A 56,901-nucleotide genomic window follows, 5' to 3' on the forward strand; every position below is an offset into this window, starting at 1 on the left:
GATCTGCCGCTGATTTCGCGCTCAAATCCCTCCGATTTAAGCACTCATGCAAGTATCCGCGCCGGTATTGATGGTCAAAGCAATTTTTCTGATGGGAAGCATCAGCCAATCGGAACCATCAGCCTGAGCGAGGATAGCGACAGCGAGACGAAACCGGGATCGTACTCCTCGCGATAGTGCAGCAAGGCGGTATCGACCGCGTGGCCTTCGGCCGCGATCCAGTCGAACATTCTCTGGTAATGGGCAAAGACGTCGCCGCTGTCAGGGTGATGCAGGGCCGTGAGGAAGCGCATGGCCGGCAGGTCGACAAAGCCTGGGTGCACGGTCGTCTCTGCCTTGTCGGAAACATAGCCGACGAGATAGCGGAATCCAGCCGGGCGATCGTTCCAGGAGATGCCGACCAAGGCTGCATGATCGCCTGGATGCAGATGCTGGTGATGCCCCTGCATTTCGGCAATCAGCCGGCGCACGGCACCATCGGCCGCCTCGCCGAAGGTGCCCTCCCAGAACGATCCGGAAATGCGCTGTGCGGGTCTCTCGACAATTTCGAACACCATGGTCACCTCTTAAAAAAGAGATCCTGCAGCGATTGCCAGGGGTCTCCCACATGGCAAGCCCTGGAGCAAAACGGAATTTGCCTCAAAGCAGTTCCACGAAGGCCCGCGCCGCGTGGCTGAACTGCCTCTCGCGGTGGGTCAAAAGCTCGAAGCTGCGCTCAGCCAGTTCGAACGGCAGTTCCACCAGCCGGCCGCTATCGACGAAAGGTTGCGCCGCAAGCCGGGAAACGGCCGTGACGAAAGGACCGCTTTCGACCGCCGTCAGCACCGCCTCGTTCGAGGGCAGCTCAAGCTCGATCCTGAGCCGATCGACGTCTGCTCCATGATCATTCATCGATTGCAGGAACATTGCCCGCGTGCCGGAGCCTTCCTCGCGCAGCACCCAGCGCGCAGAAAGCAGCATTTCCAGATTGACGGCAGCCCCAACGAACGCGTGCAAGGGCGCGGCATAGACGGCGATGCGATCGACGGCGACGCGGCGATGGTCGAGCTTGGCGCCATCCACGCGCCCCTCGACGAAGCCGAGCTGCGCCGTGCCCTCTTCCACCGCCTCGGCGACGACGGCCGTGTTGCGCACGGTGAGCTTCACGTCGACCTGGGGATAGTCGTGGGTGAAGCGGGCAAGGCGCGACGGCAGCCAATAGCTCGCGACCGTCTGGCTGGCAGCGATCGACAGTTCGCCGCGGCGAAGCTCCGAGAGATCGCGCAGGCAGGCGGTGGCGGCGAGCGCCCGGGCGAGCACCGCCTTTGCCTCCGGCAGGAAGATCTTGCCGGCATCGGTCAGCGTCAGGCCGCGGCCGACGCGATCGAACAATCTGATGTCGTGCTGGGTTTCGAGCGCCGCGATGGCCGCACTTGCGGCCGACTGCGTGACGTTCATCGCCTCGGCGGCTTTGGTCATGTGCAGCCGCTCGGCGACCGCGACGAAGATTTTAAGCTGATCGAGTGTCATGGTAGATCAATCGCAAAAATCGATCAGAATGACAAGAATAATCCGTTAGACTGATTCATGGATGAGCGTAGGTTGCGCCCATGTCCAGATCGCATTCCCCATTTCGCTCCCAATTTTCCTCAGTCGCCTCCCGCCTGACGTGCATTCTTCCGGGCCTTTTCCTCTGCTGTCTCGTCGCACTTGCGGCCATCGGTCTGGAATGGATCGAGCGGCGCTGGACCGGCCGCGCCTGGCTGGAAGCGCTCGTTCTCGCGATCCTTCTCGGCGCTATCGTCCGCAGCCTCTGGACACCCGGCCCCCGCTTCCTCTCCGGCATCCACTTCTCGGCAAAAGTCCTGCTGGAGACAGCGATCGTGCTGATCGGCGCGATGCTGAGCTTCGATGCGATCGCCGCGAGCGGGCCGACCCTGCTCGTCACCATCGTCGCCATGGTTCTTCTGTCGATTTCCACCGGCTACGTGATTGCGCGCATGCTCGGGCTGCCGAAACGCCTGGCGACCTTGATTGCCTGCGGCAACGCCATCTGCGGCAACTCGGCGATCGCCGCCGTCGCACCGGCCATCGGTGCCCGCGGCGAGGAGGTCGCAGCTGCAATTTCTTTTACCGCCATCCTCGGCATCGCCGTCGTCCTGTCGCTGCCCTTCGTCGGCGGTTGGCTCGGCATGACGCCTCAGGGCTACGGCGTCTTTGCCGGCATGACCGTCTATGCCGTACCCCAGGTCCTGGCCGCGGCCAGCCCCTTCAGCCCGCTCTCGGTCCAGGTGGGCACGCTGGTCAAGCTCGTGCGCGTGCTGATGCTCGGCCCCGTCGTCTTCTGCTTCTCGCTAATTGGCAGCCGCGATACCGAGCCGGAATGCAAAGCGCCCGGACAACGGAAGTCGCGCCTCGCCACGATCCTCCATTTCGTTCCCTGGTTCATTCTGGGTTTCCTCGCCGTTGCGATCGCCCGCAACAGCGGCGCAATCTCCGACACACTCGCGACCGACGCCGTGACGGTCTCCACCTGGCTGACGGTCATCGCCATGGCCGCCCTCGGCCTTGAGGTCGACATCCGCGCGCTCGCCCATTGCGGGCCGCGTGCAAGTGCTGCCGCCACATTGTCGCTGCTGGTGCTCGGTGTCCTCGCGGTCCTCGCGATCGTCTGCCTGGGTCTCGGCTAGCTTCGGCGCCCGCGTCCAAATTTAGAGCAAGTGCATATTTCTTGCCCACCCGGTCGCAACCACTTTCTGCGACCGGATGCGGCTGCCCTGTCGTTGGGCAGATTTCCCCGCGAACGGGCGCTTCTGGCGTGGCCAACTTTCTTTTCAGGCGACTGAGCACGCTTCTTGCATTGCAACCAGCCTTGTACTCAAATGGTCAAAAATAAGGGGACCACGCCTTTGGCATTTGACGAAATGATGAATGCGGACAGCAGTCCGCGCCAGCCATATTCGACCTATCATGATTGGTATGCCAGCCAGGACAGAAATCGGCTCATAGCGAAATCCAAGGACGCCGAGAACATCTTCCGGAAAACCGGCATCACCTTCGCGGTCTACGGACACGCAGACAGTTCCGAAAAGCTCATCCCCTTCGATCTCATCCCCCGCATCATCTCCGGCCGCGAATGGCGCAAGCTCGCCCAGGGCATCGAACAGCGGGTCATCGCTCTCAACGCCTTTCTCGACGACATCTACCACAAGCAGGAAATCATCCGCGCCGGCCGCATCCCGCGCGAACTGATCGAGAAGAACGAAGCCTTCCTGCCGCAGATGATCGGTTTCCGCCCGCCGGGCGGCGTCTATACCCACATCGTCGGCACCGACATCGTCAGAACCGGCGAAGACCAGTTCTACGTTCTCGAAGATAACGCGCGTACCCCATCCGGCGTCAGCTACATGCTGGAAAACCGCGAAACGATGATGCAGATGTTCCCGGAACTCTTCCATCAGAACCGCGTGCGCCCGGTCGAGAACTACCCCTACCTGCTGCGGCAGAGCCTTTCGTCGCTCGCACCTCCCGGCTGCAGCGGCAAGCCGCGCGTCGCGGTGCTGACGCCCGGCATCTACAATTCGGCCTACTACGAACACGCGTTCCTCGCCGACCAGATGGGCGTCGAGCTCGTCGAAGGATCGGACCTGCGGGTGATCGACGGCAAGGTGAAGATGCGCACCACCCGCGGCTACGAGGCGATCGACGTGCTCTACCGCCGCGTCGATGACGACTTCCTCGACCCACTCACCTTCCGACCGGATTCCGCCCTCGGCATTCCCGGCATCATGGACGTCTACCGCGCCGGCAACATCACCATTGCCAACGCGCCCGGCACCGGAATTTCCGACGACAAGGCGATCTATTCCTACATGCCCGAGATCGTCGAGTTCTATACCGGCCGCAAGCCGCTCTTGGAAAACGTCCCGACCTGGCGCTGTTCCGAGCCGCAGAGCCTCAAATACGTGCTCGAGCATCTGGAAGAGCTGGTGGTCAAGGAGGTCCACGGCTCCGGCGGCTACGGCATGCTGGTAGGCCCGACGGCGACCAGGAAGGAACGCGCCGTCTTCGCCGAGAAGCTGAAGGCCCGCCCGACCAATTACATCGCCCAGCCGACGCTTTCCCTTTCCACCGTGCCGATCCTCGTCAACAAGGGCATCGCGCCCCGGCACGTCGACCTTCGCCCCTATGTCCTCGTCTCCGACAAGGTCCAGATCATCCCCGGCGGCCTGACGCGCGTGGCGCTGAAAGCCGGTTCGCTCGTCGTGAACTCCAGCCAGGGTGGCGGGACCAAGGACACCTGGGTGCTGGAGGACTGAGAGATGCTGGGAAGAACTGCAAACGGCCTCTACTGGATGTTCCGCTATATCGAACGCGCCGAAAACAGCGCCCGGCTGATCGATGCCGGCCTGCGCATGGCGCTGACCCGCAGCGAGGCAACGGAGGGCGACTGGGACGGAGTGCTGCAAAGTGCGGGCGTGCGCGAACTTTATGACGAGGTGCACGAGACGCTGACGAGCATCGACGCGATCGACTTCCTGCTGCGCGACCGGGCCAATCCCTCAAGCGTGATGTCCTGCATCGAGGCGGGCCGTCACAATGCCCGCATGGTGCGCACGGCGCTGACGCGCGAAACCTGGGAAGCCACCAACGAGTGCTATCTCGAGATGAGGGCAATGCTGTCGAAGAAGGCGCGCCCGACGGACATGCCGGAGATCATCGACATGATCAAGCGCCGCGCCGGCCTCATCCGTGGTGCCTTCCACGGCACCATGCTTCGAAACGAGATCTTCAATTTCTCGCGCATCGGCACCTTCATCGAACGGGCCGACAACACCGCCCGCATCCTTGACGTGAAGTACTACGTGCTTCTGCCGGCGGTCGCCGCCGTCGGCTCGTCGATGGACAATGTGCAATGGGAATCGATTCTGCGCTCGGTCTCGGCGCATCGCGCCTATGGCTGGGTCTATGACGCCGAGCTCCGCCCCGCCAACATCGCCGACTTCCTGATTTCCAACGGCCGCATGCCGCGCTCGCTTGCCTATTGCTACGAGAAGATCGCCAGCAACCTCGGCTATCTCGAGCGGGAGTATGGCGAACGCCATTCCGCCCACGAGACGGCCGACCGGACGCTAGCGTCGCTGCGCAGCCAGTCGATCAAGGACATCATGGATCAGGGGCTGCATGAGTATCTCGAAGAGTTCATCAGCCACAACAACCGCCTGGGACAGGAAATCTCCGACGGCTACCGATTCTACTAGAGCAATTCCAGCGAAAGTGTAACGCCGTTTCACGTTGGAATTGCGTAAAAACAAGGAGATAGAGCGCTTTCACAACTCCGTTTTGACCGGAAGCGTTCTAGATCGGAGGATGGCATGCACCTGAAGATCAGCCACACGACCGAATATCACTATGACGAGCCCGTGCAGTATGCCCTGCAGCGCTTGCGGCTGACGCCGCTCACCCAGGTGGGCCAGACCGTGCTCGGCTGGGAGACCCTCGTCGATGGCGCTGCGATCGAAGTGAACTACGACGACCACTTCGGCAACCGTGTTCACCTCGTCAGCATCGACGGCGACCGCGAAACGATCCATATCACGGCCTCCGGCGAGGTCCACACGGAGGACCGCGCCGGCGTCTTCGGCCCGCACCAGTCTTATGTGCCGCTGTGGCTCTTTGCACGCGAAACACCGCTTACCAAGGCCGGAAAGCTCATCCGCGAGCTCGCAAAATCCGCCGAAGGTGACACCGCCCTTGCCCGCATGCATGCGCTGATGGAGACGATCCACGAGGCGGTGACGTACAAACCCGGCGAGACCCATGCGGAAACAACGGCCGAGGATGCGCTGGAAAGCGGCCAGGGCGTCTGCCAGGACCATGCCCATATCCTGATCGCAGCGGCGCGCTCGCTCGATCTACCGGCGCGCTACATCTCGGGCTACCTGATGATGGAGGGGCACCCCGAACAGACGGCCAGCCACGCCTGGGCCGAGGTGCATCTCAACGGGCTCGGCTGGGTCGGCTTCGATGCAGCCAACAAGATCTGCCCAGATGATCGCTATGTCCGCATCGCCTCCGGCCTCTGCTACCGCGACGCCGCCCCCATCTCCGGGCTGATCCACGGCGAGGCGAAGGAGACGCTGAAGGTGTCGGTCACGGTCGAACAGCAGCAGCAAAGCCAAAACCAAAGCCAGAATCAAAGCCAGGCCCGGGGCCAGAGCCAAAATCAGAGTCAGTAGGGCCTGAGGCGGGGCGGCGAGGACGCCCCGCCGAAGCTGCAGGGTGTTGCAACTACCGCGAGGCGCTCGCCTGCAGGATGCGGCAGAGCGAAACCAGCCCGCTGTCATAACCGCCGCCAACGACATCGCGACAGCGTTTGATCAGCTTGACCCGCTCGCCGGCGGGCAGTGCATTGAACGCGGCCATCGAAGCACCTGGTGAAACCGAGCCTCCCGAACCGCCTCCGGTTCCACCGCCAACGCTGCCGCCACCCCCGGAGCTCCCGCCGCCGGATCCCGTTCCAACTCCCACGCCGAGCCCAAGCCCGACGCCGTTGCCGCCGCCTGCATTGGCCTTGAGACCAGCAGTCAGGCCATTCCGTCCACCGACCGTGGCATTGACCGAAGTGTTGAGCCCTTTTCCGCCGCCAAGGCCGACATCAGCATCTGCGTTGATGCCATTGGCGCCGCCGGCGCTCGCCTGCACATCGGCGTTGACGCCTTGCGCACCGCCGATCGAGGCGTTTGCGTTGGCATTGACGCCGTTTGCGCCGCCGAGCGATGCGTCGACATCGGCCTTAAGGCCGTTCGAGCCACCAAGTCCGACATTGGCGTTCAGCCCGCTCGGGCCACCGACGGACACGCCGACGCCAAGACCGTTCGCACTCTGTGAAAATGCCGGCTGGGACAGCGCCACCGTCGCAAGAAGACCGAGCGACAACGCAAGAACATTCCTCCGCATGATCGTCCTCCTAACAAGGTCAGGGTCGGAATGGCCCCGACAAAGGGGATACGTCGCAGGGTTGCTGCCGGTTGCAGCGGATCAGCCGAAAAGCGAGGGTTTTGCCCAGTGTGGATAACACACGGCAAAGATGCGGCCGAAGGCGTGTCTTTTCGAAACGATGGCCTTGGCACCCAAACAGGATCGCCGCACTGAAAGTGGTGCGGTGATCGTTCTGAGGCTCTTAGCGGATCAAAGGACGTCTGATGAGACGCGCGCCGTTGTAAGGCTGGCCAATGGCCCGAAAAAGCCGATGATGCGCGTAATGCGCGTCGCGTTGGGATCGAGGAATGCGATGTCCAGACCCTCGGGGAAAGACGATCCGTCGGGCATCACAAATCGCCAGGCGAAGCGTGCGATCCCATGATGAACGTCCACGTCGCTTGTCCGAGTAATACGCGCGCCCGGGTGCCCGGCCTGAATACCTGCAATGTGCGCGAGCAGTTCTTCTGCACCGGCGGCATGAACCGTCGGGTCCGTGTACGTTGCGCCATCGGCCCAGATCGGCACCAGCAACGCCCGCCTATGCTCGGCGTCCTCCGACGACCAGGCAGCGCAATACGAATCGATAAGATCTGTTAACGGCACGCTTCTTCACTCCCGTAGATCATAGGTTCCGACACGCTCCGACGGCCAAGCCGAGGCGCATGCTCCTTCTCGCCGCAAGATAGCTGACGGCTGTTCGGCTGTTCGGCTGTTGCATTTATCCTTCGATCGTCTCCGATCAATGGAGCACTGCCGCGGCCGCCCACCTGCAGGCACGCAACGTCGCGGGAGAAAACTATGACGTCGACGCTGCGAGGCCAATACGCACCGCGCGGTCAGTGGTTACCCAGAGGTAAGGGAAGATGAACAGGCCCGCCGACTAGGGCTGATTGCAGCGATGAAGACGGTCGCGGGTCAGTGCGAGCATAAAAGTTACAGGTCCCGTCCCGCGACGATGCTTGCGGGTGCGCCAAGCCTGCTCAGCTCGCAGCGGCCTCCTCGACGCTGGCACCTGGGACCGTCGCACCGCAATTACGGTGCGACGGCGGCCTTTGCGCGTCTGTTATGACGCAAGCTGTGTTGAGCGCCAAAGACAAGAGCGAACTGTCCGCTCTCGCGCCGACAGCGTCAGTGGCTGTCGCGGTTCATCGGAATTTCCGCGCCGCGCGGACCGACGAGGAAGTCGAGATCCGCGCCCGTGTCGGCCTGCATCACGCTCTTGACGTAGAGGCCGGCATAACCACCCTTGAGCGGCATCACCGGCGACACCCAGGCAGCGCGACGACGGGCCAGTTCTTCGTCGGAGACATCGAGATGGATGGTGCGGGCCGGCACGTCGACGGCGATCATGTCGCCGTTTTGAACCAGTGCCAGCGGGCCGCCATCGGCCGCTTCCGGCGCCGTGTGCAGGATGACCGTACCGTAGGCCGTGCCGGACATGCGCGCATCGGAGATGCGGATCATGTCGGTAATGCCCTTTTTCAGCACCTTCGGGGGCAGGCCCATGTTGCCGACCTCGGCCATGCCCGGGTAACCCTTCGGGCCGCAATATTTCAGCACCATCACGCAGGTCTCGTCGATGTCGAGATCATCGCGATTGATGCGGGCGTGGTAGTCCTCGATGCTCTCGAACACCACCGCCCGGCCCTTATGCTGCATCAGGTGCGGCGATGCGGCGGACGGCTTCAGCACGCAGCCCTTGGGCGCAAGATTGCCGCGCAGCACCGCGATGCCGCCGGACTTGGTCAGCGCTTTGTCGCGCGGCACGATGACGTCGTCATTGTAGTTGACGACATCCTTGACGTCGTTCCAGATCGTGTCACCGGTGACGGTCACAGCATCCTTGTGAAGGAGGCCCATTTCGCCCACGGCCTTGATCACGACCGGCAGCCCGCCGGCATAATAGAACTCCTCCATCAGGTACTTGCCCGACGGCTGCAGGTTGACGATCGTCGGCACGTCGCGGCCGAGGCGATCCCAATCGTCGAGACTGAGGTCGACACCGACACGGCCGGCAAGCGCCAAGAGGTGCAGCACGGCGTTGGTCGAGCCGCCGACCGCGCCGTTGACGCGAATGGCGTTCTCGAAGGCCTGCTTCGTCAGGATATCCGAAGGCTTCAGATCCTCCTTGACCATGTCGACGATGCGGCGGCCGGAGAGCTGGGAGATCACCCGGCGGCGGGCATCGACGGCAGGGATCGCCGCATTGCCGGGCAGGGTCATGCCGAGCGCTTCGGCCATCGAGGCCATGGTCGAGGCCGTGCCCATGGTCATGCAACTGCCGGCCGAGCGGGCCATGCCCTGCTCCGCATCCATGAATTCGGCGAGCGACATCTCGCCGGACTTCACCATTTCCGAAAACTGCCAGATCGCCGTGCCCGAGCCGACATCCTTGCCGCGCCACTTGCCGTTCAGCATCGGGCCGCCGGAAACGAGGATGACCGGGATGTCGACGCTGGCAGCCCCCATCAGCAGGCTCGGCGTGGTCTTGTCGCAACCGCCGAGCAGCACGACGCCATCGACCGGATTGCCGCGGATCGCCTCTTCGACGTCCATGGCCGCAAGATTGCGGAACATCATCGCCGTGGGCCGCAGCGTGCTTTCGCCAACGGAAAACACCGGGAATTCGACCGGGAAGCCACCGGCCTCGTAGACGCCGCGCTTCACCCGCTCTGCGAGATCACGCAGATGCGCGTTGCACGGCGTCAGCTCCGACCAGGTGTTACAGATGCCGATGATCGGCCGGCCATCGAAGGTGTCGGCGGGCAGGCCCTGGTTCTTCATCCAGGAGCGGTGCATGATGGCATTCTTGCCGGTGCCGCCGAACCAATCCTGCGAACGCAGCTTGCGCGGCCATTCAGCTTTCTTCTTCATCTCTTCCTTCCTTATGCGGCCCGCACCGTTCACGCGGGCCCGATGACGGCGTGCTTCAGGCGAGCGTGTAGGCCGTCTTGACGGTGGTGTAGAACTCGGCGGCGTAGCGCCCCTGCTCGCGCGAGCCATGGGACGAGCCCTTGCGGCCGCCGAAGGGCACGTGGAAATCGACGCCCGCCGTCGGCAGGTTGACCATCACCATGCCGGCTTCGGCATTGCGCTTGAAATGGGTCGCGTGCTTGAGGCTGGTGGTGGCAATGCCCGAGGACAGACCGAAGGGCGTGTCGTTGGCGACAGTGAGCGCCTCATCGTAGTCCTTGACGCGGATGACGGATGCGACCGGGCCGAAGATCTCTTCCCGAGAAATGCGCATGGCGTTCGTCGCTTCGGTAAACAGCGCCGGCTGCAGGTAGAAGCCGGGCGTGTCGCGCTTCAGAAGCTCGCCGCCGAAGGCAAGCTTGGCGCCTTCCTGGCGGCCGATGGCGATATAGTCGGTGTCCTGGTTGAGCTGGCTCTCATCGACCACCGGACCGATCTGGGTGCCGGCCTTCAAGGCGTCGTCGATCACAAGCCCCTTCATCCGTTCGCCCATGGCCGCCACGAAGCGATCATGAATGCCCTCGGTGACGATGAGGCGCGAAGATGCCGTGCAACGCTGGCCGGTCGAGAAGAAGGCGGAGTTGACCGCGGCTTCCACTGCAACATTGAGGTCGGCGTCATCGAGCACGACGAAGGGGTTCTTGCCGCCCATTTCCAGCTGGTATTTGCGATTGTGTTCGACCGAGGCGAGCGCCACGCGTTTGCCCGTGCCGGTCGAGCCGGTGAAGGTGATGGCGTGAATGTCCGGACTGTCGAGCATCGCCTGGCCGACGACCGAGCCCTTGCCCATGACGAGGTTCAAGACACCCTTCGGCAGGCCGGCGCGGTGAAGAATGTCGACGATCGCCCAGGAACTGCCGGGCACCAGTTCGGCCGGCTTGAAGACGACGGTGTTGCCGTAGCAGAGCGCCGGCGCGATCTTCCAGGCGGGAATGGCGATCGGAAAGTTCCAGGGCGTGATGATGCCGACGACACCGACCGGCTCGCGGGTGATCTCGACGCCGATATTGGGTCTTGCCGACGGCAGCACTTCGCCCGCCAACCGCAGGCACTCGCCGGCGAAGAAGTCGAAGATCTGGCCGGCGCGCACCGTCTCGCCGATGCCTTCGGCCAAGGTCTTGCCTTCCTCACGCGACAAGAGCTTCCCGAGTTCGTCCTTGCGGGCAAGGATCTCGTCGGCGGTCTTCCTCAGGATCGCGTGGCGCTCGAGAATACCGGAGCGCGACCAGGCCGGAAACGCCGCCTTGGCGGCAGCGATCGCTGCGCGCGCATCCTCGGCTGACGCGCGGGCGTATTCGCCGACCACGTCGTTGGTGTCGGACGGGTTGATGTTGGCAACCCCGTCGCCGCCGACCCATTCGCCGGCAATCAGGTTCTGGTGCAAAGTCATGGCCTCAGGCCTCCTTCATAGATGCGCATGACCGTCCCTCGCGAACGGTCGCGCTTAGGAGATGTGTCAGAGCTGGCGGATCGCGACCTCTTCGTCAGCTGCGATCGCAAGAGCGTTGCGGAGCGGAAGGCCGAAACCATCGGCCTCGATCTCAAACACGTCACCTTCCTCGGTGCGGATGCCATCACCGAAGGACAGCGTCGCCGTGCCGAACATGTGCACGTGGATGTCGCCCGGCTGGCGGAACAAGCCATACTTGAAATGGTGATGCTCGAGATTGGCGAAGCTGTGCGACATGTTGGCTTCGCCCGACAGGAACGGCTTTTCCCACAGCACCTTGCCGCCACGCAGGATACGCGACATGCCGCGGATGTCCTCCGGTGCGACACCGATGCGGATCTCCGGACCGAAGCTCGCCTGGCGCAGCTTCGAATGCGCGAGCCAGAGATAGTTGACCCGTTCAGTCTTGTGGTCGGAGAATTCGTTGGCAACGGCAAAACCGATGCGGAACGGCACGCCCTTCTCGGAGATCACGTAGATCCCGGCCATTTCCGGCTCCTCGCCACCATCCTCGGCAAAGGCGGGCGAAACGAGTGCCGACCCCGGCGCGACCGCGGAGGTGCCGTTGCCTTTGTAGAACCATTCCGGCTGCACGCCTGTTTCGCCAGCCCTCGGCTTGCCACCTTCGAGCCCCATGCGGAACATCTTCATCGAGTCGGTCAGGGTTTCCTCGGCCGCCTCGCTCGTCTTCTTGTGCATGGCGTCGCGGGTCGCAGCCGAGCCGAGATGGGTGAGACCCGTGCCGGTCAGGTGCAGGTGTGCCGGATCCGGATGAGTGATCGGCGGCAGGAAGCGCCCCTCCGCATAGGCCTTTTCGAGGTCGACGGCGGCGCCGAGCCCCTTGGCCTCGATCGTCTGCTTCAGGCTCCGTCCGGCATTGGCCGCTTCCATCGCCAGCGCATAGACGCTTGTCGCGCCGTTCACCGCATGCGCCGCCTCACCCGGCAGCCGTACCGCCACCGTGATCAACCCGTCTTCGTTCCTGATCTGCGAAATCAGCACGATGCTATCCTTCCTATCGTCTTGGGTCGCTGTGTTCGCCTCTTCAAGGCAAAAGCGTCCCCGTGGGTGGCTTTCGCCACCCAATTCCGGCGGACCAATCCGCCGATCCTGGCAGCTGTGGCTGCCGGTGAATGTTACTGGTTCGCGTCGGGTCTTATGGCTTTCCGCTCAACCCTTGTTCTTGTTGTAGACATCGAAGAACACGGCAGCGAGCAGCACGAGGCCCTTGATCAACTGCTGGTAATCGATGCCGATGCCCATGATCGACATGCCGTTGTTCATCACGCCCATGATGAAGGCGCCGATGACGGCCCCGATGATCTTGCCTACACCGCCCGACGCCGAGGCACCGCCGATAAAGCAGGCCGCAATGACGTCGAGCTCGAAACCGACGCCGGCCTTCGGCGTTGCCGAATTGAGGCGAGCGGTGATGATCATGCCGGCGAGTGCCGCAAGCACGCCCATGTTGACGAAGGTGTAGAAGGTCAGCCGCTCGGTGTTGATGCCCGAAAGCTTGGTCGCCTTGACGTTGCCGCCCATGGCATAGATGCGGCGACCGATCGTCGAGCGCGTGGTGACGAAGGTATAGAGCGCAATCAGCACGGCCATGGCGATCAGCACGTTCGGCAGGCCGCGATAGGTCGCAAGCTGGAAGCCGATGAACAGCGCCACGGCAGCGATGACAGCCATCTGCACGGCGAAGAAAATGAACGGCTCGTTCTCCGTGCCGTGCTGCTCGTTGATCTTGCGGTCACGAATGCCCGCGTAGATCGCGTAGCCGACGAGCGCGATGACGGCGACGAGCGCCACCATGTTCTGAATGGTCTCGGGCGCCGGATTGAGGAAATAGAGGAAATCCGGAACGAAGCCGGTCGACAGCAGCTGGAATTCCTTCGGGAACGGACCGATCGGGCGGCCGCCGAGCACCACATAGGTGAGCCCGCGGAACACCAGCATGCCGGCCAGCGTCACGATGAAGGATGGGATCTTCTGGTAGGCAACCCAATAGCCCTGGGCCGCCCCCATGACGCCGCCAACGATCAGACAGGCGGGAATGACGATAATGGCGGGCAAGCCCCATTTGACCAGCATGATCGCTGAGATCGCGCCGATGAAGGCGACGATCGAGCCGACCGACAGGTCGATATGCCCGGCAACGATGATCAGCAGCATGCCGAGCGCCATGATGACGATGAAGGAGTTCTGCAGCACCAGGTTGGTGATGTTGACCGGCTTGAACAGCACGCCGTTGGTGACGAACTGGAAGAACAGCATGATCACCACGAGCGCGACGAGCAGGCCGTATTCGCGGATGTTGTTCTTGAGATAGTCCCCGATCGAGGGCTTGTTGTTTTGGGTGCTCGTATCGGCGACCATTAGTGTTTCTCCCCTGAACGCATGATGGCACGCATGATGGATTCCTGGCTCGCTTCCGCCTTCGAAAGCTCCGCGACGATGCGGCCCTCGTTCATGACGTAGATGCGATCGCAGGTTCCAAGCAGCTCCGGCATTTCCGATGAGATCATCAGGATGCCCTTACCCTCGGCGGCAAGCTGGTTGATGATGGTGTAGATCTCATACTTCGCGCCGATATCGATACCGCGTGTCGGCTCGTCGAGAATGAGAACTTCCGGATTGGTGAACAGCCATTTGGACAAGACGACCTTCTGCTGGTTGCCGCCCGAAAGGTTGACCGTTTCCTGATAGATCGAGTGCGAACGGATGCGCAGCTTCGAGCGATAGTCGGAGGCGACCTTCGCTTCCTTGCGATCGTCGATGACGCCGTTCGCGGCCACCGCCTTCAGATTGGAGAGCGTTGTGTTCTCCTTGATGTTGTTGATCAGCACGAGCCCGAGCTGCTTGCGGTCCTCGGTGACATAGGCGAGCCCCGCATCGATCGCACGCGGAATGGTGCTGACGTCGACGGGCTTGCCGCGCATCGTCACGTCGCCGGTGATCTTGTGGCCCCAGGACTTGCCGAAGAGGCTCATCGCCGTTTCGGTGCGCCCTGCCCCCATCAACCCGGCGATGCCGACGACCTCGCCGGCGCGCACGGTGAAATTGACGTCGTGCAGGAACTGCCGGTCGCGGTGCTGCTGGTGGAAGACGTTCCAGTTCTTCACTTCGAGCAGCGTCTCGCCGATCTTCGGTTCGCGCGGCGGATAACGGTCTTCCATGGCGCGGCCGACCATGCCCTTGATGATCCGGTCTTCGCCAATGTCTTCGCTGTGACAGTCGAGCGTTTCGACCGTGCCGCCGTCGCGCAGGATGGTGATCTGGTCGGCGACCTTGCGGATCTCGTTCAGCTTGTGCGAAATGATGATCGAGGTCATGCCCTGGGTGCGAAACTCCATCAGCAGCTTCAAAAGCGCATCGGAATCGGTTTCGTTGAGCGAGGCGGTCGGCTCGTCAAGGATCAACAGCCGCACCTTCTTCGAAAGCGCCTTGGCGATCTCGACCAGTTGCTGCTTGCCGACACCGATGTCGGTGATCAACGTCGCCGGGGATTCGCTCAAGCCAACCTTCTTCAGCAGTTCCTGCGTACGGGCAAAGGTCTGCGGCCAGTGAATCACACCGTTGCTGGCGATCTCGTTGCCGAGGAAGATGTTCTCGGCGATCGACAGCAGCGGCACCAGCGCCAGTTCCTGGTGGATGATGATGATGCCGAGGTCTTCGCTGTCGGAAATCGTCGAGAAGCGGCGGGCTTCGCCGCCATAGTGGATTTCGCCATCATAGGTGCCGGCGGGATAGACGCCGCTCAGCACCTTCATCAGCGTCGACTTGCCGGCGCCGTTTTCGCCGACGAGTGCGTGGATCTCGCCTTCGCGGACCTTGAAGCTGACATTGTCCAGCGCCTTGACGCCCGGGAACGTCTTGGTGATGCCCCGCATTTCAAGAATGATATTGTCCATGTTCAGTCATTCCAGCGGCAGTCTTCAAGAGAGTACCGGCTCCGTCATCTGGATAAAAGGGCCCGCGCGCATGCACGGGCCCTCACGCTCAAAAAGATCAGTTGTTGATCTGGTCTTCGGTGTAGTAGCCCGAGCTGACGAGCACGTCCTTGATGTTGGACTTGTCGACGGCAACCGGCTTCAGCAGGTAGGACGGAACCACCTTGACGCCGTTGTCATAGGTCTTGGTGTCGTTCACTTCCGGCTCCTTGCCTTCCATGATCGCGTTGACCATGCCGACGGTGACCTTGGCGAGTTCGCGCGTGTCCTTGAAGATCGACGAATACTGTTCGCCGGCAAGGATCGACTTGACCGACGGCAGTTCGGCGTCCTGGCCGGTGACGGCAGGCATTGCCATGTCGCCCGAACCGTAGCCGACGCCCTTCAGCGCCGAAATGATGCCGATCGACAGGCCGTCATAGGGCGACAGAACGCCATCGACCTTGGCGTCGGTGTAGTTCGACGACAGCAGGTTTTCCATGCGGGCCTGGGCCACGGCACCGTCCCAACGCAGCGTGCCGACCTGGTCCATGCCCTTCTGGCCGGACTTGACGACGATCTTCTTGCTGTCGATCAGCGGCTGCAGGACCGACATCGCGCCGTCGTAGAAGAAGAAGGCGTTGTTATCGTCCGGCGAACCACCGAACAGCTCGATGTTCTTCGGCTCGGTTGCGCCGTCGAGCTTGAGGCCCTGGACCAGCGACGTGGCCTGCTGCACGCCGACCTGGAAGTTGTCGAAGGTGGCGTAGTAGTCGACATTGCCCGAGTCGCGGATCAGGCGGTCATAGGCGATGACCTTGACGCCGGCGTCGTGGGCCTTCTGCAGGATGTCGGAGAGCGTGGTGCCGTCGATGGCGCCGATGACGAGAACCTTGGCGCCCTTGGTCACCATGTTCTCAATCTGAGCGAGCTGGTTCGGGATGTCGTCGTCAGCAAACTGCAGGTCCGGCGTGTAGCCAGCTTCCTTGAACAGCTTCTCCATGGTCTCGCCGTCGGAAATCCAGCGGGTCGACGTCTTCGTCGGCATGGAAATGCCGACCGTGCCCTTGTCCTGCGCAAATGCCGGTGCAGCGAAGGACGCGATCGAAATCGCGGCGGCTGCGAGAAGCGAAGTCATCAATTTCATCAGTTCTCTCCCAAAAAAGTTGAAGCCGGCAGGCGAGAGCCTTTCCGTCTATGCGCAGCAATCCGCCGCCCGAGATCTTCGTCTCCGGCAGCGGATCAAGGTGAAGGAGAGGCCTCCCCGCCTCGCATGCTCCTACATGCGCTGGCACATAAGCAAAAACTGGAATGAAACCATATAACTGTCAAATACAATATTGCTTTGAATACATACCAAAAATGATATATCGAGCGCAAACAGTGTGATTTTTGAAAATCCCTGAAAACCAAAGAAAAAAACGCAGAGGTTGAAATGCGCGATCAGAAACCGAGCACCGCCGGCGAACTCTTCGATTCGACGCTTTTCCGCTCGGGCCTGAAGATCAGCCACCTCCGGCTGATTCTCGCGATCGACGATCACCGCCGCATCAGCGCCGCCGCCGACGCCCTCGGCATCTCGCAACCGGCGGCGTCGCGCATGCTCTCGGAAATCGAGACCATGCTGAAGGCACCGGTCTGCGAACGCGTTGCCCGCGGTGTCCTGTTGACGCCCTATGGCGAAGCGCTGGCGCGACGCGCGCGCAGCATCTTTCTGGAACTCCGGGAGGCATCGCGCGAGATCAACGAGTTGAAGACCGGCAGCGGCGGCTCGGTTTCGCTCGGCTCGGTCACAGGCCCGGCGCTCAATCTCGCCGTGCCCGCCATCCGTCAGGTGATGACCGCCTATCCCGGCATCGAGATCAACGTCCAGATCGAAAACAGCAACGTCCTGGCAAGGGAACTGCTCGCCGCCCGCCACGATTTCATCATCGGCCGCATCCCCGACGACCAGCCGCCGCGGCTCTTCAACATGGTGGAGATCGGCTACGAGGAGGTATGCCTGATCGTGCGCGACGGCCATCCGTTGCTCGACAAGCCCATGGTCGTCGCCGAGGACTTGCCCTCCTATGACTGGGTATTCCAGCCGCCCGGCACCCTTCTGAGACGCGCGGTCGAAGACAGTTTTGTGGCGGCCGGGGTGAGACTGCCGGCGACGGTGATCAACACCTCCTCGATCATCCTGACGCTGTCGATCGTGCGCAACACCAACGCGATTGCACCTGTGGCACTCGACGTCGCCAACCTGATTGCCGGCAACGGTACGCCGGCCGGCGAAATCCGCATCCTGAAGACCGAAATCCCGATCCGGATCAAACCCTATGGGCTGATCACTGCCGAGGGACGCGCGCTGCCGCCGAGCGCCAAGCTGCTCTACGACCTGATCCTCAAGCAGGGCCGCGCCTGATCAGCCCTGGCATGATCAGTCTGATCAGCCCGGGATAATCTCCGCCTGCCATGGTGCGCCGCGATCGGAGGCGTCATGTTTGGAATGTCAGTCTTTCAGTCGGTGCTCGAGCGGCTGAAATCGGAAGAGGATATCGAACCGGCACCGGCCGAAGCGACGCGCGTCGCCACGCCTTACGCCCCGGCATTCGACAACGCCTTTGCGGCCGAAAGCGTCCGCTCGGCGGCCCTCGGCGCCGTGGAGCGCGCCTATCTCGATGCGTCCTTCGTGGAGCCGCCACCTCCACCGGTCATGCCGGACTATCTCAGCCGTACGACCCTTGCCGACGTGGCCGAGGAACTGGCCCTTGTCGACAGCGAAACACAAATGACGCTTGCGGCAAAGCGCCGGGCCTTCGCGGCCCTGAACCATCCGGACCGTCTGCCGGCCGCGTTTCGCGCCAATGCCACCGTGCGCATGAAACTCGCCAACATGCTGATCGACGAAGCCGCAAAGCAGATGCGCGCCATCACCCCGGCGCCGTGAACCTCAGCCGGCAGCGTCGCTCCCGTCGCCCTTGCCTTGCCCCTCGTCCCCAGCTTTCTCGACGCCCTTCTCGCTCGGCTTGTAGAAAACCAAGAGAGCCGCCGAGGCATAGGCGGTGACCGCGAGGAAAATCATCCCCCACATCGTTTGCTCGCCCAGGAATTCGACCACTGTCCAGACGCCGCAGAAGCCCACGATCAGCAGACGGATCCACAGTGGGCGGTAGAAGGGATGGTCCGGATCGATGAATTTGAGCATTCTGTCCTCTGGTGGCCTTGTCGCGTGCGTCCCATTTAGGGGAAATTCGTCGCTGACGGCAAGGCCATGGCCTCCGACTCCCTTGACGGACGCAATAAAAATGGAATAAAAATTCCGAAATAATCTACATCGGCGACTTCATTCTAAATAGGAAGTTGCCGAGTAGAAACGGAGGTATCAAGGGAGAGGTGCTGAGCGCAGCGTTCCAACGCGGTCTTTCGTGGCAATTCTCCAAACCATTCGCGGAAGCAGCGTTCCGCGGCGCCTTTGCGCGATGAGCGCCGATCATCACGCCCCTTCCCGGTCGCGAACCGGAATTCGAGAGAAACAGAGATGACAGTCAGATTTGGTCTTCTGGGCGCCGGCCGCATCGGCAAGGTTCATGCGAAAGCCGTCAGCGGCAATCCCGACGCTGTGCTTGTTGCCGTCGCCGATGCCTTCCCCGCCGCCGCCGATGCCATCGCCAAGCAGTATGGCTGCGAGGTCCGCACCATCGAAGCGATCGAAGCGGCCAAGGACATCGACGCCGTCGTCATCTGCACGCCGACCGATACCCATGCCGACCTGATCGAACGCTTCGCCCGCGCCGGCAAGGCGATCTTCTGCGAGAAGCCCGTCGATCTCGACGCCGAGCGCGTCAAGGCCTGCCTCAAGGTCGTGAGCGAGACCAAGGCCAAGCTGATGGTCGGCTTCAACCGCCGCTTCGACCCGCATTTCATGGCCGTGAAGAAGGCGATCGACGCCGGCAAGATCGGCGATGTCGAAATGGTGACGATCACCTCGCGCGATCCGGGCGCCCCGCCGGTCGACTATATCAAGCGTTCGGGCGGCATCTTCCGCGACATGACCATCCATGACTTCGACATGGCCCGTTTCCTGCTCGGCGAAGAGCCGGTCTCGGTGACGGCAACCGCTGCAGTTCTCGTCGACAAGGCGATCGGCGAAGCCGGCGACTACGACAGCGTTTCGGTCATCCTGCAGACGGCGTCCGGCAAGCAGGCGATCATCTCCAACTCCCGTCGCGCCACCTACGGCTACGACCAGCGCATCGAAGTCCACGGCTCGAAGGGCGTGGCTTCCGCCGAGAACCAGCGCCCGGTCTCGATCGAGATCGCCAATGGCGACGGCTACACCCGCCCGCCACTGCACGATTTCTTCATGACCCGCTACACCGAAGCCTATGCCAACGAGATCGAGAGCTTCATCGCCGCGATCGAAAAGGGTGCGGAAATCACGCCGTCCGGCAAGGATGGTCTCGCGGCTCTCGCGCTTGCCGATGCGGCTGTAAAGTCCGTCGTCGAAAAGCGCCAGATCAGCGTCGCCTGAGCCTTCGACCGACGACCGATCAAGGAAAAAGGCCGGGCGCCATATGCCCGGCCTTTTTCGTATCCGCACTGCCCGGCCGCGGCCGTTTCAACCGTCGGCGCGCGCCGGCACCTTCTCCCGGCGCGCGGTTTCCTGGCCGGTGCTGGGCGCGGCACCCGGCCGACCGGAGAGAAAGCCCTGTATCTGCAGGCAGCCCTCCTCCGCGAGGATCTGTCTTTGCCGTTCGGTTTCGACGCCCTCGGTCACGACCGCGAGCCTAAGGCTGTGGCCAAGCGCGATGATCGCCCGGACGATCGCCTGCGCCGAAGGGTCCTTTTCCAGCGCCGCGGTGAAGCTGCAGTCGATCTTCAGCTTGTCGAAGGGGAACGTCTGAAGGTTGCTCAGCGACGAATGGCCGGTGCCGAAATCGTCCATGACGATCCGCACACCAAGGACCCGTAGCCGCACCAGCACTGCCAGCACGTCCTCGCGATTGTGCATCAGCGCCGCCTCGGTGATCTCAAGTTCGAGCCGCCAGGGATTAAGGCCGGTGCGGCGCAGGATGTTCGCAACCTGGTCGAAGAGGTTGGGCAAAAGGAACTGGACCGGCGAAATGTTGACGGAAATCGGCAGGGGCTCGTTCCACTTCGCCGCTTCCGTGCAGGCCTGCTCCAGCACCCATTCGCCGATCTGGATGATCGAGCCGCTCTCCTCGGCAATCGGGATAAAGACATCCGGGCCGATCAACCCGCGCTGCGGATGCTCCCAGCGCAGCAGCGCTTCGTAGCCGATGATCCGGTCGCTCTGGACTTCGACCAGTGGCTGGTATTCGAGGAAGAATTGTCGGCGGAGCACCGCATGGCGCAGGTCGTTTTCGATCTGGCGGCGGGTGCGTACCGCCTCGTCCATCTCCCGGTCGAAGAAGCAGGCGATGCCCTTGCCGCTCTGCTTGGCGCGGTAGAGCGCCGTGTCGGCATTGTTGCGCAACTGATCCGCCGTCTGCCCGTCTGCCGGAAAGATCGCAGCCCCGATGCTGACGCCGACGGCGGTCGGGTCACGATTGGTGTCCATCTCGGCAGCAAACAGCGCCAGGATCCGGTCCGTCAACTGCCGCGCCGCCTCCGGCTCCCTGCCGCCCACCTGGATGATCGCGAACTCGTCGCCGCCGAGCCGGGCGATCGTATCCTGCTCGCCGACGGCTGCGCGCAGGATATCGGCGACCTTCATCAGGATGCGGTCGCCCTCGCCATGGCCGAAGATATCGTTGACCGCCTTGAAGCGGTCGAGGTCGAGGCAGAGGATCGCCAGTTCCTCGTTTCTCACAGCAGCCGCCGCCAGCGTCTGGCCCAGCCTGCGGTCGAAGAAGGCGCGGTTCGGCAGGTCCGTCAGCGCGTCATGATGGGCGAGATGTTCGATCGTGCGCTCGGCCTCCTTACGCGCCCGCAGGTCACGCACGAAGATCACGTCACATTCCCGGCCGCGATACTCGATCGTCCGGCACATGAACTCCACGGGAATGGTGCGCCCTTCTGCGTTCAAGAGGTCGATTTCGCCCGGACCGTCGCCGTGTCTGTGGGCGTCCAACCCCTCCTCGCCGAAGACGAAGATGTCTGCCGGGTGCCGTCCGGAAAGCTCCGAAAGCTTGCGACCTGTCAGGCCCGCGAAGCGCTCGTTGGCGTCCACGATTACGCCATCGAAGACGATCGCCATGCCTTCGAGCGATGCATTGGCGAGTCCGCGCAGATCCGTCAGATGCCGGTCGAGGAAGAGCGCGCCGAAGGCGAGCACGATCAATGTGGTCGAAGCGGCAATGACGCCGCCTGCAAGCCAGGCGGGATGGATGGTATCGGCAACGGCGACATTGGCCTCGGGCACCAGCGTGATGCCGCTCATCGAGGTGAAGTGCAGCGCGCAGATGCCGACGACCAGCAGGAGCGACGCGACGACCAGGCGCCGCACGCCGCGCAAGAGCTGAAAGGCGTAGAGCGCGGCACCGGCCAGCACCGTCCCGGCGAGGACGGCGGAGACGGTGGATTGGGGATCGTAGGCAATATGTCCCTGGATCTCGATTGCCCGCATGCCGGTAAAGTGCATCGCCGCAATGCCGGCGCCGAGCAGCAGGCCACCGCAGGTCATCGAGAGATGCGAGCGCCCGCCAAGACCGATCGCAAAGGCCATCCAGGACGCTGCGATCGCCACGGCCACCGACAGGAGCGTGCCCCAGGCGCCATAGGCAACGGGAACGCCGCCGTCATAGGCGAGCATGGCGATGAAATGGGTGGACCAGACGCCGATACCGCAGGCAAAACCGCTGGCCGCGATCCACAAACCGCGTTGGCTGCCTTCGCTTCGTTGCGCGCGCAACAGGAGCAGCATCGTCGCGACGCTGCCTGCCAGGCAGACGATCGCGGCAACCAGGATGAGGCGCCAGTCATGATCGTCGCGTATGCATGCAATCACTGAAAACATAATCGTCTCCCGCGTCAGGGTCACCTTGACAAGGAGTCGCTAAATAACTGTAAATTGTATCACTGGAATTGTTCGCCTTCGGTACAACCCCAAAAATGGTTGCCCGAAAATTCGCCTCAACCGTGCATCGCCGATCCGCCGACGCTGGCGATGTCGCCATCGATCACACCCAGCGCCCGCGCCAGGTGCCCCTCGAAAACCAGGCGCTGCTCGTCGGCAACGACCGTGATTTCCGGCGGCCCCTGAAGACGGATCTGCATCGATTGGGCAAGCCCCTCCTCGATCCCGGGCAGCATCAGATCGAAGTATCGGATGCCGGGTCCGGTGACATGGACCGGCATGCGCTCGTAGAGGCTCAACATGCGCGAGATGCCGTTGCCGAGCGCGATGCCGGCCTGGCGAAAGGCATAGCCGGCCATGCGGTGGCCCTGTCGTGCGCTGGCGGCAATCTTGTCGAGCTCCGTCACCGGAACGAACTTGGCGGGGATCGTGTCTGCCGGCACTTCGAACGCCGCGCGCAGGATGCCGTAGAACCCGGCCGCCGCCTCGATGCAGCCATAGGCGCCGCAGCGGCAAAGGCCCGCGGACGGCGCGTGCAGCATGTGGCCGAAATTCGGCGCGCTGACATCTATATCGCCGTTCTGGCTCTTGCGGGCAACCCCAAGGCCGATGCTGTGGCCGAGCGAGATCGCCGCAAGCGCCCTAAAGCCGCTCTCCGGCTTGCGCTCTGCCTGGGCGGCGAGGGCCTGCGCGACCAGAAGGGTTTCGTTGCTGAGCATGACCTTCGCCCGCCAGTCCGGCGCGAGCAGCGCGGCGAAATCCAGTTCCTCCCGCCCGAACACCGGCGACCACAAGAGCCGCGCGGACGCGCCGTCGACCAGGCCCTTGCTGCTGATAGAGACGGCCAGTACCTGGTTCCGCTCCAGTCTCGACCGCTGCAACAGGCGCTCGAGCGCATCGACGAATGCGCGGGCGAAAGGGGCCGTACCGCGCTCGTCGTGGTTTCTGCTTTCGTCGAAACGGTCGAGCAACGTGCCGCCGTAGTCGACCAGCGAATATTGCACGATGTCGGACGAGATCCGAACGACGATCAGATGACCGTGATCGCGGCGTGGCGTGAACAGCACCCGCGGCCGCCCGCGCCCGCCCTGGACCTGCTGCTCTGCCTTGGCGAGCGCACCAGCCTTTTCCAGTTCCGCCGTGATCGCCGAAACGGTCGCGGAGGCAAGCCCGGTCTCGGCAGAGATTTCCGTATGGGAGAGATTGCCGGCGCGCCTGAGCGCCGCAAGGACCAACGCGCTGTTTTGCTGACGCACGAGCTCAGTGCTGGACTTGGTCAGCATGAGACGTCCCTGTCAGTGGCGGATCCTTCGAACACATGCCCCTCCCAAAGCATCTGTTGAACGGCAAGACAAGGAGCAGAACGCCTTGTCGACAGCCTTGTGGCACCGATTTTCAGGGCGGTCGAGAAACATCGGACGCGACCGCTCGCGGAGCACCTTGTTGATGCCGCAACCACCGCTTTCGCACCGTGTTGACAGCCTCAAAAATCCATGACATTCATTTTCTCGACTGTCGAGAAAATAATTCCGCACAATGTAGCGGCACGATCTACGACAGCGTCTTAAGGCTGGCGGAGGATGGTGCGGGAGGTTCGCACGCTTGGCCGGCCCTCACTCGGGAGGATGAAATGAAAACCGTTTTGAAGCTGATGGCAGGGGTTGCCGTCATCGTTTCCCTGCATTCCGTTGCCCAGGCGAAGGACCTGGTCGTCGGCGTATCCTGGTCCAACTTCCAGGAAGAGCGCTGGAAAACCGACGAAGCCGCCATCAAGGCAGCCCTCGAAGCCTCGGGCGACAAGTACATCTCCGCTGACGCCCAGTCGTCCGCCGCCAAGCAGCTGACCGACATCGAGTCGCTGATCGCTCAGGGCGCCAACGCACTGATCGTGCTCGCCCAGGACAGCGACGCCATCGGCCCGGCGATCGAAAAGGCCGCTGCCGAAGGCATTCCGGTCGTCGGCTATGACCGCCTGATCGAAAACCCGGCCGCCTTCTACATCACCTTCGACAACAAGGAAGTGGGCCGCATGCAGGCCCGCGAAGTGTTCAAGGTCAAGCCGGAAGGCAACTATGTCTTCATCAAGGGCTCGTCCTCCGACCCGAACGCCGACTTCCTCTTCTCCGGACAGATGGAAGTGCTGAAGGAAGCCGTCGACGCCGGCAAGATCAAGAATGTCGGCGAAGCCTATACCGACGGCTGGAAGCCTGAAAACGCCCAGAAGAACATGGAGCAGTTCCTGACCGCCAACGACAACAAGGTCGATGCGGTCGTCGCTTCCAACGACGGCACCGCGGGCGGTGCAGTCGCAGCCCTCGATGCCCAGGGCCTGGCCGGCTCCGTTCCGGTCTCCGGCCAGGACGCCGACAAGGCGGCCCTGAACCGTGTTGCTCTCGGCACGCAGACCGTCTCGGTCTGGAAAGACAGCCGTGAACTCGGCAAGCGCGCCGCAGAAGTCGCCGTCGAACTTGCCGGCGGCAAGAAGATGGAAGAAGTCTCTGGCGTCACCACCTTCAACGGCGGGCCGAAGGGCGTGGCCATGCAGTCGGTCTTCCTGGCTCCCCTGCCGATCACCAAGGACAACCTGAACGTCGTCATCGACGCGGGCTGGATCTCCAAGGCTGAAGCCTGCCAGGGCGTCAAGGGCGACGTCGCGGCCTGCAAATAAGCCGCACCTGCAGAACTGAGCGCTGACAAAAGACAAGCGCCGCAACGCAACCCGTTGCGGCGCTTGCGCAAGGTGCGGACGCGGCGGACAATACCGCGACCGCGACCGCACAATCAGCACGAAGGCTCGGTTTCTGCCGTCGTACCGGACTTGTCGCGTCCACTTGGGGCTCTTGGTGCCACTGACGCGATGACATCAACAACATAAGTGGGGGGAAGGCACGTCCATGGCCGACATCACACAAGGCAACACAAAGGGCGCACAAACAAATCGCGCCCGTACAGCGGACGAGAACCCGGTAAAACGTTTCTTCCGCGCCACCGAGATCGACACCCGGCTGCTCGGCATGGTCGGCGCGCTCGTCATCATCTGGGTCGGCTTCCAGATCATGACCGGCGGGCTGTTCCTGACGCCGCGCAACCTGTGGAACCTGACGGTTCAGACCTCCTCCGTCGCCGTGATGGCGACCGGCATGGTGCTGATCATCGTCACCCGCAACATCGACCTCTCCGTCGGCTCCGTGCTCGGCTTCTGCGGCATGGTCATGGGGGTCATGCAGGCGAAGTTCCTGCCGCAATATCTCGGCCTCGAACACCCGGCCATCTGGATCATCACCCTTCTGAGCGGCATCGCCGTCGGTGCCGCCATCGGCGCGCTGCAGGGCTCGATCGTCGCCTTCCTCAACGTGCCCGCCTTCATCGTCACGCTGGGCGGCCTGCTCGTCTGGCGCGGTGCCACCTGGTTCGTCACCAGCGGCCAGACGGTCGCGCCGATGAACGCCACCTTCCGCCTGATGGGCGGCGGCACTGAAGGCTCGATCGGCGCAACGGCAAGCTGGATCGTCGGCATCCTTGCCTGCATCGCCATCGTCGCCGCCATCCTCAATTCGCGCAAGCAGCGCAAGCGCTTCCGCTTCCCGCTCCGTCCGATCTGGGCGGAGTACTTCCTGGCGATCCTCGGCTGTATCCTGGTTCTCGGCGCGATCGCCGTTGCCAACAGCTACTACTGGCCGACCAACATCGCCCGCAAATATGCCGACGCCAACGGCATCGCCTGGCCGGACGGCGGTCTGCTGATCTCGCACGGCATTGCCATTCCGGTGCTGATGGCGATCGCCGTCGGCATCGTCATGACCTTCATCGCCACCCGCCTGCGTTTCGGCCGCTACGTCTTTGCGCTCGGCGGCAACCCGGAAGCGGCCGAACTCGCCGGCATCAAGACCCGCTGGGTTACCGTCAAGATCTTCACGCTGATGGGCATCCTCTGCGCCATCGCCGCGGCGATCTCGACCGCCCGCCTCAATGCGGCAACCAACGCGCAAGGCGAACTCGACGAGCTCTACACGATTGCTGCAGCCGTCATCGGCGGCACCTCGCTTGCCGGCGGCGTCGGCACGATCGCCGGCGCCATGATCGGCGCGCTCGTCATGCAATCCCTACAGTCGGGCATGGTGCTCTTGGGGATCGACAGTCCGTTCCAGCGCATCGTCGTCGGCGTAGTCCTCGTCGTCGCCGTCTGGCTCGACACCGTCTACCGCGCCCGCGCCAAGTAAGGAGTACGATCCATGAAAGACCAACGCACTCCGCTTGTGGAAATGAAGAACATTTCCATCTCCTTCGGCGGCATTCACGCCGTGGACAACGCCTCCGTCGACCTCTACCCCGGAGAGGTCGTGGCGCTGCTCGGCCACAACGGTGCCGGCAAGTCGACGCTGATCAAGATCCTCTCGGGCGCCTACAAGCGCGATGCCGGCGAGATCCTGATCAATGGCGAGGCCGCCGACATCAACAACCCGCGCGACGCCAAGAAATACGGCATCGAGACGATCTACCAGACGCTCGCCGTCGCCGACAATGTCGACGCCGCCGCCAACCTCTATCTCGGCCGTGAGCTGCGCACCCCCTGGGGCACGCTCGACGACGTGGCGATGGAGGCCAAGGCCCGCGAAGTCATGGGGCGCCTCAACCCCAACTTCCAGCGCTTCAAGGAGCCGGTGAAGGCGCTTTCGGGCGGCCAGCGGCAATCGGTGGCGATCGCGCGCGCGATCCTCTTCGACGCCCGCATCCTGATCATGGACGAGCCGACGGCAGCCCTTGGGCCGCAGGAAACCGCCCAGGTCGGCGATCTCATCAAGCAGCTGAAGCGCGAAGGCATCGGCATCTTCCTGATCAGCCACGACATCCACGACGTCTTCGACCTCGCCGACCGCGTGTCTGTCATGAAGAACGGCCAGGTCGTCGGCCAGGCCCGCACCGAGGACGTCACCAAGGACGAGGTGCTCGGCATGATCATCATGGGCAAGGTGCCGCCAAAGGCGATCCCCGGCCCAGGCGCCATGCAGGTGGCGTAAGCCCAGCGTCGCACAAGACCACCCTCTCAATGACGCCGCGCCCCCCCCGGGCGCGGCGTTTCTATTTGCCCGATGGGGCTCGCCCCGCAGCACGGGCCGGCTCTGTGCCGCGCCCTTCCCCCGCGCTGCCGGCGCGAAAGATCAGCGTCCGGCTCAGCGCATAGTTCACCGAAAAGACCAGGAGCAGCGCCAGCGCCTGGGCAACGACATAGTGCATGACGGCCGATAGCAGCGTGAAGGCGACCGCGTTTATTCCGGCGCCGAAGGTCGACACCGCCAAGAACTTCGGCAACGCCTTCAGGTGCGGTTCATCGGATCGGAAGGTGAAACGCCGCTGCAGGAAATAGTTGACGACGACGGCAAAGTAGAAGGCGATGGTGGACGCATAGACCGGTTCGAGCCGCACCGTCTCGACCAAGACGGCGAGCGTGGCCACCTGCAGGCTCGCCGCGATGCAGCCGCAGGCGAAATAGCGAACAAAGCTCATATCCAGAAGGCGTCTCATCCGGTGCCTTTCGCATCGAGCGACATCCAGCGACTGGCGCATAGATGGTCGCCGCCTGGTCGAAAACAACGTTTTAGTAGCTTTTGCTTATAAGAGCAGCTAGAAATACAGGCAGTAAAGAGCAGACAACCGTATTCATCAAATCAGCGCCAGGCTCCTTTCGAGGGGCCGGCTTGATAACGGGGCTCGGCCATGTCGCAGCACTTTCAACAGGCCATCCTGGCGCTCGGCGAGGCGATTGCCCATGAACGCGGCGCTACCGATGACAGCCGGGGCGCCCTGGGCGTACGTGCGGCAGAGTTTCTGCTGAAAGTTCATCGTCAGATGCCCGACTATCTGCGCCCGCCCTTCCATAGTCTCGTGCTTCTTTTCAATGCCTGGCCGCTGCTGCGCAGAGGCAAGTTCTTTCATCAGCTTTCGCTCGACGACCGACTGGCCGAACTCGACAAATGGCGGCAATCCCGCCTCGAGTTCCGTCGGCGCTTCGTCGAGTTCCATATGTCATTGGCATTATTCTGTATTTACTCGGACCTTTACGGCCAGGATTACCAGCATGAACCTGCAACCGGAGCACCTGCTAGCCCCTGAGAGGCTTGCCCCCGACATCATCGTCATCGGCTCCGGCCCGGGCGGTGCGGTGACCGCCACCCGTTGCGCGGAGGCAGGCAAGTCCGTGCTGATGATCGAGGAAGGTCCGCATCTGGCGCTCGAGTCTGCGCCGCATTTCTCTCGCGAGGAAATCCTTCAGAAGTACCGCAACGCCGGCATCAACATCGGCTTCGGCGCGACGAAGATCGCCTATGTCGAGGGCTGCTGCGTCGGCGGCGGCAGCGAGATCAACCGCGGCCTCTACCACCGCACGCCGCAAGCGGTGCTCGACCGCTGGCGCCGCGACTATCGGGTCGATGCCCTGACGCTCGAAGAACTGACCCCGCATTTCGACGCCTGCGAGGCAGTAGCCCGGGTCGAATACCTGCCTGGCCCTGCGCCGCAGCTGTCGACACGGCTCGATGAGGGTGCGCAGCGGCTCGGATGGTCTTCCCTCGAAGTGCCGCGCCTCTATGCCTACGCCGCCGCCGGGGCCGGCGGATCTCCGGGCCGCAAGCAATCGATGTCGGCAACCTTCGTGCCGCGCTTCCTCGACGCCGGCGGTATGCTGCTCGCCGATACCTGCGCGACCAAGCTTACCCATGCGAACGGGCGGTGGACGGTGCATGCGCGCAGCAAGGGACCGGCGGGCACGCGCCAGATCGAACTGAAGGCAAAAACCGTCTTCGTTGCCGGCGGCGCGGTGCAGACCCCGTGGCTGCTGCGCCGCTCCGGCATCACGCGCCATGTCGGCGACAGCTTGCGCTTCCATCCGATGCTGAAGGTGGTGGCAGTCTTCCCCGACGAACTCAACACCCCTGGCGAACTCGAACCGGTCCACCAGATCAAGGAATTCGACCCCCGCTTCAGCATGGGCTGCTCGATGAGCAAACGGCCGGCGCTGGCGCTGGCCATGGCGGCACACCCGGAGATGATCGATGCGGTCGATCGGGACTGGCGGCGCATGGCGATCTACTACGTGCAGAGCACCGGCGGATCCGGCAAGGTGAGATCCCTGCCCGGCTTTCGCGATCCCTTGGTGCGGGTCGGCCTTCAACCGTCGGACCTGAAGGAACTGGCGGTCGGCCTTGCACGCCTCGCCGAAGTGCTCTTTGCAGCCGGTGCCCTTGCGGTTTATCCGAGCATTCCGGGCTATCCCGTGCTGAAATCGCTGGCCGATATCGCCAAGCTTCCCGAAACGCTCCCTCCCAAGCAGGCAAACGCCACTGCGCTTCACCTCTTCTCCTCCTGCCCGATGGGCGAGGACGCCGAGAAATGCGCTGCGAGTTCGTTCGGACGCGTGCATGGCGCCAGCAATCTCTACATCGCCGACGCTTCGCTTCTGTGCGGGCCGACGGTCGTCAATCCACAAGGGACAGTGATGGCCGTCGCGCATCGCAACGTCACACGCGCGCTCGAGGATCGGGCGATCTGATCAGAAAACTTCCGCAGACAGGGGCTGGAGGGACATATGCGACATCTCATCACCGGCGGATCAGGCTTCATCGGCAACCTCGCAGCTCGACGGTTGCGCGAACACGGCGACGAGGTGCGGGTGCTCGACCTCTGGGAGGATCGTTCCCGCCCGGCGGACATCGAGTTCGTCAATTGCTCCGTGCTCGACCGCGACGGCGTGCGCGCCGCCATGCGCGACGTCGACGTCGTCCACCACAATGCGGCGCTGGTGGCGCAGACGGATGCGGGGCGCGACTACTGGAACGTCAACGTCGAGGGGACCCGTATCGTCTGCGAGGAAGCCGCAAGAGCGGGCGTCCGGTCGCTGATCCATGTCAGTTCGACCGCCGCCTACGGCATCCCGCCTTCCGGCCCGATCACGGCGACAACCCCGCTTCGCCCGGTGGAGCCCTATGGAAAATCGAAGCGCGCCGGCGAAGAAGCGGCCGAGGCCATCTGCACGGCCGCCGATATGACCCTGATCACCATCCGGCCCCGCGCCACCCTTGGCGGCGGCCGGCTCGGCATCTTCCAGATCCTCTTTGAATGGATCAGCGAAAACCGCGCCGTCTATGTCATCGGATCCGGCAACATCAAGTTCCAGTTCGTCCACGCCCATGATCTCATGGATTTCTACATGCTGGCGCTCAAGGCCGGTCGGAGCGGCACCTACAATGTCGGCACCGACAGCTTCGGCACGCTGCGCCATGACCTGGAGGCCCTGATCCGCTATGCCGGCAGCACATCGAAAGTCCGGAGCCTTCCGACCGCCGCCACCATCAACACGCTGCGGGCGCTGCATTGGCTGAGGGTCTCGCCGCTGGTGCCCTGGCACTACCTCACCTACCACAAGGAATGCTACTTCGACGTCGAGCCCCTGCTTGCCATGGGCTGGCGGCCGAAATACTCCAACGAAGCCATGCTGCAGGAGAGCTACGACTGGTATCGCCAAAGCGCGAAGCTCGCGTCAGCCGTCACCGCAAAGAGCCCGCACCGCGCGCCGCTCAAGCAGGGCGCGCTCTGGCTGCTCAAGATGATATCGTAAGCGAGCGGGGCGCCGGAGCCGGCGCGCCCATCGGCTGCGGCTCCGTCACTGGCCAAAAGATCTCGTCGTCATAGCCGCGGAACGTATCGACGCCGGCAATTGGGCTTGCGCTGCGAATCAGGGCGCGCATGCCGTGGCTCTGCGCCACCGCCCAGTCGCGCTCCACCCGGTCGCCAATCATGATCGCCTGCTCCGCCGGCACCTGCGCACGATTGAGCACATGGGCAAGACCGGCCGGATGCGGCTTCAAAGCGCCGACTTCGGGATCCATGGCGGAGACGACGATACTGGCGCCAAGGCCAAGCGCCTTCAGTTTCTCCGACGCCGGATAGTCGGACAAAACCGCAATCGTCTTTCCCTGAACCGCAAGGCCGGCAAACACCCGCTCGACGCCGTGGCACCGGCAAGCCGGAAGGAGATCGAGCGGACGCCGTTCGATCCATTCCTCGACCGTCTTCCGGACGCTCTCCGGCGACTGCCCGCACCGCTCCGCAGTCAGTTCGTATTGCCGGGCTGCCACATCGGTCGCCAACGCATCGCCCAGTTCCTCGCGGCAGTCGCGAAAGGCGCGCAGGATGCGGATGGTGCCAAGGCTGCACCTGCGCGCCGCGTCCGCAACAAGCCGCAGCAGCATCCGCGCCCGCAGCCGCCGCTGGTCGTAGAGCGTGCCGTCGAGATCGAACACCACGAGGCGCACCCGATCCCAATCCACCGGTCCGTTTGGCAAGGCTCCGTTCGGCAGCGTCGAACCGGTCATTGCAGCGACGATATCGGCACGAGGAAAGAAGCGGCCAGGAAGTCCAGCATCGGCACGTTGACGAAGCTCGCGAACAGGAAGACGGCGATGGTCAAGGTCAGCATGACGTCCAGCCGCCGGGAGTGAAACAGCCTTTCCGGCCGTTGCACCACCGATCCGGGGCGCGTGGCAAGCCAGAGATAGACGGCGAAGAGGCCGCTAATGAACGGAAAGACGAGGATGTATTCCACCCGGTATTTCACCAGGAAAACGCCAAGCAGAAACGCCGTCATCATCGCGTAGACGAAGCAGGAAACGGTGAGGCTCTCCTCGGTGTAGTATTCGAACGACCGCCTATATTTCTTTAGGACGGCGACCCCCGCATTCGCGGCGATGTCGCGATACTCCCCGAGCCGCTTGGCCGCCATCAGGAAGGCGCCGGCCATCCAGTAGGCCGCAAGCACGCTGACCGGCGGCAAGGTCACCTGATCGACGATGGCCCAGCCGAGCAGGAAGCGGATCGGATTGTTGAGGCATTCCGTCAGCACATCGAGATAGGGCTTGTCCTTCGCCCGGATGGGCTCGACGTTGTAGAGGATGCCGGACAGCAGGAAGAGCAGCGACGTGGCAAAGAACAGCTTGCCGACGACCGACGCAAGCAGCAGTCCGATGACGGCAAGCAGCAGATATTCGCCGTAGACGATGCGCGGCTGCATCTCGACGACGACGGCGCGACGTTGTGATTTGGTCGGATGGGCCGCGTCGCGTTCCCGGTCGAGCCACTCGTTGATGACGTAATTGGCCGATGCGATCGAGACGGCGCTCAGAAGCCCCACGGGAATATTGATGACGAGAGCGGCCGGATCAGGCTCGCTGAGGGCACAGGCAAGGATCAGCCCAGGCAGGATGAAGACGTGCTTGGTGACATGGTCGAACCGGGCCAGCGACAGGTAGTCGCTCGCCCTCCCCCGCGGTTGGGGCCCCAACGCCTCGATAGGCGTCGTCTCTTCCGGGTTTGCTGGCATGTCCCTCTCCTTGTCTAGAGACCACGCGCCTGATTCGGGACGCCTACGGCGCGCCGGTACTTGCCGTCTGGTAGATGCGACCGTCCCGCTCGGAGCGCACGAGCTTCAGCTTGGCGAGTTTGACGAGCTCTTTCTCCGTTACCAGGTAGAACCGCCAGTCGATCGCATCGACGAAGACGACATAGGCATTCTTCTGCGCCATATCCTCGCGAAACCGCTCTAGCTGTACGTCGAGCGAACCCGCATCACTCTCAAGGCCGGTTCGCCTTTCGCTGTGGGAGGGGATCCAGTCCGTCGAGCGGCGCGTCAGGAAATTGAGCGGGTCGCACGCATTGGTGAAGATGACCGCATCTGCCGGCAACGCCCTGACTGCGCGCACGATCGGCGACGACTTCCAGGCCGTGCTCTGAAACCCCACCCCGTCACGGAAGGCCTCCGCCGTCTGGGCGGTGCTGCGCAGTCCGTGGATGGCGAGAAGGCAGAGCAGGATCAGCGCAAGCGAACGCCGGGCGACAGGTGCTGCATCGACGCGACCGCAATAGTCCGCCGCCGCAATTACCAGAACGAAGATGATGGCGACATAGAAGGGAAGCGAGTAGCGCGAATTAAGCTGCAGGTTCGCCTCCACATGCACGGCGAGCACGACGAACAGCAGATAGAAATATCCAAACAGGCCGAAGATGAGGGTCATCAGATCGTGGTCGTCCGGCCGGCGTTCGGGCCAGTTTCGCTTCAGCGTCTGCACCAGAACAACCGTCGCCGCGACAAGCGCGAGAAGCAGCACCGGGATGCGGATCACCTGCGGCACCTGGCTCGGCAGGAGAAAGCTCGCCAGAAGCGACAGCCCGCCTAGCCAGCGATCGGCATCGGCATTGCCATAGAACCAGAGCGCGCGGCCGACCGACCGGCCGACAAGCAGCTTGCTGACGATCACCCAGGCGAGAAAGATACCGGCGCTAGCAGCGAACAGGAGGACGACGTCGAGGAGCCTTTGGCGAAGGGATCGCGCCGAATTGTAGAAGAGCGCGATTGTGGCAAAGGCCGCCCCGACCGGAGGCGCCACGAAGCGAGCGAGCATGGCAAGCCCGACGCAGGCAGACGAGGCAAGCAAGGGCCCCCGCCCTTCACCGCGCATATAGCGAATGAAGAAACGGATGGCGAGAAATGTCAGCGCAAGGAACAGCGCCTCCGACATCGCTATCGTGCTCGTCCAGAGGAATGTCGGATTGACGATGATCAAAAGCGTTCCGACGGTCACGAAGAACGGTTGATCCGGCAGCGCCGTCCTGAACAGCGAAAAGACGAGCCAGGTATTGAGAAGATAAAGCAGAAAGGCGATGCCGAGCGCGACATGCTCAAGCGCAAACCCAAGGGATCCCCCGGCACCCAGCATCCACGCGTAAAGCGGCGCGTCATAGGGCGTGCTGACGATCTGCATGTAACGCGTCGAATCCGGTAGGATGCCGATACCGTTCCACGTGTTCAGCACGAAAAGCACGGCCGCGAGAGCAACAAGAAACATCAATGCGGGATCGGAGCGCAGCCTCTCCAACGCCGGTTCGCCGGTCGTGAGATATCGGTTGACCAAAACTTGCCCCCTCGCCTGAAACAATTACGCGAGCACTGGGTACTGGAGCACTTGGTTACTGGAACGCTTGCCTACTTGAGCACTGGCACTTTAATTTAGAATTATCTTTAATGCAGAATTTATAACGCGCCGCCTTTCGTCGCAAGGACGTTCGCCTGACCAATTCTAGCTACATCGGGTGGGTGATCCCGTCAGATGGGTTGGCCGTCGCCCGGCGCCATTGCCCGAAGCGATGCGCCGCGACCACAACGCAAGCACAGGATGGCGGTTTCTACCACAATCTCTTGCAATGACCATTGAAGCGACGCGCAAGCTAGGCTAAGAACCGCTCACAGCCTGCTTCGGCGGCCCTGCCGCCAACGGATGCACCCGTAGCTCAGCTGGATAGAGTGTTGGATTCCGATTCCAAAGGTCACAGGTTCGAATCCTGTCGGGTGCGCCATTTTACGTCCTGAAATTTTTGATTGATAACGTGCCGTCTTCAAGATGCGAGAAGCGCTGGTTGATGGCAGGCAATCCGTACATGTCCGCGCCCTTCCGATTTTCCTAGACTACCGTTTCGGCCTCGAGTGCCTGCAATTCCCTGAAGGAAGCCATCCACCCCTCGGGAAGGCCGTGTGACGCGTTCACCGGCGTGTCGGGCGCTTCGATATGGATCGCTTGGTTAACCCAGACCAATCCGCAATAGACCTTCATGAGATATGCCCGCTTCTGCCAGCGCGAAAGCGGCCACTGAGGATTGGCACCGCAAGCGATCTGCGACACCAGTTCCCCACCGTCCACGCTCTGGTCGACGCGATGAAGCGAACAGCCGAGCAGGCGAGCCTTCGCTTCATAGGCGTCCTCCACGCCTCTCAGCCCCTTGAACGCCGGCAAGGCTGCCGGATGGATGTTGAACGTATCGACGCTATCAAACAGTTCGCTCGAAACCAGACGGTCAAAGAACAGCAGTATATTGTTGACGCGCAGGTCTTGAAGGGCTGCGGCCACCTTGCTGGAAAACAGCTTCCTGTCTCGCTCTTCGATGCGGATGTGCTTCGCGTTGACGCGGCCGGCAACCACCTCCGCCCCACACCCTCTATCAGTGATCACCGTGAAATCGACGCCGTCGTGTCGAACAATGCGAGCCACCTGTTCAAACGCAGCCCCACCAGAAGATACAAGGACGGCGAGTTTCATGTCTTGCGCTCCGTAAATATTTTACCGCCCCGAGGAATGCCCCGACATGGCGCAGCTACCGCGTCGCACGTCTGGTGAGACGCTGAAAGCACTGTAGGTTTTCGAACTGCCGCACTTTCCATCCGTGTGGATGCCATGAAAGGACGCATGACGCAGAGGCAGGCAGACGGAAGTATCAGATCACCCCCTGCTTTGAGAAGACTATGGCACTTGCGCTTCAACCGATTGATGCGGCGGCCGCCGTGCTCTGTCGTTCCGCGAAACACAGGGCAACATATTCGTCGACCGATGGGCCAACGAGAAAAGTACCGGGCTGCGCATAGCCACACCCGCCCGTTTGTGGCTATGCGCCCTGGTCTTCTGTGCTGAACGACGCGCTGATGGCCAACACATGGAGTCCATTCCGCGTTGGCGGAAGCGACCGCCCACGGTCGTTGGAAGCCGCCGCCCGCTCAAGTCGCGTCGCGTTCCGTCCTGAGGTTGGAGACGACGCGCCGGTTCTGGACCTTGCAAGAGCGCTCGGTGCAGTCGCGCACCTCGCGGTCGTTGCCGTAGCCTTTGGCCCACAAGCGATTGGGGTCCACACCCTTGGACACCAGATAGGCCATTACCGCATCGGCGCGTTTCTGCGACAGCGTTTCCATCTTGGAAGCGGAGCCGCTGTCGTCGGAGAAGCCCTGTAGCTTGACCAGCCAGCGCGGGTTGCTGTTGAGCCAGATCGCCTGCTTGTCGAGTGTCGCCTTGGCGACGCTGTCGAGTGCGGAGGAATCCTGGGTGAAGTAGGTCCGGCGGCCGACATTGAGGATAAAGTCCTCTTCGGTACCGACCGATACGGTTTCGAAGCCGGGTGCCGGGTCGTCGGTTTTTCCGGTCATCGGCACGGCTGCGGGCTCTTCGACTGCGGCCATCTCGGTGGTGTTGCAGGAAGCAAGCGTCAAGAGAATGGCGGCCGCGGAAAGCAGCCTCGTCAATCCGGTCATAGCGGGCATCGGGTGATATTCCTCATTCGACCGGAGTTGCGACCGGGGTTGCTTGGCTGACCTCGGGGGCCTTTTCGGCGATATGCGGCAGCACCTGCACCGCCGTGCCGATGGGGCAACGCTGGTAAAGGTCGATCGCATCCTCGTTGAACATGCGGATGCAGCCGCTGGAGGCATCCTTGCCGATGCTGCCCGGCTCCAGCGTGCCATGGAAGCGGTAGCCGGTATCGACGCCGTCGCGCAGCAGGTACATGGCGCGCGGGCCGAGCGGATTTTTCGGCGAACCGCCCTCGACGAACTCAGGCAGTTCGGGGTGGCGCTCACGCATCTCCGGTGGCGGCGTCCAGCGCGGCCACAGCGATTTCCTGTCGATCGTCGCCCGGCCGTACCATTTGAAACCCTCTTTCCCGACGCCGACGCCGTAGCGGATGGCCGTCTTGTTCTCCATGATCAGGTAGAGAAAGTGGTGCCTGGTATCGACGACGACTGTGCCGATCGGCTCGCTGCTGAAATACTTGACGACCTGGCGCTGCCATTTCCTGTCAATGTTGGCGAAATTGGTGCTCCGGTATGTCACGCCGTTATCCACGGCCGGGCCGGAAAAATAGGCTGTCGCCTTTGCCAGTGCCGGGCTCTGAAGCGCATTGGCGCCAAGCAGCGCCAAACCACCAAGCATAGTCTCCCTGCGGGTCCACACCATCGGCAATATCCCCCGAAAGCCAATTAGCGAGGCTGCAGTAAATCAGATTTTTGAACTGCTACAACAGAAAATTCTCAAGCATCGATTCTTTCGCGACGGCCGGACAATAGATTGGATCTTCTCGGCGTTCGTGGCAAACGAACAGCCGGCAGACATCGCCAGCCCACCGCGGACGTGCCTTCGCCCGCCTCGCCGTTGCAATGCTGCGCGGCGCCGGCTGCGGCGCAAGCGTCAGCTGCGTTTACCGGCAATATTCAGCGAACTACTTGATATCGCGTGCCTGGCCTGACGCCCTGAGCTCCGCGAGCGTCTTTCCAAGGCAACTCCCGCCGGCATCAGAGCCAACCGCCTTGGCCGCGCCGTCCAGCGTGATCGTACCGGCGAAGTTGTCAGAAGCCTGATAGGTTGCGGTTCCATCCGCCGTCACCTTGGACAGATAGAAGGCGTGCTGGGTGCCCTTGTATTCGCAGGCAACGGCAAACGGAAATTGATCGAATAGGACGCCTTCGGCACGTGCCGAAGTACCGAAGGACTGAACGCTGGTCGCAACCAGCAGTACTGCCAGAGACTTGGACATATTCGCAGAGCGTATGCGCACCATCGATCCCCCAACCCAGTTAGATAAAGGTATCCGTCGAGCGCGATGGTGCCGCCAAGCGTGCGCTTTGACAAGCCCGACTGGCAGATTCAAGCACAGCAAATATCGACCAGCGGTTGGCCGCTCCTTCCCGCTTCAAGCGGATGGCGCCAAGGAACAGGCGGCAGGCGTCACGCCAGCGCAAACAAGATCGTTCTGAACGGCCAGTCACGCCGGATGGCTGAAGCGGGCGATCTGCGCGCCCCGCATCAGGTTGCGGAAATTCGCGCCGCTCATGTGCACCAGCGTCCGGTGATCGCCGCCTTCGAAATAGACGTCGCTCACATCGCCGAGGCTTTCGTCTAGCAGCACCGGCACGTCATAGGCCGAACCAACCGGCGGCACGGCGCCGATGTCGCAATCGGCAAAGAGATTGCAGACCTCCTCTTCCGAAGCGAGGCCGAGGCGGCGGTCCATTACGTCCTGCAGGGTCGAGAGTTCGACCCGGTGCGTGCTCGGCACGACGGCGAGCACGTAGCCCATTTCGTGGTGAACGACCACGGATTTGGCAAGCCGGCTGCCCGGCACATGCGCCGCCCGTGCCGTCTGGCTGGTGGTCGCGGTGCGGTGATGGTCGACGGTGTCATAGGCGACACCCGAACCGTCGATATAGTCCTGAAGTTTTCTGGCGATCGTCATCGTCGACACCCCTTCTCTCTCGTGGTGGCGCGGAGAGGTTATTGTCCTCCCATCCCTCACGAAGTCAACGACGGGCGGCGACGATCCTGTTCGGCAGCAAAGGGAGCGCCTGGTCGCGCGGCGACATTTGCGAGACCGGCAACGGCCAGGCGATCGCGAGCCCCGGATCGAGCGGGTTAAGCCCGCCTTCGGCCTCGGGCGCATAGGGCTTGTCGTGCAGATAAATCAGCTCGCAATCCTCGGTCAGCGTCTGGAACCCGTGGGCAAAACCGCCAGGGATCATCATCGAGCGACCATTGTCCGCACTCAGCACCTCCCCGTGCCATTGCAGATAGGTCGCAGAATCCGGCCGCAGGTCGACCGCCACATCGAAGACAGCGCCGGAAAGGCAGGAGACGAATTTCGCCTCGTCGTGCGGCGCCTGCTGGAAGTGCAGGCCGCGGATCGTGCCTGCTGCCTGCGTCAGGGTATGGTTGATCTGCGCGATCTTTCCATCGCCGCCGAAATCGGCCAGCGCCTCGCGACAGAAGAAGCGCGAGAAGAAACCGCGATCATCGCCCCTGCGTTGCCGCTCGACGACGATGAGACCCGCTATGGGTGTAGAAATTCGATCGAATCGCGACATGGTTCCTTCCGCCAGAGACCAAGGACTACCCGTCTTTTCGCCCTTAAGAAACCGGCCTTGACCGTATTTGCAATTGCCGACATGAAAGCGTTCACAGGAAAGCGTTGCGAATCGGCGAAAGCGCCAGGGATCGCGATTCGCGGTCGAGAGCGTATCCATAGGTTGTATCCGAAGAAGGGCATCAGACAGCAATGGCAGTGGAAGACGATCGTCTCGCATTCGAAGCCCACAAGACCGAAATGGCCCTTGCGCTCGGCAAGGATCAGGGCGCTTTCCAGCAGGCACACGACACTGTGGTAGCGCTCGACAAGTACGACTACTCCTATCTCTGGTCGTTCATGGGCGTGCCGATCATCCAGATGCCGGCCGATGTCATGGCGACCCAGGAGGTCATCTGGAACACCAAGCCAGACATCATCATCGAGACGGGCGTTGCCCGCGGCGGCTCGATGATCTTCATGGCCGCAATGCTGCAACTGATCGGTAAAGGCAAAGTCATCGGCGTCGATATCGATATCCGCGCCCACAATCGTGACTCGATCGAAAACCACCCGATGTCCTCGCGCATCACGCTGATCGAGGGGCCGTCGACGACGGCCGAAACGCTGGCGAGGGTCGCGGCCGAAATCCCAGAGGGTGCTTCGGTCATGGTGGTACTCGACAGCGACCACAGCCGTGATCACGTGCTGGACGAATTGCGGAACTACGGACCTCTGGTGACCGAAGGGCAATATCTCGTGGTCGCCGACACGCTGCTTGGCTATGGCGACGCGTCTCAGACACCTACGAAGCGCTCGAAAATCTGGCATCCGGGCGATGAGCCCTACGCCGCGCTCAACGCCTACCTCAAGGAAACGGATCGCTTCGAAACGGACCCGGTTCTCAACGGCAAGCTTGTGCTTTCGAGCTCCCCCGGAGGCTATCTGAAGTGCGTGCGCAACTAGGAACCGGAGATATCCCAAGCGCGCTGTTCGAGGGTCCTTGCCACGACACGGATGGAGACCTCGACACCATCTTCGCGCCGGACGAGCCCCACGTATGACCGCCGTCGTCATCTCCCAGCCGATGCTTTTTCCCTGGCCGGGCTTTTTCGAACAACTGGCGCTTGCCGACGGCTACATCTACCTCGACGATGCCCAATTCTCGAAAGGCAGCTTCACCAATCGCATCCAACTCCTGAAAGGCAACGATCGTTGCTGGATGACGATACCGCTTGCGGGAAAAGGAAGCTTCCAGAAGATCCAGGACCTTTCGGCGACCGCCGACAACTGGCGCGCCAGCCATCGCTCGTTGCTGCGCCAGTCGCTTGATGGCGCGCCCTACATCGATGACGCGCTGGCAATCTTGGACGAGGTCTACGCCAACGACAGCCTGTGTGATCTTCTGATTGCGAGCACCGAGGTCCCGGCCCGCTATCTCGGCATCGGCTTCGAACGCATCATCCGGCGCTCCCGCGACATGGCTTCGAATGGAACGTCCTGGCAGCGCGTGCTCGACCTGGTGCTTGAGGCGAATGGAACGCGCTATCTGACCGGACACGGCGCTGCCAACTATCTCGATCATCAGGCCTTCGAAGCTGCCGGTGTTTACGTCGAATACATGAATTACAGCTGCACGCCGTGGCCCCAGCCCCGCGAAACCTTCACGCCTTATGTTTCCGTCCTGGACCTCATTGCGCGCACTGGGCCCGATGCGCGCAAGCATTTGTTACCAAAAACCATTTCGTGGCGGGAATTCCTGAAGGAGGAAGCAAGCGTATCATGAAGAACGGCACCATCATTTCCGAAAGCGCGCGCCAGGAATTCGAGACCAAGGGTTATCACGTCGTACCCGGCTTCTACGACATTCAGTCAGAGATTGCGCCGATCCACGAAGGCATCCGCCAGACCCTCGAACTGATCTGCAACAAGTACGGCGTCGACGCCCCGACCGACACGGCGCACGAGGCGATGACGATCGCCTATCGCAAGCTCATTGCGGTCAACCGCTCCTGGGGCGGTGAAGTCTATGATGCGATAAAGCAGATTCCTGCCTTCATGCGGCTCGTCAGCTCGGCTGCCAACGACGAGGTCTTTAAGGCACTTCGGCCCGGCAGCATCCCGGGCATCGCAGCTGGCGGCTACGGCATGCGCATCGACAATCCCGGCGAAGAAAAGTTCCGCGCGCAGTGGCATCAAGAATTCCCCTCGCAACTGCGCAGTGTCGACGGCATCGTTTTCTGGACGCCGCTTTTGCCGGTCACCGAAGACATGGGTCCGGTCCAGATTGCCGAGGGGTCGCAGGCCGAAGGTCTCGTTCCGGTCTATGAAGACGACGCCGGCGCTGGCAAGACCGGCGCCTATGCGTTGCATCTTCACAAGGGTGAAGAGCGGCTTGCCCGCTACAAACACGTTGCTCCCATGAGCAGGCCCGGCGATCTGATCCTGATGGACTTCCTGACCTTGCATCAGTCGGGTCACAACGTTTCGCAGACGCCGCGGTGGAGCATCCAGTTCCGCTATTTCAACTACGCCGAGCCGCTCGGCATCCGCATCGGCTGGAAGGGCTCGTTCGCCGCAGGCGTAAAGTTCGCCGAGGTTCTGCCGGAGCTGGTTGCACCGCAGGGAGAATTGGCATGACGAACTGCCGTGTGTGCGGCGGCCACATTGGCGCACCGACCTACGACGTGCCCGCGCCGGCGCTGACCTCGATCATGACGCTGCTCGACGTACCGACACGCGTCTTCGTCTGCGGCGCTTGTGGACATGCGCAAAGCGACGATATTCCCGATATCCAAGCCTTCTACGACACCGGCTACCGGATCTCGCTGACCAGCGAAAATCATGATCAGATCTTCGCGGTCGCAACCGATGGCACGATCACCTATCGCACCGATCACCAGGCCGCACTGGCGCTGCGGTTGCTCGATCTGCCCGAGGGCGCCTCAATCCTCGACTATGGGGCAGCAAAGGCAGTGACACTGCGCAAGATGGTTGCGAACCGCAGCGACTTGCGTCCGCACGTCTTCGACGTCAGTGCCGATTATGCGGCCGCCTGGCAGGGCTGGGTGCCGGAAGCGGCCCAGGCCACCTACGCCGCGCCCGAAGGCTGGCAGAACAAGTTCGACGCCGTCATGAGCCACTTCGTCATCGAGCACGTGGCCGATCCCGTCGGCTTCATGCGCGACGTGCGCAACCTCCTGCGGCCGGGCGGCAGCTTCCTGTTTTCCATGCCCGATGTCGCCGGCAACCCGGGCGACATGGCCGTCGCCGATCACGTCAACCATTTCAGCGAAGCCTCGCTCGCCCATGCCCTGGCAAGCGTCGGGTTCGAACTGCAGGTGATCGACTCGACCTCGTTCCCTGGCGCCTTCTTCGTCGTTGCAAAGCGCGCGGAAGCGACCGTCGAGGCCGCCCACACGTCGAAATCCGCCGCCGATGCGGCCAAGGAAGCCCGCGACATCTGCGCCTTCTGGGATCGGGCGTCGGAAACGCTCGCGGGCGGGGCAGATCGCTACGCCAAGCGCAAGGTCGCGATCTACGGCGCCGGTTTCTACGGAAGCTGGATCTACTGCCGGATCGGCCAGGCCGTCGATGTCGTGGCATTCCTCGACCGCAACGAGAACATGAAGGGCGCCACCCATTTCGGCATCCCGGTGCTTTCGCCTGAGGACCTGCCAGCGGAAGCCGAAGCACTGTTCATCGGCCTCAACCCGCTGAAGGCCCGCGCTGCGATTGCCGCGCAACCCTGGCTGCAGCGGCCTGGGCTCGACCACGTCTGGCTCTGACAAGAGCACACAGCAAGAAGCCGGAGCGGGACGAAACTAGACAAAATCCCGCCCGGCATCCACGCCCCTTTCGAACTCCCGGTTCTCACCAAGCGCTCCCCATGAAGCCCCGCATCCTCTACACCAAACCTTCGATCACCGACCGTGAAGTGACCTATGCGACCGATGCGGCGGCCAATGGCTGGGGCGAACGCTGCTACGACTACATCAACCGCTTCGAGGCGGCCTTCGCCGCGCATCTCGGCACGACGCACGCGATCTCGACATCGAGCTGCACCGGCGCCCTGCACATGGGGCTTGCGGCACTCGGCGTCGGAGCCGGCGACGAAGTGATCCTTGCGGACACCAACTGGACGGCGTCTGCCGCGCCGATCGTTCACCTCGGCGCAAAACCGGTCTTCGTCGACGTGCTTGCCGACAGCTGGTGCATCGACCCGGAAAAGGTCGAAGCGGCAATCACGCCAAGAACCAGGGCGATCCTTGCGGTTCACATCTACGGCAATCTCTGCGACATGGACCGGTTGCTTGAGATCGGCGCCCGGCACGGCATTCCTGTTGTCGAGGATGCGGCCGAAGCGCTCGGGTCCGAGTGGCATGGACGCAAGGCCGGGTCGCTCGGCGCCTTCGGCGCCTTTTCCTTCCACGGCACCAAGACGGTGACGACCGGCGAAGGCGGCATGTTCGTCACCAGCGATGCGAAGCTCCATGAAAAGGTGCTGACGCTCTCCAATCACGGCCGCGCCCGCGGGCAGAAAAAGCAGTTTTGGCCGGACGAGATCGGTTTCAAATACAAGATGTCGAACCTGCAGGCCGCCGTCGGCCTCGCGCAGATCGAGCGCGTCGGCGAGCTGGTCGATCGCAAGCGAGAAATCTTCTACGCCTATCGCGAGCAGCTTGCAGGCGTGAATGCCATTGCCATGAACCCAGAGCCGGAGGGAACGAAGAACGGCTTCTGGATGCCGACCGTCGTCTTTGCGCCGGAAACCGGCGTCACCCGGGAGGCTTTGCAGAATGCCTTTGCGGCCGAGAACATCGACGCCCGTGTCTTTTTCTGGCCGCTGAGTTCGTTGCCGCCCTTCGACGAGGTGCCAGCGAACACCGTGGCCTATGACCTGCCCGGCCGCGCGATCAACCTGCCGAGCTATCACGACATGACATCCGACGAGATCGGCCGCGTGGTCGAGGTCCTGCGAGGCCGCCTCGCCGCCTGAGAGCAGGCGCGCGCAGACCACCTCCGCGCAAGGTCGCCAGGATATTAGGACTTTGCAATGCGCCATGCCGAGTGGCCGGCGCAAATACGGGGCGGTCGCATGAAAATCGTCATTCTCGCCGGTGGCTACGGCACGCGGATCTCGGAGGAGAGCCATCTCCGGCCAAAGCCGATGATCGAAATCGGCGGGCGGCCGATTCTCTGGCACATCATGAAGATCTACAGCCACTACGGCTTCTCGGATTTCGTGATCTGCCTCGGCTATCGCGGCTACATGATCAAGGAATACTTCGCCAACTATGTGCTGCATTCCTCCGACGTCACCTATTGCATGGCGACGGGTGAAACCCTGTTCCATTCGAACAAGGCCGAGCCCTGGCGCGTGACGCTCGTCGATACCGGAACGGACTCCATGACCGGCGGGCGCCTGAAACGCGTGGCCGACCATCTCGGCGATACGTTCTGCCTCACCTATGGCGACGGCGTTGCCGACATCGATATCAAGGCGCTGACCGACTTCCACCGCCATCACGGCCGCCAGGCGACGGTCACCAGCGTGGTCCCGCCCGGCCGCTATGGCGCGCTTGCTGTCAGCGACGGGCGGGTCAGAAGCTTCATCGAAAAGCCGGCAGGCGACAACGGTCACATCAATGGCGGCTTTTTCGTCCTCAACCGTTCGGTGCTCGATCGCATCGAAGGCGATCAGACGCCGTTCGAAGCGGAGCCTCTGGAAGGTCTCGCCGCAGACGGCCAGTTGATGGCCTTCGAACACGCCGGTTTCTGGCGCCCGATGGATACGTTGCGCGACAAGAACCAGCTCGAAGACCTCTGGCAGAGCGGAGCGGCCCCGTGGAAAGTCTGGGCATGAGCAGGCTTGCGGACCCGTCCTTCTGGGCCGGAAAACGGGTGATGCTGACGGGCCACTCCGGCTTCAAGGGAAGCTGGGCCTGCCTGTGGCTGACGCAAATGGGCGCTGAGGTGACCGGATACGGCCTGTCACCGGCGGCCACCCCCTCGCTGCACGCACTGCTCGGATCGGAATCGGCGACCAACGAACATTTCGCCGACATCCGCGACGGCGACACGCTGGCATCCGCCGTCCGCGCTTGCGACCCGCAGATCGTCCTTCACATGGCGGCCCAGCCTCTGGTTCGCGAAAGCTACCGGACGCCGGTCGAAACCTTCGACGTCAACGTCATGGGCACGGCGCGCCTGCTGGAGGCAACACGCGCAGCCCCTGCCCTCAAGACCGTCCTTGTCGTCACCACCGACAAGGTCTACCGCAACGACGAAAGCGGCCGGCATTTTCCGGAAGACGCCGTGCTCGGTGGCCACGATCCTTATTCCGGTTCGAAGGCCGCCTGCGAGCTGGTCGTTTCGACCTGGCGGGATTCCTATCTGCGTGAGCGCGGCATAAGGGTGGCAACCGCCCGTGGCGGCAACGTGCTCGGCGGCGGCGATTTTTCCGCGGACCGGCTGGTTCCGGATATCGTTCGCGCTGCCCTTACGGGCGAGACGCTGGACATCCGCAGTCCGATGGCGACACGTCCCTGGCAGCACGTGCTCGACTGCCTCAACGGATACTTCGTCTATGCCGAGGCGCTTCATGGCGGCCAGACCGATGTGACGGCGCTGAATTTCGGCCCGGCTCCCGACGAGCGACAGATCCCGGTTCGGGACGTTGCCGCCGCCATCCAGACCGCAATGGGCTTGCCCACGCAATGGCGTGACGCGTCATCCGAGGACCAGCCGCACGAAATGAAGACGCTCGGCCTCGATCCGGCACTTGCCGGACGGACGTTGTCATGGGCAACCCGTCTATCGCAGGACGAGGCGATCGCCTGGACCGCCCACTGGTATGACGGCTGGCGCCGCGGCGCTGACGCCCGTGATCTGACACTCAGCCAAATCGACGCATTCATGAGAGGCTAACGACTTCGATGTCCCACAACTGCCGTTTCTGCTCGACACCGCTCAAGACCGTCGTTGCCGACCTGGGCTCCACGCCCTGGTCCAATTCCTTTCTCGAACCGACGAAGGAAGCCATCGCCCGCGAGCGATCGTTTCCGCTGAAGGCGATGGTCTGCTCCGAGTGCCTGCTGGTGCAGACGACGGAAAACGTGCCGGCCGATGAAATCTTCACCGACGGCTACGCCTACCTCTCTTCCTTCTCCACAAGCTGGCTCGAACACGCACGCCGCTACGCCGAGAGCATGACCGAACGCTTCGCGCTCGATGACAATTCGCAGGTCGTCGAGATCGCCTCGAACGACGGCTATCTGCTGCAGTATTTCGTCGCCAAGGGCATCCCGGCGCTCGGCATCGAACCGGCCGCCAATGCCGCGCGACTGGCCGAGGAGCGGCAGGTCCCGACCGAGGTCGCCTTCTTCGGACGGGAGACGGCAACCGAACTCGTCAAGCGTGGCGTTCGCGCCGACCTCACGGCGGCCAACAACGTGCTCGCCCATGTGCCCGATATCGCCGACTTCGTCGGCGGCTTCGCCATCCTGCTGAAGCCCGATGGCGTTGCGACGTTCGAGTTCCCCCATCTGCTGCGTCTGATGGAAGGCGTGCAATTCGACACGATCTACCACGAGCACTATTCCTATCTGTCGCTGGCGGCCGTCGAACGCATCTTCGAAAGCTCAGGCCTCAAGGTCTTCGACGTCGAGGAACTGCCGACCCATGGCGGTTCGCTGCGCGTCTATGCGCAGCTGAGGTCCGGCGTGCGCGAGACCACGCTGGAACTCGAGCGGTTGCGAGCGACTGAGGCGCTTGCCGGGCTGATGCGGATGGAGACCTACACGGCATTCGACGACCGCATCGCCGCCGTCTGCAAGGATTTTCAGAATTTCCTGGCGAACGCCAAGGCGGAGGGAAAAACCGTAGCCGCCTATGGCGCCGCTGCGAAAGGCAACACGTTCCTCAATGTCTGCGGGCTGTCGCCCAGCGAAATCGCCTTTGCCGTGGACCGCAATGACCTGAAGCAGGGCAAGCTCCTGCCCGGTACCCATATTCCGGTGCACGCGCCGACGGTCATCGAGGATGCAAAGCCCGATTATCTCGTCATCCTGCCCTGGAACCTGAAGACGGAAATCGTCGCCGACAACGAGGCGATCCGCGACTGGGGCGGCCGCTTCGTCGTCGCCATTCCGAAGCTGAGCGTCTTCTAATCCTAGACGCCAGGAAGTGTGGACAGTCCTCAACCAGACCGCGTTGAGCCGCCCAAAATCGACTTTATTGATCGCCTTAGGTCGCTTTGCCGTAAATTCGGTGACTTTGCCGTAAATTCGGCACGATCTAAGTGAACCTCAGGGTTGGCGTGGGTATTGACGGTTGAAAAAAATGCACCCAAGGAGGTGCTATGTCCACGATTGACCTATGCCTTGTCGCCACCCGGCGCCCGGACCTGCTTGCCCAGACGCTGGCGAGCTTCCGGGACAAAATCTTTTCCAGGCTCGACCTGCGCGGCGCCTATCTCAATCTCGATCCGGTTTTCGGATCGGAGGAGGATCATCGTGCCTGCGTCGAGATATTCCGCAACCATTTCCCCGACGGAACCGTGTTCCAGCCCGAGAGCCCGGGCTTTTGTGCGGCCGTCGCGAAACTCTGGTCGGCCACCGGCGCCGACTACGTCTTCCACCTAGAGGACGACTGGATCTCGCTGAGGGACATGGGCGACGAACTGCTGGCGCCCTTCGCGGACCCGGCGATCAGCCAGGTCTCGTTCCACACGGCGGACCAGAACTGGAATATCCGCCGCAAGGGCCATTTCCATCGGCGCAACGAATACGCGTATCTGTTCGGGATCAAGATCCCGTTGTTTCGCACTTTCCCGAAATTCACGACGTCGCCGTCGATCCTTCGCGGCGACTTCGCGCGGCAATGCGCCGGCCTAATGGACCTCTCGCGTGATCCGGAAAAGCAGTTCTATTCGGGCGTCAACCCGGCGATGGAGGCCTATGTCGCCAGTCGCCGCAACTATATCTTCTCGCCCGAGGCGCAGCCGGTCATCAAGGATATGGGCCGGGAATGGCGCGAGCAACGCCGCATCCAGAAGGTGATCACCGACTCGACCTCGGTCTGGCGGCAAAGCGCCTAAGCGGCCGGGCCTGGACCGGATGGTTCGAAACGAAGCGATACAAGCGGGACGATGGCCCGCTTGTATCGGTGCCGTCACGCAGTCACGGCAGCGTCCTTGCGCTGAAAGCCCTTGCTCGCGACCATAAGGCTGCGCGTGTAATCTTCACCGATACGCCCGGCGACGAGGTCCGCCGAGGATAGGCGTTCGACGACACGCCCACCCTGCATCACCGCCAACCGATCGCACATATGGGTGACGACACCGAGATCGTGGCTGACCATGATGAAGGTCAGCTTATGGTCGCGCCGGACCTGTTCCAGGAGGTTCAAGACTTCCGCCTGGACCGAGGCGTCGAGCGCCGAAGTCGGCTCGTCGAGCAGCAGGATCGATGGTTCGAGGATCAGCGCCCGGGCGATCGCAACGCGCTGGCGCTGACCGCCCGACAGCTGGTGCGGATAACGGAAGCGGAAACCCGACCCGAGACCGACCTCGTCAAGCGCCTTCAGGATGCGCCGCTCGCCGTCGGCCACGCCGTGGATCGCCAGCGGCTCCAGCAATTGCCGGTCGATCGTCTGGCGCGGGTGCAGCGAGCCATAGGGATCTTGAAACACCATCTGCACGGCGCGGTAGAAGGCCTTGTCGCGCTTTGCCCCCTGCAGAACACGATCATGCACGCGAATGGTGCCGCCGGTGACGGGCGCGAGACCGGCGATCGCCCGAAGCAAGGTCGACTTGCCCGATCCGGACTCGCCGACGAGCCCGAAGGATTCGCCCGGCGCAATCTCGACGCTGACGTCGTTCAGCGCCTTGAACTCGTCATAGGTGACGGAAAGGTTCGAAACGGAAACGGCTGAGTTCATTGGGCCCACTCCGGCTTGCGGTCGAGAACCGGCAGAGGATGACGATCGGATCCGATCGCCGGCATGCAGTTCAGCAAACCTTGGGTATAGGGATGCTTGGCATTGGCAAGCTCGGACGCCGCCAGTTCCTCGACGATCCGGCCGGCATACATGACGATCACGCGGTCACAGAAGGACGACACGAGCCGCAGATCGTGCGACACGAAGACCAGACCCATGCCTCGATCGGCGACGAGCTTGTCGAGGATGCCAAGCACTTCGAGCTGTACCGTCACGTCGAGCGCCGAGGTCGGCTCGTCGGCGATCAAGAGTTCCGGCCCGGCGACCAGCATCATCGCGATCATCGCGCGCTGGCCCATGCCGCCCGAAACCTCGTGCGGGTAGAGATCGTAAACGCGCTTCGGATCACGGATCTGCACCGCGGCCAGCATGTCGAGTGCCCTCTCCCGGGCCTCGCCGCGGCTGACATTTTCGTGCTGCCTTAGCGTCTCGACGATCTGCCGGCCGATGCTCATCACCGGGTTCAACGAGTACTTGGGGTCCTGCAGGATCATCGCGATCCGCTTGCCCCTGAGATCCCGGCGGACCTTCGGCGATGCGGAGAGCAGGTCGATGCCGTCAAAGTTCAACTGCTTTGCCGTCACCTGCGCATGACCAGGCGTCAGCCCCATGATCGCCCGGCCGGTCTGCGACTTGCCGGAGCCGCTTTCGCCGACGATGCCGAGGCGTTCGCGGCCGAGCGTGAAGGAGACGCCGCGCACGGCCTCGACGAGGCCGGTGCGGGTCGGAAACGAGACCTTGAGATCTTCAACGGTCAGAAGCGCACTCATTGGCCGCTCTCCCGCGGATCGAGCGCGTCGCGCAGACCGTCGCCGAGCAGGTTGAAACCGAGGCTGACGATCAGGATCGCGATGCCGGGCATCGTTGCCACCCACCACTGGTCGAGGATGAAGCGGCGGCCCGAGGCGATCATCGCGCCCCATTCCGGCAGCGGCGGCTGCGCGCCGAGGCCGAGGAAGCCGAGGCCCGCGGCCGTCAGGATGATGCCGGCCATGTCGAGCGTGACACGCACGATCAACGACGACATGCACATCGGCATCACATGGCGGAAGACGATACGGATCGGCGATGCGCCCATGAGCTGCACGGCGGCGATGTAGTCGGAGTTGCGCACCGTCAGCGTCTCGGCGCGGGCGATACGCGCATAGGGTGGCCAGGAGGTGATGGCGATCGCGATGACGGCGTTCTCGATGCCCGGTCCGAGCGCTGCCACGAAGGCGAGCGCCAGAACCAGTTTCGGGAAGGCGAGGAAGATGTCGGTGATACGCATCAGCACTGCGTCGACCCATCCGCCAGCATAGCCGGCGACAGCGCCGACGATGAGCCCGACAGGTGCTGCGATGATCGCAACGAGAAGCACGACGGCAAGCGTCAGCCGCGAACCATGGATCAGCCGCGAGAGAATATCGCGGCCGAGATCGTCGGTGCCGAGCAGGTAGCCGGGGGTTCCCGGCGGCAGCAGACGGGCGTTGGCAAGATCCCCGATATAGGGCGAATGCGGCGCCAGGAAATCGGCGAAGGCGGCAACGAAGACCAACGCCAGCAGGATGAGCAGGCCGAGAACGGCGAGCTTGTTGGCCGCAAAACGCTGCCACGTCATATAGGCACGGCCAAGCCGGGCCTGGGTGCGCGACTGCGGGCGATCGGACAGCAGCCATTCGCGACGCGTCATCGCACGGGTTTCGGTAACGGTACTCATCGCTGGCGCGTCCTCGGGTCGAGCGTCCGGTAGAGAAGATCGGACAGGAGATTGATGCCGATGAAGACCGAACCGATGATGATGGTGCCACCAAGCACGGCGTTCATGTCGGCATTCTGCAGCGAGTTGGTGATATAGAGACCGAGACCTGGCCAGGCGAAGACGGTTTCCGTCAAGACCGAGCCCTCGAGCAGGCTGGCATAGGAGAGCGCAATCACCGTCACGAGCGGCACGGCCGCGTTCCGGAGCGCGTGGCCCCAGATGATCCGGGTCTCGGACAGGCCCTTGGCGCGCGCCGCGACGATGTACTCCTGCTGCAGCTCGTTGAGCATGAAGCTGCGGGTCATGCGGCTGATATAGGCGAGCGAGAAGTAGCCGAGCAGCGAGGCCGGCAGAATGATGTGGCGGAACACATCCCAGAGCACGTCCCACTGCCGCTGCCAGAGCGCGTCGAACAGGTAGAAGCCTGTGATCGGCGTGAACGTGTACTCGAACACGATATCGATACGGCCGGGATAGGCGACCCACTTCAGCCGCGCGTAGAACACCAGCAGCGACAGGAGCGCCAGCCAGAAGATCGGCACGGAATAGCCGACAAGGCCGATGACGCGCACGATCTGGTCGGCAATGCTGCCGCGCTTGACGGCCGCAAGTACGCCGAGCGGAACGCCGAACAGGGCGCCGATGAGCGTGCCGAGCGTCGCGAGCTCCATGGTCGCCGGGAAGACGCGGCGGATGTCGGTCATGACCGGATTGGTCGTCAGCACCGAAACGCCGAAGTCACCGGTCAGCGCCTGGCGGACATAGATGAAGAATTGTTGGTAGAGGGGCAGATTGAGCCCCATCGCCTCGCGCGTCCTTTCGACGACATGCGTCGGCGCCCGGTCGCCGAGAACGGCCAGAACCGGGTCGATCGGGATTACCCGGCCGATGAAAAAGGTGACGGCCAGAAGGCCGAGATAGGTGGTGACGACAACGACAAGAAAGCGCAGCACCGCTGCCACGATCTTACCGGGACGGGCGCGTTTGCGCCCGCCCACTGTCCCTGTTGCGCTCATGCTCAAGGGAACGATCCTTTCGGTTTATTCCTTCGAGACGGCTTATTCTTTGGTGATGCCGGCGACGAAGTTGGTGTCGAAGCTCGGACCGAGCTTCAGGCCCTTGACGTTGCCGCGGTAGCCGGCGACTTCGGTCTGCTGGAAGATGATGACGAACGGGCTTTCGCCCAGCACCGTCTTCTGCAGTTCCTTGTAGGTCTCCGCACGCTTGGCGCTGTCGCGCTCGAGCAGAGCGTCCTTGGTCTTCTTCGTCAGCTCCGGAACGTCCCAGGCATTGCGCCAGGCAAGGGTCTTGTTCTTGCCTTCGTCGGAGTTGTCAGGGTTGCTGGTGAAGGTTTCGGCGTTCGAGTTCGGGTCGAAATAGTCCATGCCCCACTGACCGATATACATGTCGTGGTTACGGGCACGATACTTCGTCAGCGTCTGCTTGCCGTCGCCAGGGATGATTTCGAGCTTCACGCCGGCCTGCCCCAGCGTCTGCTGGAAGGACTCGGCAATGCCGGTGACCGGCTGGCCGTTGCGAACGTCCATGGTGACGGTGAAGCCGTCGGCAAGGCCGGCCTTGGTCAGCAGTTCCTTCGCCTTGGCGACGTCGAGCTTGTAGGGGTTCTCGTCGAGTGCACCCAGAACGCCCTTCGGCAGGAAGCTCTGGTGGATCTCGCCGATGCCCTTGATGAGGGTCGAGCCGATGGCATCGTAGTCGACCAGATACTTGAACGCTTCGCGCACTTCGGGCTTGGCGAGGTTCGCATTCTTCTGGTTGAGGCTGATGTAGTAGACCGTGCCCTTCGGCGCGTTCGTGGTGGCGAGGTCGGCATTCTTCGAAACGGCGTCGAAATCGCCCGGCTCGAGGTTGCGTGCCACGTCGATATCGCCCGCTTCAAGCGCCAGGCGCTGGCCCGAGCTTTCCTTCATGTGGCGATAGATGACGCGAGCAAGCTTTGCCTGTTCGCCATAGTAGTTTTCGTTGCGCTCGAGAACGATGACTTCGTTGGCGCGCCATTCGCGCAGCTTGAACGGGCCCGAGCCGGCATAGCCGGTCTTCAGCCATTCATTGCCGAAGTCGTTGTCATACTTGTACTCGTCCGTCGGCGTGACCGGCTTGACGTTTTCGAGCACGAGCTTCTTGTCGAGCACGGCGCCCACGGTTGCCGTCAGGCAGTTCAAGACGAAGCTCGGCGCATAGGCCTGATCGACGGTGAAGACAAAGGTCTGCGCGTCCGTTGCCTTGGCCTTTTCCGTCACGTTGTCGCCCGTAAGGCCGAACTGGGTGAGGATGAAGGCCGGGCTCTTGTCGAGCTTCACGGCACGCTCGAAGGACCAAGCGACGTCTTCAGCGGTCACCGGATTGCCGGAAGCGAACTTCAGGCCGGGCTTCAGCTTGAACGTATAGGTCAGGCCGTCGTCGGACACGGTCCAGCTGTCGGCGAGGTCGCCGACGACCTTGGTCGTGTCGTTGATGTCGAGGCGCACCAGCATGCTGTAGGTGTTGCCGGTGATTTCGGCCGCGGTCAGCTCGAAGGCTTCGCCCGGATCCATGGTAATCACGTCGTCGATCGCAAAGGCTTCGACCAGCGTGTCCTTCGGCGTTTCCGCAAAGGCCGGTGCGGTTGCAGCCATCACCATGGCCAGCGCCGCAGAAGCCGTCAGAAGACGAAGACGTCCATTGAGCTTGTGCATCATGTTTGCAGTTCCCTCGTTTGCGCCCTTTTGGGCCCCTTCTTCATGGGTTCAGGCGGCCTCGTGCCAAGCCTGTCCCAGAACTCTCCACCAGTTCTCCCGGCATATCTTTGCCAGTTCGGCATCACCATATCCGGCGCTTCTGAGCGCCGCAACGAGCGCCTGACTACCGGCCGCATCAGAAATATCCTCGGGGATCGTTGCCCCGTCGAAATCCGACCCGAGTGCGACGCAGTCGATGCCCATGCGCTCGATGAGATAGTCGACATGGCGCACCATGTCGGAAAGCGGCGTTGCGGCATTTTCCTGGCCGTCGGCGCGCAGCATCGTCGTCGCATAATTGAGCCCCACGAGGCCCTTGCTTTCGCGGACGGCGTCGAGCTGCTTGTCGGTCAGGTTGCGCGCGACCGGGGTCAGCGCATGCGCATTCGAATGGCTGGCGACCAGCGGCTGGTCGGTGGTCTTCGCCACGTCCCAGAAGCCCTTCTCGGTGATGTGTGCAAGATCGATCAGAATGCCCAGACGGTTGCAGGTCCGCACGAGCTCGAAGCCGGCGTCCGTCAGTCCGGGTGCGGTGTCCGGAGACATCGGATAGGAGAACGGTACGCCATGACCGAAGACGTTGTGGCGGCTCCAGACCGGCCCGAGCGAACGCAGGCCAGCGGCATAGAACGTTTCGAGCGCGGAAAGATCGGCGCCGATCGCTTCGCAGCCTTCCATGTGGAGGACCGAGGCGAAGACGCCGGCCTCGACCGCTCTACGGATTTCGGCGGTCGACCGGCAGAGCTTCCACGCCCCTGCCCGGTCGAGGCGGACGGCGATATCGGCGAGCTCCATGGCGATCGCCAGCGACGGCAGGTGCTCGAGCGGTGCCGAAAGCGGCGTTTCGTAGTGACCGTTCTCGTTCGGCGGCTGCAGGACGAGATCTCCCGAGGGCACGTAGATTGCCGAGAGGCCACCAACGAGACCGCCCGCCTTGGCGCGCGGCGCATCGATATGGCCCTGGTCGATGCCGTCGACGAATTCGCGTACCGGGTCCTGGCCCTTCCGGGCGTTCTGCCACAGACGCAGAAGCACGTCGTTATGGCCATCGAAAACCGCCTGCATTCCTGAATTTCCTTATCATTTCAGGGAGATCGGACGGGCCGTTCGGGTCGCGTCCAGGGGAAAGTCGAAGCGATGCTAGTGAAAGCCCAAAGCCTTTTCAATGAATATCAGGGGGTTTTACCCAGGCCTGCCTGTAGCGAAATGTTGCATGATTGCCGCATAGCCGCTGGCAAACACGGTGCCGCAGGGCTTCGAACCCCAGCCAAGGGATGAAAACGCAGCGTTTCTCATGCAAGGAGAATGGCTTGGGCCCACGGATCGGGCCGACATGCTGCATGATGCGGCACAGGGAGGTTGGTGGTGCGTTCGTTTTCTCTTGCGGGCTCGGAGAGGCCCTGGGGCCGCATCGCTGCGACGCTTCTCCTGGCGGCCACACTTGCGGCCTGCGCCGGACGCCCCGTGGGCGTGCTCGTCCCTTCGGGCACGACGGGTGGCGCCTCCAAGGTCGATCTGCTGGTCGCAACCACCCGTGCTCCCTCCACCGAGCCGGGCGTGCTTTTTAGCGGCGAACGCTCAGCCGAGCTTTCGCTGACGGAAATTGCCGTCTCCATCCCGCCGGAAAAGAACCGCAAGGTCGGCCAGGTGCAATGGCCGACGAAGCTTCCCGCCAATCCGGAGCGGGATTTCTCCACCGTCAGCGTCACGCCGCTCAATCAGGGCAACGACGTGCAGAACTGGGTGAAAGGTCATCTGCCGAAAACCCGGCGCGTACTGATCTTCGTTCACGGCTTCAACAACCGCTACGAAGACGCCGTTTATCGTTTTGCCCAGATCGTGCACGACAGCGGCACCGATGTCGCGCCCGTCATCTTCACCTGGCCCTCGCGCGCCAGCATATTCGACTACAATTACGACAAGGAAAGCACCAACTATTCGCGCGACGCGCTGGAGGAACTGCTGCGGCGTGCCTCAAGCAATCCTGCTGTCGGCGAAATCACCGTCATGGCCCATTCCATGGGGTCGTGGGTGACGGTCGAGGCACTGCGCCAGATGGCAATCCGCGACGGACGCATCGCGCCCAAGATCACCGACGTCATCCTGGCGTCGCCCGACCTCGACGTCGACGTCTTCGGCCAGCAGATCCGCGCCATGGGTACGAAGCGCCCGAAGTTCACGCTGTTCGTATCGCGCGACGACCGGGCGCTGACCTTGTCGAGGCGTATCTCCGGCAATGTCGACCGCCTCGGCCAGATCGACCCGACCGCCGAGCCCTATCGCACTCAGCTGGAACAGGCCGGCATCAGCGTCATCGATCTGACAGCGCTGAAGGGCGGCGACAAGCTCAACCACGGGAAGTTCGCCGAAAGCCCCGAAGTCGTGCGCCTGCTTGGCAACCGGCTGATCGCCGGCCAGACCGTGACCGATTCCGATGTCGGTCTCGGCGAACGCATCGGCGCCGTCACGCTCGGCGCCACGCAGACGGTCGGCAATGCCGCGAGCCTGGCGGTTTCGACGCCGATCATGATCTTCGATCCCAACACCCGCAGGAACTACGATGGGCAGCTGCGGCGTCTCGGCCAATCGATGGAAAACACCGTCGGCTCGGCAGTGACCCCTTGGACACCGCCGGAAAGCGGGGGAGCCGCGAAAAGCAACACCCCCGACCGTCACTCTCGTTAGACGGGCAGCTCGCGCCGCTCGGCTTCCGTCACCGTCGCGAGGTCGAGCACTTTCTGCAGGTTCGCCGCATGGCGGAACCCGGGCTCCTCCGTCTTGCCCTTACGGACGGCGGCCACGAAGCGCTCGTAGTTCGTCGCGACGGTGCCCGCATCGACATCGCGCCAGGTCGCGGTTTCGACGTCCGCCCCGAGGCAGGCACGCAGCGTCGATCCATCGGGCGTGTGCACCACTTCGAGGGCACCCTTGTCGCCGTGTAGCCTCAGCCGAAGTTCGTTCAGATGCCCGGTCGCCCAGCGGCTGGCATGGACGACGCCCATGGCTCCGTTGCCGAACTCGGCCGTCATGACGAAGCTGTCATTGGCGTCGAGATCATACTCGCCGATGCGGTTATCAGGCGCCTTGTCGAAAGTCTTCAGTCGCGCGAAGACCCGGGCGGCGTCCGTGCCCGCGCCATAGCCGGCAAAGTCGAGAATGTGGATGCCGACATCGCCGAGCACGCCGTTCGAGCCGTGCTTCGTCGAGAGCCGCCACAGCCATTGCGATTCCGTCGCCCAGTCGCCCCAGGCCTTGGAAACGAGCCAGCTCTGCAGATAGGACGCTTCGAGGTGGCGCAGCTTGCCGACCTCGCCGGCAAGCACCATTGCGCGTGCCTTCTGCAGCGGCGCGACGTTGCGGTAGGTGAGGTTGACCATGGT

General features: G+C 62.7%; 53 protein-coding genes and 1 tRNA gene (1 of these 54 only partly in view). 24 read left to right on the top strand and 30 right to left on the bottom strand.

Translation table 11 applies throughout. The annotated features are described in order from the left end of the window. Positions 1-101: 101 nt before the first annotated feature. On the bottom strand, positions 102-557 hold the full coding sequence (locus IB263_RS11930) for a GyrI-like domain-containing protein (RefSeq protein WP_210338237.1): 456 nt from the start codon (positions 555-557) through the stop codon (positions 102-104). An 82-nt stretch (positions 558-639) separates the two neighbouring features. Beyond that, the gene (locus IB263_RS11935; protein ID WP_034803462.1) at positions 640-1,509 is read right to left on the bottom strand and encodes a LysR family transcriptional regulator; all 870 of its coding nucleotides are present in this window, start codon (positions 1,507-1,509) and stop codon (positions 640-642) included. Between the two features lie 80 nt (positions 1,510-1,589). On the opposite strand from IB263_RS11935, the gene IB263_RS11940 reads away from it, so the two are divergent. From IB263_RS11940 to IB263_RS11955, 4 genes are all read left to right on the top strand, one after another. Further along, positions 1,590-2,669, top strand: coding sequence for a YeiH family protein (locus IB263_RS11940; protein WP_082572793.1), 1,080 nt, complete (start codon positions 1,590-1,592; stop codon positions 2,667-2,669). A 234-nt stretch (positions 2,670-2,903) separates the two neighbouring features. Further along, complete coding sequence (locus tag IB263_RS11945; RefSeq protein ID WP_034803477.1) at positions 2,904-4,298, top strand: circularly permuted type 2 ATP-grasp protein; 1,395 nt, start codon at positions 2,904-2,906, stop codon at positions 4,296-4,298. Positions 4,299-4,301: 3 nt separating this feature from the next. Further along, the gene (locus tag IB263_RS11950; RefSeq protein WP_134886482.1) at positions 4,302-5,240 is read left to right on the top strand and encodes an alpha-E domain-containing protein; all 939 of its coding nucleotides are present in this window, start codon (positions 4,302-4,304) and stop codon (positions 5,238-5,240) included. A 114-nt stretch (positions 5,241-5,354) separates the two neighbouring features. Beyond that, positions 5,355-6,218 (top strand): transglutaminase family protein, encoded by an 864-nt coding sequence (locus IB263_RS11955; RefSeq protein WP_060609360.1) that lies wholly within the window; start codon positions 5,355-5,357, stop codon positions 6,216-6,218. Positions 6,219-6,270: 52 nt separating this feature from the next. Here the strand turns inward: IB263_RS11955 and IB263_RS11960 are convergent, their stop codons facing one another. The 8 genes from IB263_RS11960 to chvE form a co-directional block, all read right to left on the bottom strand. After that, on the bottom strand, positions 6,271-6,939 hold the full coding sequence (locus IB263_RS11960; RefSeq protein ID WP_134886483.1) for a hypothetical protein: 669 nt from the start codon (positions 6,937-6,939) through the stop codon (positions 6,271-6,273). A gap of 231 nt (positions 6,940-7,170) precedes the next feature. Next, positions 7,171-7,566 carry a nuclear transport factor 2 family protein gene (locus IB263_RS11965; protein WP_192438532.1) on the bottom strand — a complete coding sequence of 132 codons (396 nt, stop codon included), beginning with the start codon at positions 7,564-7,566 and terminating at the stop codon, positions 7,171-7,173. 525 nt (positions 7,567-8,091) lie between these two features. Further along, entirely contained in the window at positions 8,092-9,837 is a 1,746-nt protein-coding gene (gene araD / locus IB263_RS11970; protein ID WP_034803454.1) for an L-arabinonate dehydratase, read from the bottom strand. Positions 9,838-9,892: 55 nt separating this feature from the next. Continuing rightward, complete coding sequence (locus IB263_RS11975; protein ID WP_192438533.1) at positions 9,893-11,326, bottom strand: aldehyde dehydrogenase family protein; 1,434 nt, start codon at positions 11,324-11,326, stop codon at positions 9,893-9,895. A gap of 66 nt (positions 11,327-11,392) precedes the next feature. Further along, positions 11,393-12,388, bottom strand: a complete 996-nt coding sequence (gene araD1 / locus IB263_RS11980; RefSeq protein ID WP_192438534.1) for an AraD1 family protein — start codon at positions 12,386-12,388, stop codon at positions 11,393-11,395. Between the two features lie 168 nt (positions 12,389-12,556). After that, positions 12,557-13,765: a multiple monosaccharide ABC transporter permease gene (gene mmsB / locus IB263_RS11985; RefSeq protein WP_034793886.1), complete on the bottom strand. Its 1,209-nt coding sequence runs from the start codon at positions 13,763-13,765 to the stop codon at positions 12,557-12,559. After that, a complete protein-coding gene (mmsA, locus tag IB263_RS11990) occupies positions 13,765-15,300 on the bottom strand; it encodes a multiple monosaccharide ABC transporter ATP-binding protein (protein ID WP_034793889.1) in 1,536 nt (511 codons plus the stop codon). The genes mmsB and mmsA overlap by 1 nt, the downstream gene beginning before the upstream one ends. A gap of 97 nt (positions 15,301-15,397) precedes the next feature. Next, positions 15,398-16,465, bottom strand: coding sequence for a multiple monosaccharide ABC transporter substrate-binding protein (chvE, locus tag IB263_RS11995; RefSeq protein ID WP_034793892.1), 1,068 nt, complete (start codon positions 16,463-16,465; stop codon positions 15,398-15,400). Positions 16,466-16,753: 288 nt separating this feature from the next. On the opposite strand from chvE, the gene IB263_RS12000 reads away from it, so the two are divergent. Further along, the gene (locus IB263_RS12000; RefSeq protein ID WP_113188917.1) at positions 16,754-17,725 is read left to right on the top strand and encodes a LysR family transcriptional regulator; all 972 of its coding nucleotides are present in this window, start codon (positions 16,754-16,756) and stop codon (positions 17,723-17,725) included. A 75-nt stretch (positions 17,726-17,800) separates the two neighbouring features. After that, positions 17,801-18,250, top strand: coding sequence for a hypothetical protein (locus IB263_RS12005; RefSeq protein WP_192438535.1), 450 nt, complete (start codon positions 17,801-17,803; stop codon positions 18,248-18,250). Positions 18,251-18,253: 3 nt separating this feature from the next. Here the strand turns inward: IB263_RS12005 and IB263_RS12010 are convergent, their stop codons facing one another. Continuing rightward, the gene (locus IB263_RS12010; protein WP_043611667.1) at positions 18,254-18,508 is read right to left on the bottom strand and encodes a hypothetical protein; all 255 of its coding nucleotides are present in this window, start codon (positions 18,506-18,508) and stop codon (positions 18,254-18,256) included. 333 nt (positions 18,509-18,841) lie between these two features. Between IB263_RS12010 and iolG the strand changes: the two genes are divergently transcribed. Beyond that, positions 18,842-19,834, top strand: coding sequence for an inositol 2-dehydrogenase (iolG, locus tag IB263_RS12015; RefSeq protein ID WP_034793914.1), 993 nt, complete (start codon positions 18,842-18,844; stop codon positions 19,832-19,834). Positions 19,835-19,921: 87 nt separating this feature from the next. Here the strand turns inward: iolG and IB263_RS12020 are convergent, their stop codons facing one another. Together IB263_RS12020 and IB263_RS12025 are read right to left on the bottom strand one after the other, a co-directional pair. After that, positions 19,922-22,282, bottom strand: coding sequence for an EAL domain-containing protein (locus IB263_RS12020; RefSeq protein ID WP_192438536.1), 2,361 nt, complete (start codon positions 22,280-22,282; stop codon positions 19,922-19,924). Positions 22,283-22,398: 116 nt separating this feature from the next. Next, positions 22,399-23,625 (bottom strand): ROK family transcriptional regulator, encoded by a 1,227-nt coding sequence (locus IB263_RS12025; RefSeq protein ID WP_192438537.1) that lies wholly within the window; start codon positions 23,623-23,625, stop codon positions 22,399-22,401. 347 nt (positions 23,626-23,972) lie between these two features. Here IB263_RS12025 and xylF point away from each other — a divergent pair, with 347 nt between their 5' ends. From xylF to IB263_RS12040, 3 genes are all read left to right on the top strand, one after another. Further along, positions 23,973-25,010, top strand: a complete 1,038-nt coding sequence (gene xylF, locus IB263_RS12030; RefSeq protein ID WP_034793921.1) for a D-xylose ABC transporter substrate-binding protein — start codon at positions 23,973-23,975, stop codon at positions 25,008-25,010. Positions 25,011-25,236: 226 nt separating this feature from the next. Next, on the top strand, positions 25,237-26,562 hold the full coding sequence (locus IB263_RS12035; RefSeq protein WP_060518850.1) for a sugar ABC transporter permease: 1,326 nt from the start codon (positions 25,237-25,239) through the stop codon (positions 26,560-26,562). 12 nt (positions 26,563-26,574) lie between these two features. Continuing rightward, on the top strand, positions 26,575-27,360 hold the full coding sequence (locus IB263_RS12040) for an ATP-binding cassette domain-containing protein (protein ID WP_034793927.1): 786 nt from the start codon (positions 26,575-26,577) through the stop codon (positions 27,358-27,360). A gap of 61 nt (positions 27,361-27,421) precedes the next feature. On the opposite strand, the gene IB263_RS12045 is transcribed toward IB263_RS12040, so the two are convergent. Beyond that, entirely contained in the window at positions 27,422-27,865 is a 444-nt protein-coding gene (locus IB263_RS12045; RefSeq protein WP_162741305.1) for a GtrA family protein, read from the bottom strand. 192 nt (positions 27,866-28,057) lie between these two features. Here IB263_RS12045 and IB263_RS12050 point away from each other — a divergent pair, with 192 nt between their 5' ends. The 3 genes from IB263_RS12050 to IB263_RS12060 are packed head-to-tail and all read left to right on the top strand — an operon-like array spanning position 28,058 to position 30,953. Beyond that, positions 28,058-28,453: a hypothetical protein gene (locus IB263_RS12050; RefSeq protein ID WP_060605073.1), complete on the top strand. Its 396-nt coding sequence runs from the start codon at positions 28,058-28,060 to the stop codon at positions 28,451-28,453. Next, entirely contained in the window at positions 28,419-29,888 is a 1,470-nt protein-coding gene (locus IB263_RS12055; RefSeq protein ID WP_210338238.1) for a GMC family oxidoreductase N-terminal domain-containing protein, read from the top strand. The genes IB263_RS12050 and IB263_RS12055 overlap by 35 nt, the downstream gene beginning before the upstream one ends. Before the next feature lie 36 nt (positions 29,889-29,924). Then, positions 29,925-30,953, top strand: coding sequence for an NAD(P)-dependent oxidoreductase (locus IB263_RS12060; RefSeq protein WP_192438538.1), 1,029 nt, complete (start codon positions 29,925-29,927; stop codon positions 30,951-30,953). Here the strand turns inward: IB263_RS12060 and IB263_RS12065 are convergent. From IB263_RS12065 to IB263_RS12075, 3 genes are read right to left on the bottom strand one after another with little or no spacing between them, the layout of a single operon-like run. Further along, the gene (locus IB263_RS12065; RefSeq protein ID WP_090298132.1) at positions 30,937-31,710 is read right to left on the bottom strand and encodes an HAD family hydrolase; all 774 of its coding nucleotides are present in this window, start codon (positions 31,708-31,710) and stop codon (positions 30,937-30,939) included. The two genes, IB263_RS12060 and IB263_RS12065, sit on opposite strands and share 17 nt — an antisense overlap. Next, entirely contained in the window at positions 31,707-32,714 is a 1,008-nt protein-coding gene (locus IB263_RS12070) for a UbiA family prenyltransferase (RefSeq protein ID WP_127889390.1), read from the bottom strand. Before IB263_RS12070 ends, IB263_RS12065 begins: the two co-directional genes overlap by 4 nt. A gap of 43 nt (positions 32,715-32,757) precedes the next feature. Then, positions 32,758-34,236 (bottom strand): glycosyltransferase family 39 protein, encoded by a 1,479-nt coding sequence (locus tag IB263_RS12075; RefSeq protein ID WP_192438539.1) that lies wholly within the window; start codon positions 34,234-34,236, stop codon positions 32,758-32,760. Positions 34,237-34,667: 431 nt separating this feature from the next. Here IB263_RS12075 and IB263_RS12080 point away from each other — a divergent pair. Beyond that, positions 34,668-34,744, top strand: a tRNA-Arg gene (locus tag IB263_RS12080). Positions 34,745-34,848: 104 nt separating this feature from the next. Here IB263_RS12080 and IB263_RS12085 read toward each other — a convergent pair. The 6 genes from IB263_RS12085 to IB263_RS12110 all read right to left on the bottom strand — a co-directional run bounded on the left by IB263_RS12085 (position 34,849) and on the right by IB263_RS12110 (position 39,062). Next, the gene (locus IB263_RS12085) at positions 34,849-35,481 is read right to left on the bottom strand and encodes a formyltransferase family protein (protein ID WP_113293885.1); all 633 of its coding nucleotides are present in this window, start codon (positions 35,479-35,481) and stop codon (positions 34,849-34,851) included. A gap of 452 nt (positions 35,482-35,933) precedes the next feature. Further along, entirely contained in the window at positions 35,934-36,470 is a 537-nt protein-coding gene (locus tag IB263_RS12090) for an OmpA family protein (protein WP_034793945.1), read from the bottom strand. A 13-nt stretch (positions 36,471-36,483) separates the two neighbouring features. Next, the gene (locus tag IB263_RS12095) at positions 36,484-37,161 is read right to left on the bottom strand and encodes a L,D-transpeptidase (RefSeq protein ID WP_034793947.1); all 678 of its coding nucleotides are present in this window, start codon (positions 37,159-37,161) and stop codon (positions 36,484-36,486) included. Between the two features lie 262 nt (positions 37,162-37,423). Further along, positions 37,424-37,738, bottom strand: coding sequence for a hypothetical protein (locus IB263_RS12100; protein WP_051659302.1), 315 nt, complete (start codon positions 37,736-37,738; stop codon positions 37,424-37,426). Between the two features lie 228 nt (positions 37,739-37,966). Further along, positions 37,967-38,437 carry an aminoacyl-tRNA deacylase gene (locus tag IB263_RS12105; protein ID WP_034794215.1) on the bottom strand — a complete coding sequence of 157 codons (471 nt, stop codon included), beginning with the start codon at positions 38,435-38,437 and terminating at the stop codon, positions 37,967-37,969. A gap of 64 nt (positions 38,438-38,501) precedes the next feature. Beyond that, the gene (locus tag IB263_RS12110; RefSeq protein ID WP_034794218.1) at positions 38,502-39,062 is read right to left on the bottom strand and encodes a dTDP-4-dehydrorhamnose 3,5-epimerase family protein; all 561 of its coding nucleotides are present in this window, start codon (positions 39,060-39,062) and stop codon (positions 38,502-38,504) included. A 191-nt stretch (positions 39,063-39,253) separates the two neighbouring features. On the opposite strand from IB263_RS12110, the gene IB263_RS12115 reads away from it, so the two are divergent. The 9 genes from IB263_RS12115 (at position 39,254) to IB263_RS12155 (ending at position 48,140) form a co-directional block, all read left to right on the top strand. Continuing rightward, positions 39,254-40,006, top strand: a complete 753-nt coding sequence (locus IB263_RS12115; protein ID WP_060518869.1) for a cephalosporin hydroxylase family protein — start codon at positions 39,254-39,256, stop codon at positions 40,004-40,006. A gap of 94 nt (positions 40,007-40,100) precedes the next feature. Beyond that, on the top strand, positions 40,101-40,826 hold the full coding sequence (locus tag IB263_RS12120; protein ID WP_192438540.1) for a WbqC family protein: 726 nt from the start codon (positions 40,101-40,103) through the stop codon (positions 40,824-40,826). Continuing rightward, positions 40,823-41,680 (top strand): phytanoyl-CoA dioxygenase family protein, encoded by an 858-nt coding sequence (locus IB263_RS12125; protein WP_192438541.1) that lies wholly within the window; start codon positions 40,823-40,825, stop codon positions 41,678-41,680. The genes IB263_RS12120 and IB263_RS12125 overlap by 4 nt, the downstream gene beginning before the upstream one ends. Then, complete coding sequence (locus tag IB263_RS12130; protein WP_034793964.1) at positions 41,677-42,828, top strand: class I SAM-dependent methyltransferase; 1,152 nt, start codon at positions 41,677-41,679, stop codon at positions 42,826-42,828. The genes IB263_RS12125 and IB263_RS12130 overlap by 4 nt, the downstream gene beginning before the upstream one ends. 101 nt (positions 42,829-42,929) lie before the next feature. After that, positions 42,930-44,039, top strand: a complete 1,110-nt coding sequence (locus tag IB263_RS12135; RefSeq protein WP_113293888.1) for a DegT/DnrJ/EryC1/StrS aminotransferase family protein — start codon at positions 42,930-42,932, stop codon at positions 44,037-44,039. Between the two features lie 99 nt (positions 44,040-44,138). After that, positions 44,139-44,906 carry a glucose-1-phosphate cytidylyltransferase gene (gene rfbF, locus IB263_RS12140; protein WP_034793969.1) on the top strand — a complete coding sequence of 256 codons (768 nt, stop codon included), beginning with the start codon at positions 44,139-44,141 and terminating at the stop codon, positions 44,904-44,906. Beyond that, positions 44,903-45,970, top strand: a complete 1,068-nt coding sequence (rfbG, locus tag IB263_RS12145; RefSeq protein WP_113293889.1) for a CDP-glucose 4,6-dehydratase — start codon at positions 44,903-44,905, stop codon at positions 45,968-45,970. The genes rfbF and rfbG overlap by 4 nt, the downstream gene beginning before the upstream one ends. Before the next feature lie 8 nt (positions 45,971-45,978). After that, positions 45,979-47,211 (top strand): class I SAM-dependent methyltransferase, encoded by a 1,233-nt coding sequence (locus IB263_RS12150; protein WP_113188929.1) that lies wholly within the window; start codon positions 45,979-45,981, stop codon positions 47,209-47,211. 191 nt (positions 47,212-47,402) lie between these two features. Next, on the top strand, positions 47,403-48,140 hold the full coding sequence (locus IB263_RS12155; protein WP_246810996.1) for a hypothetical protein: 738 nt from the start codon (positions 47,403-47,405) through the stop codon (positions 48,138-48,140). A 74-nt stretch (positions 48,141-48,214) separates the two neighbouring features. On the opposite strand, the gene IB263_RS12160 is transcribed toward IB263_RS12155, so the two are convergent. The 6 genes from IB263_RS12160 to IB263_RS12185 are packed head-to-tail and all read right to left on the bottom strand — an operon-like array spanning position 48,215 to position 54,586. Further along, positions 48,215-48,982 (bottom strand): ABC transporter ATP-binding protein, encoded by a 768-nt coding sequence (locus IB263_RS12160; RefSeq protein WP_060518879.1) that lies wholly within the window; start codon positions 48,980-48,982, stop codon positions 48,215-48,217. Beyond that, on the bottom strand, positions 48,979-49,812 hold the full coding sequence (locus tag IB263_RS12165; protein ID WP_034793982.1) for an ABC transporter ATP-binding protein: 834 nt from the start codon (positions 49,810-49,812) through the stop codon (positions 48,979-48,981). Before IB263_RS12165 ends, IB263_RS12160 begins: the two co-directional genes overlap by 4 nt. Further along, the gene (locus tag IB263_RS12170; RefSeq protein WP_034793984.1) at positions 49,809-50,741 is read right to left on the bottom strand and encodes an ABC transporter permease; all 933 of its coding nucleotides are present in this window, start codon (positions 50,739-50,741) and stop codon (positions 49,809-49,811) included. Before IB263_RS12170 ends, IB263_RS12165 begins: the two co-directional genes overlap by 4 nt. Further along, entirely contained in the window at positions 50,738-51,799 is a 1,062-nt protein-coding gene (locus tag IB263_RS12175; protein WP_192438542.1) for an ABC transporter permease, read from the bottom strand. Before IB263_RS12175 ends, IB263_RS12170 begins: the two co-directional genes overlap by 4 nt. Positions 51,800-51,841: 42 nt before the next feature. Next, positions 51,842-53,482, bottom strand: coding sequence for an ABC transporter substrate-binding protein (locus IB263_RS12180; protein WP_034793990.1), 1,641 nt, complete (start codon positions 53,480-53,482; stop codon positions 51,842-51,844). 48 nt (positions 53,483-53,530) lie between these two features. Further along, positions 53,531-54,586 (bottom strand): dipeptidase, encoded by a 1,056-nt coding sequence (locus tag IB263_RS12185; protein WP_192438543.1) that lies wholly within the window; start codon positions 54,584-54,586, stop codon positions 53,531-53,533. Positions 54,587-54,931: 345 nt separating this feature from the next. On the opposite strand from IB263_RS12185, the gene IB263_RS12190 reads away from it, so the two are divergent. Further along, on the top strand, positions 54,932-56,206 hold the full coding sequence (locus tag IB263_RS12190; RefSeq protein ID WP_234798763.1) for an alpha/beta hydrolase: 1,275 nt from the start codon (positions 54,932-54,934) through the stop codon (positions 56,204-56,206). Here IB263_RS12190 and IB263_RS12195 read toward each other — a convergent pair. After that, a protein-coding gene (locus IB263_RS12195; RefSeq protein WP_090298331.1) for a Gfo/Idh/MocA family protein crosses the window boundary here: on the bottom strand, positions 56,203-56,901 show its 3' portion. The gene runs 345 nt beyond the window's last position; the window shows 699 of its 1,044 coding nt (coding positions 346-1,044); the start codon falls outside the window, past its right edge; it ends in the stop codon at positions 56,203-56,205. The genes IB263_RS12190 and IB263_RS12195 overlap by 4 nt on opposite strands.

The sequence above is a fragment of the Ensifer sp. ENS03 genome (assembly GCF_014852035.1).
GTDB lineage: Bacteria > Pseudomonadota > Alphaproteobacteria > Rhizobiales > Rhizobiaceae > Ensifer > Ensifer adhaerens.

Excerpts from the sequence above, each read along its gene's own strand:
- IB263_RS12095 (WP_034793947.1), bottom strand. The coding sequence starts at position 37,161 with ATGGTGTGGACCCGCAGGGAGACTATGCTTGGTGGTTTGGCGCTGCTT.
- IB263_RS12180 (WP_034793990.1), bottom strand. The coding sequence starts at position 53,482 with ATGATGCACAAGCTCAATGGACGTCTTCGTCTTCTGACGGCTTCTGCG.
- IB263_RS12065 (WP_090298132.1), bottom strand. The coding sequence starts at position 31,710 with ATGACCGGTTCGACGCTGCCGAACGGAGCCTTGCCAAACGGACCGGTG.
- IB263_RS12110 (WP_034794218.1), bottom strand. The coding sequence starts at position 39,062 with ATGTCGCGATTCGATCGAATTTCTACACCCATAGCGGGTCTCATCGTC.
- IB263_RS12020 (WP_192438536.1), bottom strand. The coding sequence starts at position 22,282 with ATGTTTTCAGTGATTGCATGCATACGCGACGATCATGACTGGCGCCTC.
- IB263_RS12125 (WP_192438541.1), top strand. The coding sequence starts at position 40,823 with ATGAAGAACGGCACCATCATTTCCGAAAGCGCGCGCCAGGAATTCGAG.
- IB263_RS12070 (WP_127889390.1), bottom strand. The coding sequence starts at position 32,714 with ATGCCAGCAAACCCGGAAGAGACGACGCCTATCGAGGCGTTGGGGCCC.
- IB263_RS12050 (WP_060605073.1), top strand. The coding sequence starts at position 28,058 with ATGTCGCAGCACTTTCAACAGGCCATCCTGGCGCTCGGCGAGGCGATT.
- IB263_RS12000 (WP_113188917.1), top strand. The coding sequence starts at position 16,754 with ATGCGCGATCAGAAACCGAGCACCGCCGGCGAACTCTTCGATTCGACG.
- chvE (WP_034793892.1), bottom strand. The coding sequence starts at position 16,465 with ATGAAATTGATGACTTCGCTTCTCGCAGCCGCCGCGATTTCGATCGCG.
- xylF (WP_034793921.1), top strand. The coding sequence starts at position 23,973 with ATGAAAACCGTTTTGAAGCTGATGGCAGGGGTTGCCGTCATCGTTTCC.
- IB263_RS12135 (WP_113293888.1), top strand. The coding sequence starts at position 42,930 with ATGAAGCCCCGCATCCTCTACACCAAACCTTCGATCACCGACCGTGAA.
- IB263_RS12150 (WP_113188929.1), top strand. The coding sequence starts at position 45,979 with ATGTCCCACAACTGCCGTTTCTGCTCGACACCGCTCAAGACCGTCGTT.
- IB263_RS12085 (WP_113293885.1), bottom strand. The coding sequence starts at position 35,481 with ATGAAACTCGCCGTCCTTGTATCTTCTGGTGGGGCTGCGTTTGAACAG.
- IB263_RS12170 (WP_034793984.1), bottom strand. The coding sequence starts at position 50,741 with ATGAGTACCGTTACCGAAACCCGTGCGATGACGCGTCGCGAATGGCTG.
- IB263_RS12105 (WP_034794215.1), bottom strand. The coding sequence starts at position 38,437 with ATGACGATCGCCAGAAAACTTCAGGACTATATCGACGGTTCGGGTGTC.
- rfbF (WP_034793969.1), top strand. The coding sequence starts at position 44,139 with ATGAAAATCGTCATTCTCGCCGGTGGCTACGGCACGCGGATCTCGGAG.
- iolG (WP_034793914.1), top strand. The coding sequence starts at position 18,842 with ATGACAGTCAGATTTGGTCTTCTGGGCGCCGGCCGCATCGGCAAGGTT.
- IB263_RS12010 (WP_043611667.1), bottom strand. The coding sequence starts at position 18,508 with ATGCTCAAATTCATCGATCCGGACCATCCCTTCTACCGCCCACTGTGG.
- IB263_RS12060 (WP_192438538.1), top strand. The coding sequence starts at position 29,925 with ATGCGACATCTCATCACCGGCGGATCAGGCTTCATCGGCAACCTCGCA.
- mmsB (WP_034793886.1), bottom strand. The coding sequence starts at position 13,765 with ATGGTCGCCGATACGAGCACCCAAAACAACAAGCCCTCGATCGGGGAC.
- IB263_RS12160 (WP_060518879.1), bottom strand. The coding sequence starts at position 48,982 with ATGAACTCAGCCGTTTCCGTTTCGAACCTTTCCGTCACCTATGACGAG.
- IB263_RS12040 (WP_034793927.1), top strand. The coding sequence starts at position 26,575 with ATGAAAGACCAACGCACTCCGCTTGTGGAAATGAAGAACATTTCCATC.
- IB263_RS12005 (WP_192438535.1), top strand. The coding sequence starts at position 17,801 with ATGTTTGGAATGTCAGTCTTTCAGTCGGTGCTCGAGCGGCTGAAATCG.
- IB263_RS12025 (WP_192438537.1), bottom strand. The coding sequence starts at position 23,625 with ATGCTGACCAAGTCCAGCACTGAGCTCGTGCGTCAGCAAAACAGCGCG.
- araD (WP_034803454.1), bottom strand. The coding sequence starts at position 9,837 with ATGAAGAAGAAAGCTGAATGGCCGCGCAAGCTGCGTTCGCAGGATTGG.
- rfbG (WP_113293889.1), top strand. The coding sequence starts at position 44,903 with ATGAGCAGGCTTGCGGACCCGTCCTTCTGGGCCGGAAAACGGGTGATG.
- IB263_RS12045 (WP_162741305.1), bottom strand. The coding sequence starts at position 27,865 with ATGAGACGCCTTCTGGATATGAGCTTTGTTCGCTATTTCGCCTGCGGC.
- IB263_RS12185 (WP_192438543.1), bottom strand. The coding sequence starts at position 54,586 with ATGCAGGCGGTTTTCGATGGCCATAACGACGTGCTTCTGCGTCTGTGG.
- IB263_RS12165 (WP_034793982.1), bottom strand. The coding sequence starts at position 49,812 with ATGAGTGCGCTTCTGACCGTTGAAGATCTCAAGGTCTCGTTTCCGACC.
- IB263_RS11975 (WP_192438533.1), bottom strand. The coding sequence starts at position 11,326 with ATGACTTTGCACCAGAACCTGATTGCCGGCGAATGGGTCGGCGGCGAC.
- mmsA (WP_034793889.1), bottom strand. The coding sequence starts at position 15,300 with ATGGACAATATCATTCTTGAAATGCGGGGCATCACCAAGACGTTCCCG.
- IB263_RS12175 (WP_192438542.1), bottom strand. The coding sequence starts at position 51,799 with ATGAGCGCAACAGGGACAGTGGGCGGGCGCAAACGCGCCCGTCCCGGT.
- IB263_RS12115 (WP_060518869.1), top strand. The coding sequence starts at position 39,254 with ATGGCAGTGGAAGACGATCGTCTCGCATTCGAAGCCCACAAGACCGAA.
- IB263_RS12100 (WP_051659302.1), bottom strand. The coding sequence starts at position 37,738 with ATGTCCAAGTCTCTGGCAGTACTGCTGGTTGCGACCAGCGTTCAGTCC.
- IB263_RS12035 (WP_060518850.1), top strand. The coding sequence starts at position 25,237 with ATGGCCGACATCACACAAGGCAACACAAAGGGCGCACAAACAAATCGC.
- IB263_RS11940 (WP_082572793.1), top strand. The coding sequence starts at position 1,590 with ATGTCCAGATCGCATTCCCCATTTCGCTCCCAATTTTCCTCAGTCGCC.
- IB263_RS12155 (WP_246810996.1), top strand. The coding sequence starts at position 47,403 with ATGTCCACGATTGACCTATGCCTTGTCGCCACCCGGCGCCCGGACCTG.
- IB263_RS11945 (WP_034803477.1), top strand. The coding sequence starts at position 2,904 with ATGATGAATGCGGACAGCAGTCCGCGCCAGCCATATTCGACCTATCAT.
- IB263_RS12055 (WP_210338238.1), top strand. The coding sequence starts at position 28,419 with ATGAACCTGCAACCGGAGCACCTGCTAGCCCCTGAGAGGCTTGCCCCC.
- IB263_RS11960 (WP_134886483.1), bottom strand. The coding sequence starts at position 6,939 with ATGCGGAGGAATGTTCTTGCGTTGTCGCTCGGTCTTCTTGCGACGGTG.
- IB263_RS12130 (WP_034793964.1), top strand. The coding sequence starts at position 41,677 with ATGACGAACTGCCGTGTGTGCGGCGGCCACATTGGCGCACCGACCTAC.
- IB263_RS11930 (WP_210338237.1), bottom strand. The coding sequence starts at position 557 with ATGGTGTTCGAAATTGTCGAGAGACCCGCACAGCGCATTTCCGGATCG.
- IB263_RS11950 (WP_134886482.1), top strand. The coding sequence starts at position 4,302 with ATGCTGGGAAGAACTGCAAACGGCCTCTACTGGATGTTCCGCTATATC.
- IB263_RS12090 (WP_034793945.1), bottom strand. The coding sequence starts at position 36,470 with ATGCCCGCTATGACCGGATTGACGAGGCTGCTTTCCGCGGCCGCCATT.
- IB263_RS11955 (WP_060609360.1), top strand. The coding sequence starts at position 5,355 with ATGCACCTGAAGATCAGCCACACGACCGAATATCACTATGACGAGCCC.
- IB263_RS12120 (WP_192438540.1), top strand. The coding sequence starts at position 40,101 with ATGACCGCCGTCGTCATCTCCCAGCCGATGCTTTTTCCCTGGCCGGGC.
- IB263_RS12075 (WP_192438539.1), bottom strand. The coding sequence starts at position 34,236 with ATGTTTCTTGTTGCTCTCGCGGCCGTGCTTTTCGTGCTGAACACGTGG.
- IB263_RS11935 (WP_034803462.1), bottom strand. The coding sequence starts at position 1,509 with ATGACACTCGATCAGCTTAAAATCTTCGTCGCGGTCGCCGAGCGGCTG.